Genomic DNA, 57,671 nt, shown 5'->3' with positions numbered 1-57,671 from the left:
TTTTGCGGATTGTATTCCTGACCGACGTTATGTGATACCCTCGCGGCCATCGGGACAGCGGAGACTCCGGCGGAACCGATCAGAGGGTTGATTTTTCCACCCGAAAGGCGGTACATGAGTTTTCCGAACAACACCCCGCCCACCGTCGAGAAACCGAAGGCGACAACTCCGAGTGAGAGAATTTTCAGTGTCTCAACGCGAAGGAACACATCTGCCGCCATCGTCATTCCCACGCAGGTACCGAGGAAGAATGTTACGATGTTAATCAGCTCGTTCTGGGCCATGTTTGTCAGACGCTCCACGACCCCGCTCTCACGCAACAGATTGCCGCCCATAAGCATCGCCAACAATGGCGCAGCAGGGGGCACGATAAGAACGCCGACCATTGCAACAGCAAGGGGAAAAACGATTTTCACCTTCCTCGACACCGGTCGTGGCGTTTCCATGACAACCATACGTTCCTTTTCCGTTGTCAAAAGACGCATGATCGGGGGCTGAATCAGCGGTACCAGAGCCATGTATGAGTAGGCCGAGACGGCGATGGGTCCGAGTAAATGGGGAGCGAGCTTCAGTGTAAGATAGATTGCGGTTGGTCCGTCCGCACCTCCGATGATACCGATTGCAGCCGCCTCCTGCATGTTGAATCCTAATGCCGTCGCTGTCATTAGTGCGATGAAGACGCCAAGTTGAGCCGCTGCTCCGAGCAGAAAGGTTTTGGGATTCGCCAGCAGCGGTCCGAAGTCGGTCATCGCGCCGATTCCAAGAAAGATCAGTGGAGGGAAAATTTCGAGTTCAATTCCCTTGGAAAGGTAATAATACAGTCCACCGATAGTTTCACCAGCCGGTGGTGTGAGCAGACCGTTACCCGGGAGATTGATTAAGAAGGCACCGAGTCCGATAGGGAGCAGAAGCAGGGGTTCGAAACCCCTGCGAATGGCAAGGTAAATGAGCAGGGATGCAACACAGAGCATCGAGACCTGCCCCCAAGTGAGGGACCAAAATCCCATGCCCTCGAGAAACTTCATAAAATGTTCGAGCATAACGCGGCCTATTCGTAGGTCAGCAGGGGATGACCTTGCTCGATTACATCCTTCTCCTTCACATGGACCTTTTTCACCTTGGCGGTGAACGGGGAGGCGATATTGGTTTTCATTTTCATTGCCTCAACAACGATGACGACATCATTTTCCGTGACATCTTGTCCGTCGCTAATTTTCACCTCGAGGACTACACCGTTAAGTGGCGAAGCGAGGGTCTTCTGATCAAGAGTTTCCTTCTTTTTCGAGCGCGGAGAGAGCGCAACCGGCGTTGCTCCGCTATAGCTTTCAATCGAGCGGGTTGGGGGGCGGAACGCCGGCTGTGTTTGAATCACATCGTCGTCCTCCAGCACTTCCACATCCACTTCATACCGTTTTCCGTTGACGGTGATGAGGAGCTTCTTCATGTCGATCACTTCTTCTTGATTGTGTGAGATGCCATTATTGATCCACGCCCGGCGCTGGTCCAGGATTCTCCACTCGTATCGCCTAGGAAACGTATCCGGCGTACAGTGACGGGCTGTTGCAGCGTAGCGGCGACTGCCGCGCTCACAACGGCGATCAATTCGTCGTTGTGATCCGGGTCAACCGACTTCTGCTCCACTTTCTGCGCATACTTCTTGACACGTCTGGAGTTGAGGGTCTCATCGACAAACTTGAAGACCCAGATCATCCCCGCGAGGAAGAGCAGCGATGCAAAGACTCCGCCCATGCCAACGACGAGCAGAAGCGAACTTTCGGAGAGACGTTCGAACATGCGCACTCCTATAAGGGGATGAGGCCGTGCTTCTTCTGCGGCCGTTGGTCACGTTTACTGCGCAAGCTTTCGAGAGCAACCGATAGGTAGGCGCGGGTTGTACGTGGCTCGATGACCGCATCGACCATGCCGCGGGCGGCGGCCAGATACGGCGTGGCAAACTCGGCACGGTATTGCTCGATCAGCTCGCGGCGCCGTTCCTGCGGCCGTTCGGCGGATTTGATCTCGTCACGGAACAGCACACTCACGGCGCCCTCCGCGCCCATCACGGCAATCTCGGCAGTGGGCCATGCGGCAACGCGGTCGGCCCCCAGACTCTTTGCGCACATCGCCAGATATGCTCCGCCGTAGGCCTTGCGCACGACGATGGTGATTTTCGGGACCGTGGCGGCGGAGAAGGAGAACAGCATCTTTGCGCCATGGCGGATGATGCCGCCGAATTCCTGTTCCACTCCAGGGAGGAATCCGGGCACGTCGACAAAACTCACCAACGGAATGTTAAACGCGTTGCAGAAGCGGATGAAACGCGAGGCCTTGTCGGATGCGTCGATGTCGATGGCGCCGAATTTTTCCACGGGCTGATTTGCGACGACGCCAACAACGCGGCCGTTCAACCGCGCGAGCGCGACGATGATGTTGCGCGCGTAGTGCGCATGCACTTCGAATATCGAATCGGGATCGAACACGCGCTCGAGAATATTCATCATGTTGAAGGCCTCGCGCGGATCGTCGGGCACCGCGTGATTGAGGCCTTCATCGTCGATGAGCGTGAGTTCGCCCGTTGCGAGCGACGGCGGATCCTCCGTGTTATTCGAGGGAAGATAACTGAGCAGCCTCTGCACGATTTCGATCGCGTCCGCGTCGTCGCGCGCGATGAAATGTGCGTTGCCGCTGTAGGTGGCCTGCGCCATGGCACCGCCGAGTTCCTCGGCGGTGATGTCCTCACCCGTCGCTTCTTTTATCACCTGCGGTCCCGCGATAAAAAGCTGGCCCGTCTTGTTGACCATGATGATAAAATCCATCAGTGCGGGAGAATACGCGGCGCCGCCGGCACAGGGTCCGGCGATGACGGCAATCTGCGGCACGACACCCGAAAGCAACGTGTTGTAGTAGAAGATTCGTCCGTATCCGCGCAGCGAGTCGACGCCTTCCTGTATTCGCGCGCCGCCGCTGTCATTGATCGATACGTATGGGGCGCCTGCTTTGAGCGCCATATCCATCATCTCACAGATTTTCCACGCGTGCATACCTCCGACACTTCCGCCCATGACGGTGAAGTCCTGAGACGATGCGTACACGAGGCGCCCGCCGATGGCGCCGAGGCCTGTGACCACACCTTCGGCTGGCAGGTCCTTCCCTTCCATGCCGAACGTGGTCGCCTGATGCTGAACGAAGCGATACAGCTCGTCGTAGAAACCATTGTCGAAAAGAAGGTGCAGGCGTTCGTGCGCCGTCATTTTCCCGAAATTATGCTGCGCCTGGAGTTTGTCCAGCCCCCCGCCCAAATTAATATGGGCGTTCTTTTCACCAAGAAAGTGAATTTTTTCTTGAACCGTACTCATGGTAGGATTGGATTGCGATGGAGGACATCGGTGGTGGGAGGTGCGTAATCTTGTGTTTCTGCACGTAATAAATGCATTTGCAGGAAACTCTATTAACATACGGCTTTCATCTGGAAATTCCTTACATATTATTGCATCCTACACTTCGCTGATTAGCGCCTTCATTGAGAATTAATTCTCGTATAACACGCATGTATTTGATGCGAAAAGGTCTGAATAAGCTGACCAGTGCAGGAGTTTAGGACGTCGGAGTCTTTATTAATGGTGCTTGACACCGGTCGAATTTCTTGCGCGGCAGATGGCCCAGGTGTAGATTCAGGCCGTTGATCCCCGCACATGGAATTGGATTTGCCACACCGCGACCGAAGGATCCGCGGACATCTGGCAGCGGCGGCGCATTGCGTTTGTGCCGCTAAATGCCCTGAGGCCCATCAGAAAGGAACACTCATGATACATCGACTCGTCCTTCTCGGTCTGCTCCTCGCCGCAGGAACGCTCAACACGGGCGCCCAGCAGCGAAGCACACTCTTTATCGCGGGGCGGCATCTCTACACACCCTGCAATGAACGCGTCGTGATACGCGGCGTCAACAAGATGATTGTGTGGACCGGAGATCTCGCGCTGCGGAAACGTTCGTACGAGGAGATCGCAAAGACCGGCGCAAACACCGTGCGAATTGTGTGGCTCGCGAATCCATCACCGGCGGAGCCGGACGCGGGGCCCGACGGCCTCGACCGCACGATTCAGGACTGCATCGATGCCGACCTGATTCCTATAATAGAAGTGCACGACGCAACGGGAGACTGGTCGAAGCTCGGCGCAATGGTCGATTATTGGCTGCGGCCGGAGGTGCTGGCCGTGATTCAAAAACACGAGAAGTATCTGCTGCTCAACATCGGCAATGAAATCGGTGACGACACGGTCACAGAGGCCATGTTCCGCGCCGGGTACGGCGACGCGATTCTTCGACTGCGCAACGCGGGCCTCAAGCTGCCGCTGGTCATCGACGGTTCGGACTGGGGAAAAAATATAGACATGCTTCAGGCGACAGGCCCGGATCTATTTGAGCAGGATCCGGAGCACAATATCCTTTTTTCAGCGCACATGTACTGGGCGATCAGCGATGGCGCGACCGACGCGTTTATCACACAGGAGCTGGAGCAATCCGCAGCGATGGGGCTGCCGCTCATCGTGGGCGAGTTCGCGCATCTGTTCCCGCGGGGCGGGCCGTGCAATCTGGAGACGGATTACAAGGCCATCGCAAAGGCATGCAAGGATCTCGACATCGGCTGGCTCGCGTGGGAGTGGGGTCCGGGCAACGAGTTCGCGCATCCGAGCTGCGATGTCATGAACATGACGCTCGACGGCACGTACGCGACATTAAAGGCGGGATGGGCGCGTGATCTGGCCCTCGATCTCCCCGGATCGATACGTCAGACCTCGACTGTCAGCACCTACATCAAGAACGGCGGAATGTGTGACCCGTCACGCGTGCGGGAGCCATTCCCCGCGCCACATTCACTTGCAGTCACTGTGTATCCCAATCCGTCACGCGGGTACATCATCGCGACGGTGCGCTCCGCCGCGGCCGCCGCGGCGCGAGTGAGTCTCGTGGATCCACTTGGAAGGGAAGTGGTTCAAGAGCGATTCGTTGATCTTGCACCAGGTTCAAACAGTATTCCATTCCGCCTCGCAACGACGCCCGCGGCGGGTTTGTATTTCGTTCGTGTACAGACCGCGGTTGGCGGAACCACGGCACCGGTACTGCACCTTCCCCTCGAATAGCCGTCCTCACGAAGCCGCTCCCGCACTCAACCACGGATCGCGCAACGGCGCGCCCGTGGAGGAGTTTTTTCCAGCACACAGGCGGCGCGGGAAGTCGCGAGTGCACCCCGCGGCACCAATCCAGATATTTCAATGTTGAAGGATCGATGGCGAAATGCCCTTGTTGAGACCGCATTTCGCAGTACTTTACAGGCTGTTCACTATGTGGAAAGAATCCGCGTGAACGCTACTGCATCGAACACATGCTAAACTTTTACAACTGCCGCGTGTCATACCGCAGTTGAACCGAACCCTGGACCCCATGACTTTCTTCCGCATCACCATCCTCGCACTTCTGCTGAGCGCCGTCTCTTTCGCGCAGGAATTCAGCGTCAGCGGCACCGTTGTCGACAGCGGCAACGGCACGGGCCTTCGCAATGCGAACGTCGTTTTCATCCATCTCCCCGATTCCACCCGCAAGGGTGACGTGACCAGCTCGGACGGCTCTTTCGAGGTGAAGGAACTCGTGCGCGGCCGTTACATCATGCGCATCACCTACATCGGCTATACCACATACAGCAGACCCGTGCAGATCACGGATAAATCGATCGCTCTCGGGAAAATCCGTCTCGCCGAAACGAGCGTGAAACTGGGTGAGGTGGAGATCGAAGGCCGACTTCCGGTGGCACGTGTGAAGGACGACACCACGGAGGTCTCCGCAGACGCGTTCAAGGTAAACAAGGACGCCACCGCGGAGGACCTCGTCACAAAGATTCCCGGCGTGGTGGTGCAGAATGGCCAGGTCCAGGCGCAGGGGCAAGCGGTGCAGAAGGTGCTTGTGGATAACAAGCCCTTTTTCGGCAACGATCCGACCGCGGCGCTCAAAAATCTGCCCGCGGAAGTGATATCCAGCGTCCAGTTCTACGACGAGCGCAGTGAACAGTCGCGTTTTACCGGATTTGACGACGGAAACACGCAGAAGACCATCAACTTCATCACACGCGCCGGCATGCGAAACGGCCAGTTCGGCAAGTTCTACGCAGGGTACGGGGCCGACGATGAATATCAGCCGGGTGAATACAAGGTTGGCGGATCGCTGAACCTCTTCAGCGGCGACAGGCGCCTCACCATACTCGGAATGTCGAACAACGTCAACGAGCAGAATTTCGCCGTTGAGGACATTCTTGGAGCGACAGGCGGCGGCAGCGGACCGGGCGGACAGGGATTCCGCATGATCAGCAGTCTGGCGTCGAGCGGTGCGGGGCGCCTCTTTCAGATGGGCGGCCGCGGCGGCGGTTTCGGCGGCGGTGATATCGGCAACTTCATGGTGCAGCCGCGCGGCGGTGTCGCAACAACGCATGCGCTGGGCCTGAATTATTCCGATAAATGGACGGATGCCGTTGAAGTGTCGGGCAGTTATTTCTTCAACCTGAGCAAGAACGACGCAACCTCGTCGCTGCTCCGTCGCTACGTGTTCGAAGCACCCGCGGCGCAGACGTACGGCGAAACAGAAACAGCGGCGAACGACAACATGAACCATCGTTTCAACATGCGGGCCGAGTGGACCATCGACACGTTGAATTCCGTGCTCATTCGTCCGCGGTTCACATTCCAACAAAACGAAGGTTCGAGCGTGCTGTTCGGCGAGACCATGCAGGATACCGCGCGCCTGAATAACACCAATATCAACCGGACGAGCGATCTCGACGGCTTGAATCTCTCGAATGACATTTTATACCGCCGGAAATTCGAGACGCGCGGACGCACGTTTTCGTTGAGTTTCAATCAGGCGTACAACTCGAGCACCGGCACATCCGGAGCCAAATCCAATTACACGGTGTTCGGTGTAAACGGATCCAGCGACCTTATCGACCAGACTGCAACGCTCGACCGCGCCGGATGGACACTCGGCGGCAACATCGCGTGGACGGAACCGATCACCGAGAAACTGCTGGCGCAGGTATCGTACAACGTAAACCAGAACCGCAGCGAGTCCGACAAACAGACCTTCAACCTCTCGAATTCGGGCCTGTACGACGCGCTCGACACGACGCTCACAAACACGTACGACAACAGGTACACCACCCATGCAGGCGGGGCGGATCTGCGCTGGAACGACGAGGAATTGAACGGTTCCGCGGGAGTCTCGTATCAGGTCGCAACACTCGCAGGGACGCAGACCTTTCCCTACACGGCCGATTTGAGCACAACGTTCACCGACGTCCTGCCGAACGCGCAATTGCGGTGGAGGATTACACGAGAAAAGAATCTGAATTTCTTTTACCGGACGCGGACAAACGCGCCGAGCGTGGAACAGCTCCAGAACGTGCTCGACAATTCGAACCCGCTGCAATTGCGCGCGGGAAATCCCGACCTCACGCAGGATTACCAGCATACCGTCATGCTGCGATATACCGCGGCCGACATGGCGCGTTTGAACTACTTCTTCGCGATGCTCTACGGCTCGTACACATACAACAGCGTGGCGAACAGCACACTGTACGCGGATCAGGAAACGGACATCCTTCTCGGAGGCCGGACGATCACCATTCCGCGCGGCGCGCAGTTCACGCGGCCGGTGAACGTCGACGGAGCGATGTCGCTGCGCACGATGATGACGTACGGCCTGCCCGTCGAGTTCCTGAAAACCAACATGAACGTCTCGGCGTTTGTGAACATGTCGCGCACACCCGGCCTGATCAACGGCGCGACCAATTACGCATCGTCGCCCTCGTACGGCTTCAGCCTGGTGTTCGCCAGCAATATCAGCCCCGAGCTGGATTATACCCTATCCTCGCTTTCGATTCTGACGACCACGCGCAACTCGCTTCAGTCGCAGTTGAATTCGGACTACTTCATGCAGTCGACACGTGTGCGTCTGAGCTGGACCTTCTGGGAGGGCTTCGTTCTCTCGAGCGATGTAAGCCACACATACTCGTCGGGTCAGACGACCGGATACAATCAGGACTTCGTGATCTGGAATATCGGTCTCGGAAAAAAATTCCTGGCGAACGATGCGGCCGAGCTGCGGCTCACCTTCTTCGATCTGCTCAATCAGAACCGCAGCATTTCGCAGACAAGCAACGAGCTGTACATCGAGGATAACCGGACGGAAGTGCTTCAGCGCTATGCGCTGCTCACGTTCTCGTACAACCTGCGCAACTTCACGTCGGGCATGTCGCCTGACCGCGGGCCTCGCCATGGCGACGGTCCCCCGATGCGTCCGTAAACAGAAGCGAGTCGCGCGGCAGCGTCCGCGTCCCAACAACAACGGCGGGGGTGGGATACAACCACCTCCGCCGTTGTTGTTCCATACGGCCTCGGGCGTTTGAAACGGCGGGCCGTGTATACGCCGGGTCAGGTGTCCAGATACCGCACGGCGCTCTCGATGGACTGCGTATGCGGGAGCAGCGAGTCGACGTGTGCCACACGCAGCACATCCTCGATCATGGAGGATGCATGTATTAGGACCATACGGCCCTTTCTCTCATTCAGCTCGCGCGCATTCCGCACAAGCATACAGATGCCGGCCGATGTGAGAAATTCAAGCTTCTGCAGATCGACGATCACCTTGCCTTGCGGCGAACCGAGCGTGTGAAGCGAGAAGAGTTTTTCGATTCCGAGCGTGCCTTTCAGATCGAGGCGGCCCCGCAGTTCGATGAGACGGATGTCATCGCGGAAATTTCGGATCGTCAATTCCATGTACTTCAGGGTATGATGTTTCCAGGTGCGTGATATCAGAGTTTTGGGCGAGTTGGTGGGGTTATTTTACACGTTTGAACCACCAGGCGTCGCGTCCTCCTTCGATAAAGGACAGAGGATCCGCCTGTCCGCGGACAGTGCGACCGTCATACGCGAGTTTGTTTCCCTGCACCTTGAATTTCCAGACGCCGTAGGGTTTTTCATCGAGGTACAAGGTCAGCGTATAGTCGCCATCGACGGCGAGGAGGTTCTGCGCCTTGAAGTACTCCCCGTACTTTTGTTCCTTCTCGGGGTGCGACATCATGAACTCGTAGCGCACCCAGCGGTGGAACAACGAGATGGTGGTGCCGGGTCCGGGTCCGCCGCAGACGAGTTTCTTGTCCTTGTCACGCACGATACGCACGTCGATTTTGAAGTCCTTTTCCATCCTCTCCGTATCGAGGTGCCGCAGGAAGATTTTCCAATACAGAGTCTGATCCGGCCGTGCCTCGGGATAGATGAGGTAGCCCCAGTCCTGCCAATCACCATCAAGCGTATAGAAGGGTCCGCCCGCGAACGGGTCCGACGGAGTGCGCTTTTTTACAGAAAATGGATACGCGTAGAACTTCACACCCTCGAGGTAGAAGTCGAGCACGTAGTCGCCTTCCTGGAGTTTCATGCCATAGATTGTTTCGCCGGTGGCGGCATCGATCGTTTTTGTCTGTGCGACGAGGTAGTAAGGTTCGCGGACGAGTTCCGTATGCCAGTCCTGTTTGTACAGCTCGGTACCGTCGGCTTTCCGAACCACAAGAGTCCCGTTTTGGTTTTCCTTGACAAACACGACCTGGATCTGGTTGCCGAGATCGAACGTGCCGTCCTTCTCCTGCAACGAGATATTGTTGAGAAGCGACGAGAACATGACACTGGGCGAGTATTGTGCATCCGCTGCAACAAAGGGCAGCAGCGCGAGACACAGAAGCGGGAGGAGCGGTGAACACGAGACGCGTCGTGACATGAAGATCACCTGTGCGTTATGTGTGGGATGTGCGGTGTTTGCGGAATGGTGCGCCATGGCGCGCGTGATGGTGCGCAAGCGGCATGGCAGTATGGAAGTTTTGTTTCTGTCCTCGTTCCCCGGGGACAATTGTATGTCGGAAAGTGTATCCGTGTATGGGGTACAAACTATCCACCGTTATCGAAAGAAGCAATACGCCCCCGGATGGATTCGTTCCAGCGTTTGTTGATTCCGGATACGAGGTGGCGTAGTTTATCGCACACGACTTCCCGCACATCATGACTGTCCCGTCCGCGGCAGAGACGCGGACCCGTATTCGCTGAGGTTCAAAGAGCATCATGCCACCACTGTATTTCCGATCCATCTCGATTGCATATTTCGCGTGCACCCTGTTCATGGCGATAATCGTCGCCTATTTGCTGCTGGCGCGCGGGAAGTCGCGGGCAACCACCGCTCTTGCCGCGAACATGGCCGCGGCGATGGTGTTCAGCGGTCTTGAGCTGATGCTCACATCGGCGTTCTCCCCCCATTCGTACGCGTACAATCCGCTGATATACAGCATGGCGCTGGTGTTCTGCACCACGGCGCTCTGGTTTGCCTACGAGTATCTCGCCGATATTTATCCGACCGAGAAGCGTGTAGTCGTCACGGCATCGGGTCTCGTCGCCGCGGGCTTCCTCGGATGGAGCGCCGTGGAACTTCTGAGCCGCGGGGCACGCTACGACCTGCCGCTGCAGGCCGTGGGGTATCTCGCGGTCGTGCAATACGCGGTCATTGTGACAGTGTTCCTCCGCAAGCGGCGGATGATTCTTGGAGGGGGGCTTGAGTCGGATGCCGGCACCGACACGCGCTTTGCGCTGCCCGTGGACAGCGCGGCGGTGCAGGCGAGCGCCGAGAAGCTGCGCAGCCACCGGGCATCGGCCTGCGTGTCGTTCAGCGTGTTTCTTCTGTTGATCCTCTTTGTATCGGCCTCGTCGATGCTGCGCGACGCGGGATTGTACTCGAGCACCGTGAACGTGATAGTGATTGTCGTGTGCCTGCTGCTGTACAGCGGCGGATTTGTGATCGTGTATCTTCTACATGGCCCCGAGTCGTCGACCTTCCAGGTGAAACTGATCGGACTCACACTGATGGCCGTCTTCATGGTGTTGTCGCTGCTTCCGCTCGCACTTGTGCCTGAGCACGAGATCGCGGACGACGACCGCGTGTCGTCTCCCCCCGCCCCTGTACTGCGGTTCACACCCCTGGATGGGGGCGCGTATCAGGTGCGACCGGCGCAACGTGCCGCCGCAAGTCCGGCCGGTGAGCCGCTCGAGATGGGACGCGCGACCTATGCGGCCGTGCCGATCGGTTTTCCGTTCCCGCTCTTCGGCACGACGCACGACAGCGTCCATGTGTCGCTATACGGGTATGCCGTCTTCGGTCGCGAAGCCGCAACACTCGTGCCCAATCATATCGGCGACTTCCTCGCGCGCGAGCCGGCGCCCATACTCGCCCCATATGCGATGGATGCCGACAAGGGGCAGCGGCGCGAGATCAGCATTTTGCGCGCCGCCGACAGTGTGGTGATCACGTGGTCGCGGTTGCAATTCTACGGAACAATGGCACGGAGCAGTTTCCGCCTGGTCCTCTACCGCGACGGACGCTTCGAGTACCGCTACGACACCATCAACGCACCTGGCGTGATCGTCGCGCAGGACGGCGACACAACCGAACGTGAGACACGACGCGCGGACGCGGACGCGCCCTTTGTACTTGCCGCGGGTACGCGCCTTCGCATCGACACCCATGAAACGTTCCTCGCACTCCTGCACGGGAAACATCTCCCGATCGCGTGGATGCTGGTGGGCACCGCGCTGTTTGTCATCCTGGTGTTCCCGCGCTTTTACCGCAGCGGCCTCATCGCGCCGCTCGAAGCGCTGCTGTACGCGGTCGAATCCGTTGACCACGGCCGCCTCGACGCATGGACGCCCGTCGTCATCCGTGACGAGATCGGCCATGTGTCCGCCAGTTTCAACAGGATGACTCATTCGTTGCGCGACGCACAGCAGCAGCTTCGCGCCTATGCCGACAACCTCGAGGAACTTGTGCGCGAGAGGACGGCGAAACTGGAAGCGGCGCAGAAGCAGCTTGTGCAGCAGGAGAAACTCGCCTCGCTCGGCCAGCTCACAGCGGGCATCGCGCACGAGATCAAGAACCCGCTCAATTTCATCAATAATTTTGCATCGGGCTCGGCGCGCCTGCTCGACGATCTGGACGAGGCGCTGCGGGATGCCGCGCAGGGAGATACGGCGCGCGCGGGAGAGGCAGCGGAGCTTGTCGGCGAACTGCGCGAGAGTGTTTCGCGTATTCGCGCGCATGGCGGGCGTGTCGATGCGATTGTCACAAACATGATGCAGCACTCGCGCGGTGAGGACGAGGCGCGCAAGCCCACCGACATCAACGAGTTTCTGCGCCAGGCGGCGCACATGGCCACCTTGCAGCTCCGCGAATCGGCGCCGGACGCCGAACCGGTCGTCACGTTCGAACTGGATGACGCGGCCGGGTCCGTCGATGCAGTGCGGCCGGATCTGCTGCGTCTTTTCATCAATGTCATGCTCAACGGCCTGCAGGCCTCGGCCGAGTACGCACACAGCGGCGCGATCGATCACCCGGCGCTGACGGTTCGCTCGGAGATGACGGCGGAAGGCGCGGTGGTGCACATCAGCGACAACGGTCCCGGCATTCCGGACGACATCCGCGGGCGCATTTTCCAGCCGTTCTTCACGACCAAGGCCGCGGGTGTGGGCACCGGTTTGGGACTGTCGCTTGCGCACGACATAGCCGTCGCGCACGGCGCGACCATCGACCTGGAATCTGCTTCGGGCCAATCCGCGATGTTTGTGATACGTTTCACCAAGGAGGACGGCGTCCGGCCGGCCGAAGAATCCGCGGTGGGACAGGAAGGATGAAGCGGATCTCCGGTGGGGCCGCGGTGTCAGTCCGGCAACCCGAAGGCGACACTGCGCATGCTCAATCCGCCGTAGTACACCTCCTCGTGCGTAAAAGAGACAGACTCGTCCTTTTTTGAGATGCCGAGCGCGTAGAGGAGCGGGATGTAGTGGTCGGGCGTGGGGACGGCACGCCGGGCCGCGGGATGCGTCGCGAAGCGGAGCAGTGCGTCGTCGTTGCGCGCGCGGAGCGCGGATCCGACCCAGTCGTCAAACTCCACCGCCCACGGAGCGGGCGAGGAGTCGTCGCGCGACATCGCCGCGAAACTCTCGGTCAGGTTGTGGACGACGTTGCCGCTTCCGACGACAAGCACACCCTTCTCACGCAGCGTGGCGAGGCGCGCGGCAAGTTCGTAGTGGTATTGCATGCTGCGGCCGTAATCGATGCTGAGCTGATAGACCGGGATATCGGCCCGCGGGAAAATATGATGGAGGATGGTCCACGCTCCATGGTCGAGTCCCCAATCCTCCGTCGGCGTGGCGCCGGGCGCGAGCGCGGCTGTTTCGCGCGCCAGTTCCGGCGCACCCGGAGCGGCATACCGCATCTCGAACAGCGCGGGCGGAAATCCGCCGAAGTCGTGGATGGTTTCGGGGCGGGCGCCCGCCTGCACGAAGGTGCCGCGGGTCAGCCAATGCGCCGACACAACAAGAATCGCGCGCGGGCGGAGTTCGCCGTCGAGACGCGCGCCCAGGGCGCCGAGATGGCGTGTGAAGCGATTGTCCTCGAGCGCGTTCATCGGACTGCCGTGTCCGATAAAAAGCGCCGGCAGACGCGGAGTGGAGGGGTGGGCGGCAAGCGAATCAAGGGCGCGAAGTGTCATGGCTGGAGCGAAAGGCGCGAGTGCAAGGAGTGATAGAAACCGTGAACGTGTCATAGTATAACCGACGAGACTGCTTTAAAGTGGCATTCCGGGTGATAATGTTCCAACATCGAGCGTGGACCGAGGATTCCCGGGAACGCGACTGTATTCGGAGGTGTTGGATCGTATTACACTTTCGATGTACTTTCACGGCGTCTACGTACTTCCAATTCGCGAAGGCACGCGCATGGCGCGTGTTTTCACACCCTTCCCGCCTCGTGATACACAACGCTCCGAGGAGCGTGGATGTTTTGCAGGGCGGTCGGCTACCCACACAGCAGCAGCAGGCAATGGATCACGATACAGTCTCAGACACGCCGGCAGACACGAATCCCCGGGAACGCGGTCCGCGTGATGCGTTGATCCGTCTGCTTCAGCGTCATCCGATCGCGATGATCGGCCTCCTCCTCTTTGTGGGAATGGCCGCGATTCTCGTGCACCTCGAACGGTTCTCGATGAAGATCAAGGAATCGGTATCGCTCGAGAGCGCGGACGTGTACGCGCGCACTCTCGGCGAATTCCGCACCTTCTATGCCGAGGAGCTGTTGCCGCGTGTCAAGCTGAACGGTGTGCCGGTGACACATGATTACCTGCGCGATCCACGCGCGCTGCCGATTCCCGCCACGATGAGCATCGATCTCAGCAAGCGCCTGAGCGCGACGGAACAGGGTTACGGCATCCGCGTATTCAGCGACTACCCGTTCCCCTGGCGCGTGAAGGAGGGCGGTCCGCGCGACGATTACGAGCGGGCAGCATTGTATGAATTGCGGCGCACAGGCACGAAGGCCTTTTCGCGATTTGAGGAAATGAACGGTGTGTTGTCGCTCCGGTACGCGAGTCCGATGCTGATGGAAAAGGCCTGTGTATCCTGTCACAACACGCATCCCGATTCGCCGAAGAAGGACTGGAAAGTCGGCGACGTGCGCGGCGTGCAGGAGATCACCATCCCGCTCGAGAAACAGCTCGGCGAGATAAAGAGCGGCCTGCTGGAGTCGTTCCTCATCATGATGACGATCACGCTGCTCGGACTCGGCGTGTTGTGGGTTGCGATCGGCGGCATGCGACGGTCGCTGGCGCAAACCCAGGACCTTGCCGAGAAGCAGCGGGTCATCAACGAGGAATTACAGGTGCAGATCGCCGAACGCACCCGCGCGGAAATGCAGCTCGAGGAAACGAATCGCACGCTCGAGACAAAGGTGGATGAAAGGACGCGCGAACTGTCGGACAAGAACGCGGAGCTGAGTTCCACTCTCGAAACGCTGCAGACCACACTCGACAAACTCAAGGCCGCACAGGATCAGCTCATCGTGCAGGAGAAGCTCGCGTCGCTCGGTGAACTGACCGCCGCCATATCGCACGAAATTAAGAATCCCCTGAACTTTGTGACGAACTTCGCCAAACTCGCGCGCAAGCTGACCGCCGAGGTGCGCGACATACTTTCGCAGTCGGAAACGCAGTTTACACCGGCCACCGTCGACGATCTCCGCGACATTAACAACGATATCGACGAAAATCTGGAGAAGATCAACGAGCACGGGCAGCGCGCGGACAGCATCATCCGCGGCATGCTGATGCACTCGCGGGGCATTTCGGAGGAGCTTATGCCCACCGATGTGAACGCCCTGTTGAAGGAGTACGTCGATCTCTCGTATCACGGCATGCGGGCGCAGATGCAGGATTTCAACGTGTCGCTGCACGCCTCCTACGAGGAAGGACTGCCGTTGATTCTGATCGCGCCGCAGGATGTGAGCCGCGTGTTCCTGAACATTCTCAAGAACGGCATGTATGCCACACATCAGAAGCGACTCTGGCTCGGCGAGGAGTACGCCCCCGACGTGTCGGTTTCGACCAAGCGGTACGACGACGACATCGAAATACGCATTCGCGACAACGGTCCGGGCATCCCGGATGAGCTTCGGGAAAAAATCTTCGAACCATTCTTCACAACAAAACCCGCGGGCGAGGGCACCGGTCTCGGCCTGTCGCTCAGTTACGAAGTGATCAAGCGGCACTTCGGGACCATCCGCGTCGAATCCGCCATCGGCGAGTTCACCGAGTTTATCATCCGCCTTCCCATCCGCACGCAGCTCAGTCCCGCACCGGCGGAAGACGAAACTCACACAAAATAAATCGAGACCTTGCTTGACAGGCAAATTCGGATATGATATATTCGAATTACGTCACTTTACGTAAGAACACACGCGCTATACCCGGGCGGTTACGCCCATAAAACGCACTTTCCATGGTGCACTGCCACGTGCGCGGACGCACGGAGCACTGCCCACGCGACCTGTCGGATGATGTCCGCATCATGTGCACCGTTCGCGACCATGCCGATGGCCGGCTGCCGTATCAGCGTCGCCACGCGGCTTCCAAGCATCGTCCATCATTGATCATCACACAGGAGTCACATCGCATGAAAAAAATTCTCACCGTGCTTTCAGAGTACGGGTATTGGGGCGAAGAACTCATCGGTCCGTTGGACGCGATGGACAAAGCCGGCTATCAGGTCGACTTCATGACGCCTACGGGCAAGCGCCCGCGCGCGCTTCCCGTGAGCATGGACCCGACGTTCATGGATCCGCCCCTCGGAAAATCTGTGACGAGCGAATACATGGCGAAGCGGACGAAGGAAGTGGACGAGTCGGATCGTCTGACGAATCCGATCAGTCTGAAGGACTGGTTCCCCGAGCGTCCGTATTACAGCGCGACCAATTATCTGCGCGCGATGGAGGCCTACAACGACGGTGTCGACAAGGCACAGTCGGAACTTGCGAAGTACGACGCGCTGCTGCTTGTCGGCGGCAGCGGTCCCATCGTCGACATGGTGAACAACCAGCGTCTGCACGATGTGATCCTCGGGTTCTACAACGCGGGCAAGCCGATCGCGGCCGAATGTTACGGCGTTGCAGTTCTTGCCTTTGCGCGCGACTGGTATGTGCGCCGCAGCATCATCTGGGGCAAACACGTCACGGGCCATCCGATCGAATACGATTACCACGACGGCACCGGTTTCTACAATGCGGTGAAGCAGGAGTGGGTGGATTTCAACATGGGACCGCCGCCTTACACGCTGGAGTACATCCTGCGCGACGCAACGGGACCGGACGGCGGCTTCCACAGCGGCGTCGGGCGCAACGTGTCGGCGCTTGTCGACTATCCCTTCATCACAGGCCGCTCGACGGAATCGTCGGTAGCGACGGGTGAACTGCTTGTGGCGGTTCTCGAGAAGGGTTTGAAACGCTACGGCTGGTAACACGCCCCGTTGCCGTCCGCGCCCGCGACGGGCGCGGACGGCAACCGGCATTCTGAGCACGATACACACGAACTTCTGAAAGAAAGGTTTTCCATGAGCGGCAAGACAGGGCGATACGCGATACTCGAGCAGTTCCTCGCCGACGGCATGACATACATGTTCGGTAATCCGGGCACCGTGGAGCAGGGATTCCTCGATGCGCTGGAGAAGTATCCCGGATTGCAATACATCACCACGCTGCAGGAGACGATCGCGGTGGCCATGGCCGACGCCTACGCGCGCTCCACGAAAAAGCCCACGCTTGTGCAGTTGCACAGCGGCGTGGGACTCGGCAACGGCATCGGCATGATGTATCAGGCCTACCGCGGTCATGCGCCGCTGGTCGTGATTGCGGGGGAAGCCGGAACACAGTACGACGCAACCGACGCGCAGATGGCCGCGGACCTTGTCGCCATGGCGCGGCCGGTCACGAAGTGGTCCACACGTGTTGTGCATCCCTCCTCGCTGCTCCGCGTTGTGCGCCGCGCGATCAAGATTGCGGCAACACCGCCCATGGGTCCCGTCTTTGTCGCGCTTCCGATGGATGTGCTCGACGCCATCTCGGAAGAGCGCGTTGAAAAGACCGTCATTCCCGTCTCCCGCGTCACACCTTCGGCCGACGTGATCGACCAGGCCGCGGCGATGCTGGCGGGCGCCTCGCGGCCCATCATCATCATGGGCGACGGCATCGCTTACGCAGGAGCGCACGACGAACTGCGCACGATTGCCGAGACGCTCGGCGCCGACGTGTGGGGCGCCGATGCATCCGAGGTCAACATCCCCTTCACACATCCCCTGTACAAGGGCGCGCTCGGACACATGTTCGGCACACACAGCAGCCCGATCACCTCGCGCGCCGACGCGGTTCTGATCGCGGGCACATACATATTTCCCGAAGTGTTTCCCGCACTCGACGGCGTGTTCGCGTCGGATGCAAAAATCGTACACGTCGATCTCAACGCATACGAGATCGCAAAGAATCATCGTGTGGACCTCGGTATCGTCGCGGATCCGAAGCCCACACTCGCAGCGATCACCGCGTCGCTTGCGGCGCGCATGAACGCGGAGCAGAAGTCCGCCGCGCGGGCACGAATCGGCGTCGCGGAGAAGGCAAAACACGACGCGCTCGCGACTGCGCTCGCGCATGACGCGACGGTCGCGGACCGCACGCCGCTGGATATCTCGCGTTTCATGTCGGAGCTGGCGCATGCGCTGCCCGACGACGCGGTCATTTTCGACGAGGCGCTGACGTCGAGTCCCGCGCTCGAGCGCTATCTGCACCCGCATCTGCCCGGCCATTTTTTCCAGACGCGCGGCGGCTCCCTCGGCGTCGGTTTTCCCGGCGCGCTGGGCCTGAAGCTCGCGCATCCCGAAAAAACCGTGCTCGGTTTTTCCGGCGACGGCGGCTGCATGTACACGATACAGGCGCTGTGGACCGCAGTGCGGCACAAGATCGGCGCCAAGTTCATCGTCTGCAACAACCAGAGCTACATGCTGCTCAAGCTGAACATCATGGAGTACTGGAAAGAGCGCGGAATCGAGGAGCACACCTTCCCCGAGTGCTTCGATCTGCAGGGTCCCGTCGTGGATTTCGCAGCGATGGCGCATGCGATGGGCGTGCCCGCGCGCCGTGTCGCGACGCCCGCGGAAGTGGGTCCGGCCATCGCGGAGATGCTCGCGACCGACGGTCCATACCTGCTCGATGTTGTTGTGTCGAACACCGTGCCGGGTTCGACCAAGAGCTGAAGCGCCAGCCGCGCCGGGTCATGAATAGCATCATCAGAGTAAACCGAAACATAGAGGAACCGACTTCATGAGTAATACAGCAATCACCGTCGAGCAGATCAACCGCTTTGTGGCGGCGTGGTATCAGGCGCTCGACTTCCACATTCCCATCGAACAGGTGTATCCGATGCTCGCCGAGACGGGCTTGAACGTGCAGTTTCCCGACGGCGACATCAAGGACTTCGCGTCGTTCAAGGTCTGGTACGACCGTGTCACCAATCTGTTCTTCGACGAGAATCACTACGTGCAGTCGGTCGTGGCCGACATCAAGGGCGACGAAGCCGTACTCGACATTGTCGTGGGATGGCAGGCCAGTTGGTGGGAAGCGCCCGCGGCAAAGAGCAAGCGTGTCTCGATGGATGCGACACAGCGCTGGACTGTGCGCGCCACGACACGCAACGCCTTCGGTCTCGAGATCGTTTCGTACAACGCCACCGTCGAACCCTTCAAATACGCACCGGGCTTTGCCCGCCTCTAAATCCCGACAGGAGACTTCGCGATATGACACCGAATCCGAACAAGCAGCTTGCACGCCGGTACTTCCTCGAAATCCTGAACGGCCAGAATGCGCAGACAGCGCACGAGATACTTTCCGACGATTTTGTTTTCACGCTTCCCACACATCCCGAGCCGTTCAAGGGACCGGACGGATTTCTCGGCCTCACCAAGATGTTGCACGACGCGTTTCCCGATTTCTACATCTTCCCTGCCGACATGGTTGCCGGTGACGACTGGGTTGTCACGCGCTGGCGCGGCGGCGGTGCTCATACAGGCGGCGCCCTCGTTACGATCAAGGGCGACCTGCCCCCGACGGGTCAGGCCTTTGAGATCGACGGCATGACCTGGCACACCATCAAGAACGGAAAGATCGTCGAATCGATCGGTCACGAAGACACGCTGGGATTGCTCTTCCAGCTTGGCGTCATTCCCGCGCCTCCCGCGCCCGAGCCGCCGACAAGCGGAGAGCAGAACATACAGCTCGCTCTGCGCTATTTCAACGAGATCATGAGCCAGGGCAAGCTCGAGGTCGTGGAGGAAATCCTCGATCCGAGTTTTGCATTCATCATCCCGACACAACCCGCGCCCATCGTGGGTCACGAGGCATTCAAAGGATTCGTGAGCTACCTGCGCAACGCGTTCCCCGACATCAAGTTCACTTCGCATCGTCACACCTGCGAGGGCGAGAAGGTCGCATCGCGCTGGTCGATCGAAGGCACGCACAAGGGCGAGTTCCTCGGCATGCCCGCGACAGGTCACGCGATCAAGGATTGGGGCATCGACATTTTCACGATCCGCGGCGGCAAGATCGTCTCGGTGCATGTGAACGAAAACGACTTCGGTCTCATGCAGCAACTCGGCATGATGGGATAATGTTTGAGCGTCCAGACGGTACGCGGCGCATTGCCTTTCTCGGAAGCAAATGCCGCCGTGCTTCTGGAGACCACTAATTGAACAGTACAATACTTTCCTTCTCACTCACAAAACAGTGGACAAGAAAATGAACCATACAATGCGCCGTGTCACACTTGCTGCATTCGCGCTCGGACTGCTCGTTTCCCTGAACAGCGGGTTTGCGCAGAAGTACGATCCCGAACAGATCGCAAAGAACAAGGCCGCGGCAACGAAGCTGTTCCACGCGGGCTGGGACCGTGGCGATTTCGCCGTGCTCGACGAGATGATTCCCGCAGATGCGCTCGATCATTCGACCATTCCCGGCAAGTCCCCCGAGAAGGGTCCCGCGAGCTTCAAGTCGATCATCGGCATGTTCCGCGCCGCGATTCCCGATGTCAAGCTCACCGTGCACGATGAGATCGCCGAAGGCGACAAGGTTGTCCACCGCTGGACACTGAAGGGCACACACACCGGCACACCGCTGTTCGGTGTACCCGCATCGGGCAAGACGCTCGAGTTCGGCGGCACAACAATCGTCCGTATTGCCAACGGCAAGGTGATGGAGCGCTGGTCGAACGTGGACGAGATGGCGCTCGCACGTCAGCTCGGTCTCGTTCCTCCTCCGGGCGGTCCGAAGAAATAACATGCAGCGGGGCGCCCCGGTACTTCCGGGGCGCATTCCCTTCCTCCGAGCAGGCATCATCCCATAGAAAGGAATCGACGTGAAAAAAATATATCTGATCGCGGCCGCTGTGATTGTGCTGAGCACGCTTGCTCCGCGCAGCGCCGAGGCGCAGGTCGGAAGCAAGGCCGAATCGTATCGTGCGATGGCAGGCCAGTTTCTGTCCGAAGTCTGGACCAAGGGTAACGCGGACGTTGCGAATAAAATCCTTCAGCCCGATTTCAAGTTCATCCTTGCCTTTACAACGGTGAACGGCCTCGAGGATTTCATGGCCCTCGTGCGTCGCAACCGCACCATTTTTGAAAACCTGACCTACGTTCCGACCGATATTGTCGCGGATGAAGGCGGCGCCGTGGCGTATTGGCAGATGTCCACCACAAAAAACATCGGCGCGTGGCGCGGTGTACCCGCGTCGGGAAAGCCCGTCGCCATTCAGGGTATGAGCTATTACAAGTTCAAGGACGGCAAAATCGCTGAGATTCGTGTGCAGAACGACGTGTTCAGCATGCTGCGGCAGCTCGGTTTTGTTTCCCCGCCCGAGATCGTCGAGAAGAACAAGCAGGTTGTGCGCGAATACGCCGCTGCCATTCTCGGCAAGCGCGACTTCTCGCAGTTCTCGAAGTTCGCCGAACCGACGTTCAAGATCGACCGCAGCGCGGTGCCCGAGGCCATTGCGGGAGCGGCGGGACTCAACGCGCAGATGGACATGCTGTATAAAGCATTTCCGGATCTGGATATCCAGATTGCGGACATGATCGCGTCGAACGACAAGGTGCTCGTGCGCTTCGAGGCGCCCGGCACACACACCGGCGAGTTCATCGGCATTGCCCCGACCGGCAAAAAAGTCGTGTGGAAGGGCCTCGTCCTCTACCAGTTGAAGGACTTCAAGCTCATCCACGCATGGGCCAACTGGGACGACACCGGCCTCATCAACCAACTCAAAGAGAAATAAGAATCAGCGGCCATGCCGCGCAGCGAGGATCTCAGAGAATGGCAGATACAGACTTGTTTGATTACATCGTGATCGGCAGCGGCGCATCGGGCGCCGTTGTCGCCAACCGGCTCAGCGCGGCGGCGGGCAACCACGTTCTCCTGCTCGAGGCAGGAGTTCCCGACAGCGCAGCCGACATCAAGGATCCGGGCGGCTTCGTGCGCCTCTGGGGCTCGGAGATCGACTGGACGCTCGGGACGGAATCGCAGCCCGCTCTTGCGGACCGCGCGATCACGATCAATCAGGGCAAGGTGCTCGGCGGCAGCACATCGATCAACGCGATGATGTACGTGCGCGGCAACCGCGGGAACTTCGATCAGTGGAACATGATGGGCGCCGACGGCTGGGGATACGACGACGTGCTGCCGTACTTCAAGAAGTCGGAAGACTTCGAAGACGGTCCGTCGAAGTACCACGGCGCGGGCGGACCGCTCCGCATCCGCGTGTGCCCCGACAACGACATGCGTTCCGACGCATTCATGAACGCGGGTGTGGAAGTCGGATTCGACGGTCCGCATTGGGACTATAACGGCGCGCGCCAGGAACACGGCGCGGGTCTACTGCAATTCCACATCAACGACGACGGCACGCGCGCCAGCACTGCCACGGCCTTCCTCGATCCCGTGCGGTCGCGCACGAATCTCACAATCACCACCGGCGCCGAAGCCACACGTCTACTCATCGAAAACGGACGCGCGGTGGCAGTCGAATACAGCAAGGACGGTGCGACACAGACCGCGAGAGCCGCGCGCGAGATTGTCGTGAGCGCGGGTGCGTTCCTGTCGCCGAAGCTGCTGCTGCTCTCGGGCATCGGACCCGCCGATGAACTGCGCGCGCTGGGCATTCCCGTGGTGGCCGATCTGCCGGGTGTCGGCAAGAATCTGCAGGACCACATGCAGTTGCCGGTCATCTTCCGCTCGAAGGTCGACACACCGCGGACCACGCTGCTCACGGGGAACGTGTTGTTCGTCAAAACACGCGAGGGCATGACCGCGGCTGTCCCCGATCTGCAGCTCAATTTTACTCCCGCGATTCCGAAACCGCTGGCTCCGATACTGCCGGATCTTGGTGGACCCGTGGCGATTTTCCTTCCGATTCTCGTGCAGCCGTTCAGCATCGGAAGCGTATCGCTGCGCTCGTCGAATCCCTTCGACAAACCCGTCATCAATCCCAACTATCTGCAGCGCGACGCCGACGTGGAGGTCTTCCGCAAGGCGGTGGCGCTCATCCGCGATATGGCCAACTCGAAGGCCTTTGCGGGCGTCAACGGTGGCGAGCTTGCTCCGGGTGACGGGGACTTGGACGGGTACATCCGCACGCAGAGTTCAACTCTGTGGCACCCCGCAGGGACATGCAAAATCGGCCGCGACGCGATGGCGGTGGTCGATCCGCGGCTCCGCGTGTACGGCGTTGCCGGCTTGCGTGTTGCCGACGCCTCCGTCATGCCGACAGTACCGAGCGGCAACACCGTCGCGGGCTGCTTCATGATCGGCGAGAAAGCGGCCGACATGATTCTCCACGACAATACGAATTGACATACATCACCGGAACCACACCATGAAGAATGTACCGAACACCAAGCTCGGCGCGATGTACCGCGAGCACATACAGTTGATTCTTGACAAGAACATCGAGGCGCTTCTCGATCAGTACACCGACGACGCGCTGCTGATCAGCTCGTTCATGAAGACGCCGAAGTATTACCGCGGCCGCGACGGCCTGCGTGAGCACATGCAGGGCATTCTCGGCATCGAGGGTCTCGAGACCGAGATTGTGTTCTGGGGCGAAACCGAAAATCCCGAGACGCTCATGATAACCGAGCAGATCACCATGACGGCGGGCGGCCAGCAGTTGCAGATGCGCTTCGCCGACAGTTGGGTACTCCGCGACGGAAAAATCGCCATTCATTTCGCGGGCATGGTGCAGCATCCCGACGGTTCGCTGGCCTGACACACGACCACGCAGGAAGGACACACATGAGACTCGCAGGAAAAAAGATCGGCATCTTCATAGAAAGCGACTTTTACGATCCGGAAATCTGGTATTACCGTTTCCGCTTCGCCGAAGAGGGCGCCGACGTGCATTTCTTCACACGCTTGTGGGGCCAGCAGGCGATCACCTTCAGCGGACATGAATTCCGGACGCCCTTCGAATGCCGCGAGAGCTTCGAGGGCATGGACGACGCCACCTTGCGCAGCTTCTCCGCGATCATCGTGCCCGCGGGCATGGTCTCCGACCGGCTGCGTTACACCGAGGACGTCACAAAAATCCCGCCAGCAACCGAGTTCCTCGCGCGGGCGTTCGCCGAGCCGACGATACTCAAGGGCATCATCTGCCACGGCATGTGGCTGGTGGCGCCGCGTCCCGACCTCGTGCGCGGGCGCCGCGTCGTCGTGCACAACAACCTCATCGGCGATGCGCGCAACATGGGCGCCGAGTACGTAAACGAGGATGTGGTGGTGGATGGCGATCTCGTCACCGGCCGCACGGGCGGGCACTGCAACGTGTTCGCGCGCCGCATCATCGACATGCTTGCTGACGGAGGGCGATGACATGGCCGACCTCGCGTTCCATCACATGGCCGTCGCCTGCAAGGATCCGCTCGCGCTCGAGCGCTGGTACACCAAACATTTCGGCTTCGTGCGCGCGCGCTACATACCGCTCGGCGACGAGGCCATCGTCTTCATCAAGTCCGGCGGCGCCTATCTTGAACTATTCTCCGCGAAGGAGGAGTCGCCAGTCGGCCCGAAGGTGCAGGACGGTCCGTGGTATCCCGAATGGAGGCACATCGCCTTCAAGGTCGACGACATCGACGCGAAGCTTGCGGAGATGGGCGCGGACGCGCGGATCACCCACGGTCCCTTCGACTTCGGCGCGTTTATCCCGGGTTGGAAGACCGTGTGGGTCGCGGATCCGGAAGGCAACATCGTGGAAATCAGCCAGGGGTACGTGGACGAACTGAATCCGCCCCCTCTCGACATGTAAGCGCAGCGTCCGCCCGCACGCGATCGATCGACACATTCTTTCATCCAGGAGGATATTTCGTGAACGACATACATTTCACCTTCTCTGACACCATCGCCGGATACGTGTCCAGCTTCGATCGCGCGGCGGACACATACACCATCACGACACCGGGCGGCGACAGCTACGTGATCAAGTTCAAGAGCAACACCTACGCGCAGCTCGTCCGCAATCTCGAGGAGCCGTATCAGGATTGCACTGGCCAGATGCGCGACATGCTCGAGCCGGGCCGTTTCGTTTTCACCTACGGCACCTACTATCCCGAAGCGGGCGGCAACTCGTTCGAGGCGCAGTTCCTCATGTTCCTCGGCCGCAAGATCGAGGAGTACGGATTCGAGAAGCAGGACTGGTGGGTGAATCAGATCGATTCACTCGGCCGTTTTTATCTCAAGGCGCAGTTCGGCACGAATACGGTTGACTACAAGAACTACCGCACGACCATCACGCTGAACGGCGAGAAGGAAGCCGACAATTACCGACAGGAGACCGACACGATCTCGCGTCTCGTCTACGGTTTTGCGTCCGCATATCTGCTTACGGGCAAGGACGAGTACCTCGTCGGCGCCGAGAAGGGCACGGAGTATCTGCGCGAGCACATGCGCTTCTACGATCAGGACGAGAAGATCGTGTACTGGTATCACGGCATCGACGTACACGGCTCGCGCGAGGACAAGGTGTTCGCCTCCGAGTTCGGTGACGATTTCGACGCCATCCCCGCCTACGAGCAGATTTACGCGCTCGCGGGTCCGATTCAGACGTACCGTATCACGGGTGATCCGCGCATTCTGCAGGACGCGGAGATGACGGTGGATCTCTTCGACCGTTTTTATCTCGACCGTCACAAGGGCGGGTATTTCTCGCATCTCGATCCGATCACACTTGATCCGCGCAGCGAAGCGCTCGGACCCAACAAGGGCAAGAAGAACTGGAACTCGGTGGGTGATCACGCGCCTGCGTACCTCATCAACCTGTACCTTGCGACCGGCGAGGAGCGCTACGCAAAGATGCTCGAATACACGTTCGACACCATCGTGCAGTACTTCCCCGACTACGCCAATTCGCCCTTTGTGCAGGAGAAGTTTTACGAGGACTGGTCGCACGACAGCACACACATGTGGCAGCAGAACCGCGGCGTCGTGGGACACAACCTCAAGATCGCGTGGAATCTCCTGCGCATGTACGGACTCGAGCCGAAACAGAGTTACGAGGAAGTCGCGCGCAAGATCGGCGAGGTGATGCCTCCGATCGGCGGCGACCGTCAGCGCGGCGGCTGGTACGATGTGATGGAGCGTGTGCGTCAGGCCGGACAGGATTGGCACCGATTCGCCTTCCACGACCGCAAGGCCTGGTGGCAGCAGGAGCAGGGCATTCTGGCCTATCTGATTCTCGCGGGTGTTCTCGGCGGCGACGAGTACCGGAAAATCTCGCGCGAGTCGAGCGCGTTCTACAACGCGTTCTTCCTTGATCATGACGATGGCGCGGTGTTCTTCAACGTGCTTGCAAACGGCATTCCCTACCTCATGGGCACCGAGCGATTCAAGGGCAGCCACTCGATGAGCGGATACCACTCGTTCGAGTTGTGTTACCTCGCGCAGACATACACGAATCTTCTGCTCACCAAGAAGCCGCTCGACCTGCACTTCAAGCCGAAGCCGAACGGATTCAAGCGCAACATCCTGCGTGTGTCGCCCGACATCCTTCCGCCGAAGTCGATCCGCATCGAGAGTGTCACGATCGACGGCGCGCCGTACACCGATTTCAACGCCGAGGCCCTGACAGTGAAACTGCCGGCCTCCGACACCGATCTGCGCGTCAAAGTGCGCGTCATCCCCACCAGCGGTTCCTGAGGAGTTATCATGGACATTACGATCACGAGCGACAGCGGCATCGACATTGCGACGATCCTTGGCGAGATCGACGGCAAGACGGCGCCGGAAGTGCAGGAGAAGATTCTCCCGCTCATCAAGGCGGAAGGCAAGCTGCTGCTCGACATGACGGGTGTACCGTACATGTCGAGCGCCGGTTTGCGCATGCTTCTTTCGACGTACAGGCAGATCACCGCGCAGAAGGCGCGGCTGGTGCTGTCGGGCCTGTCGGAGGAGATCCGCGACACGATGTCGATGACCGGATTTCTGCATCATTTTACGGTCTGTGACACGCTTGACGCCGCTAAGGCGGCACTCGCCTGAACCGCATGGACCGCATAGACATATATCCCACACATCTCTTCGAGGGCCACAAGCTGCGTTTCGGCCGGCCCTCGCCATTCGGCGCGAGCGTGGTGCCAGGCGGCATCAACTTCTCCGTATTTTCCCGGCACGCATCCTACTGCGTGCTGGTGCTCTTCCACAAGGGAGACGACGCGCCGTTTGTGGAAATTCCGTTCCGCGGCATGTTCGAACATGCCGGTACGGGGGAACCCGTCTGGAACGAATTCCGCATCGGCAATGTGTGGACCATGACCGTCTTCGATCTCGACTACGAGGAGATCGAATACGGCTTCAAGATCGACGGGCCCGGAGGCCGCGTCGCGCGCGGCATGCCGGGCGTGCACCGCTTCGATCCCTCGATAGTGCTGCTTGATCCCTACGCCAAGGCGATCGGCGGCCGCGACGTCTGGGGCGCGACGCCCGATTGGGACAAACCCTATCCGCATCGCGCGCGCATCATTTACGACGACTTCGACTGGGAATCGAGCGCTCCGCCCGAGATTCCGATGGAAGACCTCGTCATCTATGAGATGCATGTGCGCGGTTTCACGCGGCACCCGTCGTCGGGCGCAAAATATCCCGGCACCTTTGCCGCGATACGCGAGAAGATCCCGTATCTCAAATCGCTTGGCATCAACTGCATCGAGCTGATGCCCATTTACGAATTCGACGAATTCGAGAACAGCCGCACACATCCCGACACCGGCGAGCTGCTGCTCAACTACTGGGGCTACAGCACGATGGGCTTCTTCGCGCCGAAGGCGGGATTTGCGGCAACGGGCAAATCGGGCGACGGAACCATGGTGGCCGACGAACTCAAGTCGCTCATCAAGGAGCTGCACGAGAACGGCATCGAAGTAATACTCGATGTGGTGTTTAATCATACGGCCGAGGGCAACGAGCATGGTCCGACCATCTCGTACCGCGGCATCGACAACGCCACGTACTACATGCTCACGCCCGACGGCTACTACTACAACTTCAGCGGCACGGGCAACACGCTGAACTGCAACAACCCGATCGTACGGAGCATGGTGCTCGACGCGCTGCGCTACTGGGCGTCGGAATTTCACATCGACGGTTTCCGCTTCGATCTCGCCGCGATTCTCGGGCGTGATCCGTGGGGCGCGCCGATGGCGAATCCGCCGCTCCTCGAGGCGCTCGCCTACGATCCCATCCTCGGGAAGTGCAAACTCATTGCCGAAGCATGGGATGCGGGCGGACTGTACCAGGTCGGGTCCTTCCCCGCATACGGGCGCTGGGCCGAGTGGAACGGCAAATACCGTGACGGGCTGCGCCGCTTTCTCAAGGGCGAACCCGGCACGGTCGGAGACATCGCGCAGCGCATACAAGGGTCACCGGACCTGTACTCGACGCGCGGCACGTCGGCCTCGATCAACTTCATCACCTGCCACGACGGTTTTACGCTGGCCGATCTCTTCATGTTCGACGGCAAACACAACGACGCGAACGGTGAGAACAACAACGACGGCGCAAACGACAACAACAGTTGGAATTGCGGGTGGGAAGGTCCGAGCGACGATCCGGGCATCACGCGCCTGCGTCTGCGACAGATGAAAAACGCCGCGGCCATCATGATGGTGAGCCAGGGCGTCCCGATGATACTCATGGGCGACGAAGCGGCGCGTTCGCAGGGTGGCAACAACAACGCCTACTGTCACGACACGCCGCTCTCGTGGTTCGATTGGAACGAGGCGGGCGAGAACGCGGAACTGACCCGTTTCTTCTCGCGCTGCATCGCCTTCCGGCACGCGCATCAGGCGCTGCGCCGCAAGGATCACCTGCAGAACCGCGACGTGGTGGGCAGCGGCTACGCCGACATCACGTGGCACGGCACCAAGGCATGGAACGCGGACTGGTCGGCTTTCAGCCGCACGATCGCCTTCATGCTGTGCGGCAAACATGCAGTGCGGGCCGGACACGCCGACGACTACATCTACGTGGCCATGAACATGCACTGGGAAGGACACAGTTTCGAGTTGCCGGGTCTGCCCGACGGGCGCTCGTGGCATGTGTTCGCGAACACCGGCGCCGGCTCCGGGGCGGATGCCTTCGAGCCCGGTTCCGAACCGCGCCTCGACGATCAGTCGTCGATTTTAGTCGGCGACCGTTCGGTCGTCGTTCTCGTTGGACGTTAACGCAATATTCAGAATATCATTTCAGGAGTTCCTCCATGGCTTTCGATGCATCACTCGAGATGACGGCAAACGGCATCGCTAAAATCACGCTTACCGGCGAACTCGACGCGAGCGTCGCCACAACCTTCCGCGACAAGGTCGAGGAAGCGCACACACACGGCGCGAAACGTGTCGCTCTCATGTTGAGCGGGCTCGACTACATCGCCTCCGCGGGCATCCGCGTGCTGGTGTTCGCCCGTCAGAAAATGGGATCCGACGTGGAGATCTTCGCCGTCGCGCCGACGCCGCAGGTGAACGAGACCATCGAAATGACGGGATTGCACTACAGTCTGCGCGTGCTCCCGTCGTACGATGCGTCCGTGATCGAAACCGTCTGACGCCGGATGCCCCGGATGGAACGCATTGCAGTTCCGGGGATACTCGATTCCCTTACGGACATCGGCGCCTTCATCATGGAGGCGTCGGATGAGGCCGGACTCGACAAGCGCACCGCGTACAAACTGCGGCTCGCAGTGGATGAAATCGCCACGAACATCATCACGCATGGATACGAGGAAGCCGGCCGCGAAGGCGACATAGTGCTCGACGCGCGCATCGACGATGCAACGCTCACGATCACGATGGAAGACAGCGGCGTGCCCTATGAACCTGATGTGGACACCGTGCCCGACAGCATCAATCAGTCGCTCGACGAGCGGCCGATCGGCGGACTCGGAATTTTCCTCACCGTGCGAAGTGTCGACGATTTCCGCTACGAACAACTCGAAGACGGGAACCGATACATCTTCGTCATGAACCGACCCGGCAGCGAAAGCGCCGGATAAGCACCCGGAGAAAACCATGGCTAACAAAATCCTCGTTGTGGACGATGAACCTGATTTGCAACTGCTGATTAAGCAGAATTTTCGCACGCAGATCCGCGCCGGACAGTATCAGTTCTCGTTCGCTCTCAACGGCGAGGAGGCGCTCAATATCTTGAAGTCCGATCCGCAGATCGAATTGCTTCTGTCCGATATCAACATGCCCGTGATGGACGGGCTGACGCTCCTCAAACACGTGCCCGACGTGAATCCCACCATCAAGTCGGTTGTTGTGACCGCGTACGGTGACACAAAAAACGTGCGCACGGCGATGAATCGCGGCGCGTTCGATTTCATCAACAAACCGATCGACTTCGACGATCTCGAGATCACGATGTCGAAAACCCTGAAGGAGGTCGAGACATTACGCGAAGCGTTGACCGCGCGTGATCAGCTCGTTTCCGTGCGCCAGGAACTCTCCATCGGCCGGACGATTCAGGAGAGCTTTCTTCCCGACTCGCTCCCGCAGCCCGAGGGGTGGGAAATCGATGCGCGCTTCAGGCCCGCGCGCGAGGTGGCCGGCGATTTCTACGACGGTTTCTGCCTCGAAGGAAGTGACCGAGTCGGACTCGTGATTGCCGACGTGTGCGACAAGGGTGTTGGCGCCGCATTGTTTATGGCCCTGATCCGCAGCCTGATCCGCGCGTTCAGCGAGTCGATTCTGACGGGCGAAGGTCCGTCGAGCATGGCGATTCAGCGCACCAACGACTATCTGCTGCGCAATCATCTGAATGCAAACATGTTTGCGACGCTGTTTTTTGCCGTGCTGCATCCCACCGAGAATCGTTTTGTGTGGATGAACGGCGGACACAATCCGCCCATCCACATGAAGAACGACGGCACGAAGGAACTGCTCAAGCCGACAAGTCCGGCCGTCGGCATGTTCCCGAACGTGGTCTTTAATTCGAAAGAGATCACCATCGAGCCCGGCGAATTTGTGTTCGCCTTCACCGACGGTGTGCCCGAAGCCCGCGACTCGAGCGGCGCCTTCTTCGGCGAACATCGTCTCGAGGCCCTGCTTGAACAACCCGCCTCGTCGGCCAAGGAAGTTGTGGACCGCATGATGAACGCCCTCGACGAACACATCGGCACGGCGAAACAGTACGACGACATCACCATGTACTGCGTGCGACGCCTCCCGGTCTGACCGGTTCAATCCACACGTTTGCGTCACCAGTTGATTCACCAGCACAGAAAGATCATTTATACACTCAGGAGCGACATCATGGACACACAACTCTGCCGCGTTACACGCGTGACAAAGGGCGACGTAACAATTCACATGTTTACCAGCCCGGAAGAGGGCGAGTCCGTGAATTCGCAAATCATTGAGACACAAAACGCGCTGGTGCAGATCGATGTTCCTCTGCTGAAGCCGTACGCGTTGGAATTACGCGCGTACATCGAGTCGCTCGGCAAGCCGGTAGAACTGGTCCTCGCGACACACGCGCATCCCGACCACTGGTTTTCGCTGGGGTATTTCACCGACAGGAAAATCCGGGCCTATCAGGGCGCCATCAACGAGATGGCCGCGCTCAAGGATATAGCAGTCGGTTATCACACGTCGCTGCACGCGGATCTGATGCCCGAGAATGTCGTGCTTCCGAGCGAAACCATCGAACCAGGTTCCATCATCATCGATGGCGTGGAATTCATCCTGCACCGCTACGAGAACATCGAGGCGAACACATTGATGACCGTTGAGATTCCATCGATCAAGACGCTCATCGCGCAGGACCTCGTGTACAACGGCTGCCACATGTATGTTGCGACCAGAACGACGGACGGCGGTTTCACCGTGGGAAACTGGATCAAGGCTCTCGAGCAGAACAAGAAGCACGGGTACGAGACGGTGATTCCCGGCCACGGGCCCGCCGCGGACAACAGTGTGTTCGACGAGTGTATTTCCTATCTTCACCATGTGCAGGAAGTGCTGCACACCGCCACCACGGGCGAGGAGTTTGTGTCGCGCGTGAAGTCGGCCTACCCCACGCATGGCATCGAGCTGATGCTTGCCATGTCGAGCTTTATGATCTACCAATCCACCGCGAATTGAAACAAGAAGGAGCAGGACCCAGCATGGAAGACGTGGCTGTCGTGAAAGTGAAAGTCGATATGTGGGGAGGAAATCACTGGGAACTGCTCGAGGACGTGCGCAGGCAGGTCGAAAGCGATGCGACGCGCATCGTTCTCGATTTCGCGCTCGTGAAACGTATCAACAGCACGGGGGTGAGTGTCGTGGCGGCATGCCTGAAAGCCGCGCGCGACGCCGGCGGCGATCTCAAGCTCTGCTCGCTCAACGACGCCGTCGTCCAGGTCTTCACCATCTCCGGCATGCAGCGGATCCTCGAGATACATCCCGATCAGCCCGCGGCCATAGCGAGCTTCGAGGGCGCCCCGGCGTAAGACGCGTTGCCCGCAGGCGCCGGGCGTCGTGCGGTGCGAGTGCCCGAGAACGTTACCAGAGCGTTTTTAGCGCTTTCACTCCTCCAGTGAGAAGCACGGCATTGGCGCGTTCGGCGGACATGGCTTCGAAAAGCGCCTCGATGCCCGCGCGTTGCTCGGAGTGCCGCGGAGTCGCAAGGAGCGATTCCGCGTTCATCCACACCTGTTCGCGCCACCGCGCGACAAAATGCGCCAGCGCCCATTCATCGGCGTGGCCGAGCAGTGTGTCCACGAGGTGCAGCGAGGGCGTGTAGCGCTCAACTACCTGCTGCTGGACGGCATCGATCGTTTCTGCAATGACGTGGTTCACGAGCGTGTAATCCTCGTGTCTCGTGCGACGGATCTGCTGCGGCAAGACGTCCCAGTCTTCCAGCACGTCGACAAGCGTCAACGCGAGATCGTTGTTGATGTGCGCGTTGATGCCCAGAAAAAGGTTCTGCAGAGTCATGGTCTCGTGCCGAGCCGCCGCGTCATGGGCGATGCGCCAGGGAGCGGGAGAGGTCTCCGGCGACTGTTCGTATTCCGCGAGCGCATCGAAGTAGTATTCCGCAAAGCGGTGCAAGAGGCGGCGCACCCAGGGGCCGTCGTGGAATTCGTCCCTCTCGATGGCCGCCAGCATGTTTTCGGTCATCATGGCATAACAACTGAGGAAAATCGCGCGGCGGTCCTGCGCGGCTTCCCAGCGGGCGATCGTGTCGCGCATCTGGACGAGAAGGGGCATGGAGAGGATTGAGACTGAAGTGTCCGGAATTTCGAAACAGGGTGGAAGATACAACACGCGGACGATGCGCGGAAGCGCGGCGCGGCCGGATCAGCGGCCGCCGATCACCACGGCGGACACCGCGCGTGAGGATGCGGAAAACGCCTGGAGATGATACACTCCCGCGGGAAGATGCCGCACAGCAAATCGGATGAATGGATCCGATACTCCGGATGGAAGCACGACGCGGTCAACCACACGGCCGAGTGCGTCGACGAGTGAAACGTCAACCGATCCGTGACCGTCGTGACTGATACGCGCGGTGAGCAGGTCCCGGGCCGGATTCGGCGCGACGGTTTTAAAGCGCAGACCGGTGGCCGCGTCGGCGTCCGTATCGCGGACGCCCGTGATGCCGGAACGGAAGCGCAGTATGCGGGACGAAAATTTCAATTCACCAACCCAGAGGTCATTTCCCAACATACACAGCGATGCGGGCATAAACAGCCGGTTGTCGCCGATGCCCGGCTTCGTCTCCGAAACGGAGCTTTGTCCCAGCACAACCGCGCGGGAGGGATCAGGCACATCGTCGATGTTCTTCCACAGATACACCGCGTTGCCGCTGGTGTTTGCCACGGCAAGACTTCCGCCGAACGTGATCGCGCCTGACGCGAGATTCAGCGGAAGCTGCGCAGTGCGCGTGATGGTTTTATACGGTGTGGTCCGCTGCGCCTCGAGGTCGGCAACACGATGCACGTACACCGCGGTTGCGCCGGTGTGTGCGGCCGCGCACAGCCATGTGCCGTCGCTGTGCAGGTGGTTGAGGGGGGAAGCGGGTGCACGAAAAACGAGGAACGGCTCAGCGTCCGCACTACGAGGCAGACCGTGCCACATGCCGATCCGTCCGTCGGCATCGGCGAGGTAGAAATACATGCTGTCGAGAGCCACTCCCTTCAATTCACGGAACTCGAAGCTTCCGAGGTGGTTCGAAATCGTGTACGACGGCGCTTCGCCGTTGAGAGGAAGCGCATCCCACACGGCGACGCGGTTCTTTCCCGCGAGCACCAGCCGGCCTCCATGCAGGGCGTTGTCCCACGGAAAAATGTCGCGGCCCTGCAGGGAGATGCGCACGTCCGCCGCCTGGCCCATCGTGGGATCCGCCGTTTTCCAGATCCACACCGTACGATCGAAGTCCGACGAAGCGAGCAGAACCCGGCCGTCGCTTGCCACAACGGGATTCTGTATGTAGTGCAGATCGGCGAGAGTGTTGTGGTCAATTGCAGGACTCCCGAGAACAAAATCGGGATCACGATTTGACGCGGGCACGGTGTTGTAGACCTGCACATTGTTCCCGTTGTAGTTGCACACGTACATGCGGCCGTCCGCCATCACAACATCGGGACCGTCGCCGTTCGAATAGAAAGGATTCGCAAGTACAAAGGACGGTTGTGCCGTACTGTCGCGCGGTATTGCGTTCCATACAGAGACAGTGAACATGCCTGCCGCGACACACACGCCGTTCGGTAGAACAGTGCCTTTCATCCAGCCGGGGAGGGAAAAGTCGAAGGGCTGATCCTGCCGCGCAGGCCAGTCGTTCCAGAAGAACGTGGAAGGCACGCCGCGTGCGACCTTCGCGTTGTGATCGCCGACAAAGAAGTATGTGGTTCCATCACTCGAGATGTTGCGCGGAGTGCCGAATTCCGGAAGTGTGATGGTATAATCGGGCGGCTGATCGTCGCGAAGCGGAAGTGTGTTCCAGAACAGCAGCGCCGATCCCTGTGTAGCCACAGCGGCGAGACGGCGGCCGTCGGTCCACACGCCCCACGGCCACGCATAGCGGCGCTGCGGCGGACTTATCGCCGGCAACGAAATGGCAATATCCGCGGCCTGCGCGTTTTCCGCGAGCGGACGCGTCCAAAGCAGTATTCTGTCATTTTCCGTATCTGCAACTGCAAGCACTCCGTTCTGAGAAAGAGAGGCGTTGCCGGGCCAGTTCAGGCCGTCCTTTCCCGTGCCCGGATTGTTGGACAAAAACGTCCCCTGTCCGAGCACAAGATCCGGTTGTGCGTCCCAGCGCGAGGGCGCCGCGTTCCAGACGAGAATACGGTTGTTGAAGCGGTCGCAGAGCAGGAGCCGCGAGCCGTCGCTTGCGAGTCCGCTCGGGTGATGGAACAGCAGAGCTCCGCCGGCGTCGTTAAAACCGCGGCCCGAGAGCATACGATCGGCGCGCTGGCCGGTGTGAAACCACTCCTGTGCGCAGAGCAGGGTGGGCAGAAGAAGAAGGGCTGGAAGAAGGCGCATGGACGTCGGTGAATGGGGGACAAAACCGTACGTCGGAATGAGTGCACGGAGTGACCGGAAGTTACGCCCGCGCGGGGGAAAAAGGGATGCGCCGTGTCCCCGTCGCCTTACCTTCCGCGCAGCACGACGGCGCGCGCGACACGCAGGGACGCGGCCGTCGCCTGCAGGTGATACACGCCCGCGGGAAGATGCGCGACAGGAAAACGGATGATCGGATCCGATACTCCGGAAGGCGAGGATTGACGGGCGACCACTCGGCCGAGCGCGTCGACGAGGGAGACGTCGACCGCAGCGGGGGACGGTAGTGAGAGGCGTGCGGTGAGCAGCTCGGACGCGGGCTGCGGATACACGTCGAGCGCGAGGACGGGTGTTGCGCCGGGCCGTTCGACGGCGGTGGGAGCAAGTTCGATCACCGCTCCGGGAGCGAGGTTCCGGTCGGCAAAGCCCGCGAAGTCGGGTGCGTACTTCCGTGTCTTGAAGACCAGATTTCCGCCGCCGCTTGGCCCCTGTCGCAACGTATCACCCTGCCGCATGATTCCGGTGTTGGTGACGGGGTTCAAGTATTCCCACACAACCCGTTTGTCCTGCGTGACCTCAACGAAGCGACCGTTCTGTCCGACACAGATGATGGTGTTGCCGTTGGGTAGGCGCTGCGCGCCGGAAATCGCCTTCGAAAACATCGACGCGGGCGGATCCGCTTCGTAGCGCCAGAGCGGTGCGGCAGGACCGTACGCCGATGCGGGCACGAGGTCGTACAGGCCGTCGGCTCGCAGCGGCGGCACAATTTCATCCACCGACGACGAAGCCGCGCCGGGTTTGTTCAGACCATTGTTAAAGACGAGGATGTTGCCCGCGCCGGGGCGTCCGGGCGCTATCCACTGCGCGTCGTGCATGCCGAAGAGCTGTTGATCGGCCTGTGCACCCGCACCGTACATGCGTGGATTGCCCCATCGGTACAGCAGATCGCCGCCCCGACCGCGCCGGCCTCCCGTGCTGCCGCGCGCTTCCTCGGTGGTGGTGCTGTGATCGATCACCCAGAACTCATTGAAGTTGTGCACGCAGAGTACGATCTGATCCAGCTCGGCATTGTACGCGATGCCGTTGGAGTGCATCCAGTCGGCCGGGCTCTGGAACGGGGCATTGATGTCGATGCGCTCGGGATGTTCGGCCGGCACGCCATAGTTCGCTTTTGTTGCATCGACCGACTGCACGAGATGATCCCATGCATGCCATTCCCAGACGATACGCGCGTCTTTGACGCCTTCGGGCTGCAGTTCGATGATATGATCGGGCCAGAGTGATTTGGCGGGCAGCCGGCGCGGATCCCGGCCCGCGGCGATGCACGAGTCCAGGGATTTATACTCCCACGCGATGGCGAGCACATTGCCGTTCGGCAGCGGTGTTGCGTCGTGATGTGTGCAGACCAGATCGCTGCTGTATATGTACTCCCAGGTCTTTGTCCCGTCCCACGCGAATTTCTCGAGCTTGCCGCCGCCGCCGCCCGCGCCAAACACCGTATTGTCGATCTGCGCGGCGCGGAGCACCGACCCGTCCTCGAGAAGATAGACCGATTGGCCGGGCTGATGCGCACTCACCCAGGAGCGGATCACACGGCCGTCGTTATCGATGAGGTATGTGGTGGTGGAAGGGATGGGCGAGAACAGCGTATAGCCGTTAAAGGCGGCCGACTCGTTGTGTATGGTTCCGATTGTATTCTGCGATTGAAGGGAGTATCCGGAACAAAGGAGGAGTGAAACAGCGAGAAAGCAAACTCGTGTTGTCATGTGCGTGGTATGGAGTGTGGGACATTCGCGGCGGAGGCGGTCGCCTCGATGAGGGCGTTCCGGCGGCAGCGGACTACTGCATGCAAGATACGCCAAAGTCGCAATACCTCAGTCACGGTAGACGAGGGACGCATAAAACAACCGCGCGCAGGAATGAGTCCCGCGCGCGGTGTGAACAGTGAGAGAACGAGTGTGGAGCACGGACTCAGCCGCCGTGACGTCCACCATGGCGGCCGCCCTTCCCGCGATGACCACCGTCCTTGCCGCCTGTGCCGCCCGCGGCGAGCATGGCATCCCAGAGCGCCTGCTGTTCCGCTGTGAGGAGGGCGCGGATGGCATCGAGCGTGGCCTGGTTGATTGCGAGCACCGCGGCGCGGAAGCCTTCGGGATCGCCCTTATACTGTAGGCGTGCGGCCTGGATCTGTGCATCCTGCGCACGAAGCAGATCGGCGACGGAAAGCTTCTGTTCCGCGGTGAAGGTCACAACGGCATCCCAGCGCGCGATCTGTCCGGCAATGCGGAGTTCCAGCATCTTCTGATGACGGGCCTGGCGTTCGGCCTCGATCTTGGCGAGCAGTTCCTCGGTTTTTGCAACCTGTTCGGCCGTGAGGATGCCGCCGCTGTTATTGGCGCCCTTGATGATCTCCATGAGCTTGTCATGTTCGGCCTTGAGCGCGGCCGCCTTGGCTGTCGCGTCGAGAGTGGAGTCGGCCGCAATGACGGCGCGCGTGGCGTTCGACGCGTTGATGGCCGCCTTGATCAAGTCGATCTGTTCCTGCGTGATGGTGGTGTCGGCTTTCAGGGCCGCGCGGAGGTACATCAGTGCCGCCATGTCGAAGTAGCGGCGGGGGTGCACACCGCGGTCGTCGAGCAGCGAAGGGGCGACGCCGTCGATGAATCCGTTCACCTTCGAGCTCAAGTCGCTGCTCATGATCGACGAGAAATCTTCGTCCAGATAAAACATTTCTGCGAGTTCTGCTTCCTGCGCGGCAGTTGTCAGGAGTGCGGGCGCGTTTGCCGAGATATCGGACGAACCCGCGCCGGGTGCATTCAGCGACGAGTCCTTGCTGCACGCGCTGATGGCAAGCGCGGCGACGATGAGTGCGGCAAAAAGTGAGTGCTTCATTGTATTGCTTCCTTGGATGATGATGTTGGTTGTTCGCGCGTGCGCATCCTCCGACTCCGGGCCCATGGAACCGCTGCAGTTCGGTTCCGGCGAGTGGCGATGTCTCTGCGCATCGGACACAGGAATGATGCACGATGCGGCCCGGTGGTTACAGGGAAAAAAATATACTTGGATGCGCTGTAACCTCTTTTGCGTGCGCGCTGTCGCGGATGTGCCGCGGGCCAGTGCGAACAAAGAAGACATGCAGGGATTTTTCTCGCCGAGCGCGGTGTGATGCAGTGTGCGGAAGTATTCTCGTTGGAATCGCGGTGTGTGATGCCGCCGCGTGACTTTTGCGCGCGGGAATCGAGTTTCCCGGGGAATGTGTATCATAGCAGTGTTTTCCTGGAGGATTCGATGCGTGTGGCGGTACTTATCGTTGTAAGTTTCGGAATCGCGACCGGTATTGTTCGGGCGCAATATGTGGGGATAGATGCGGCCGGAGCGGCGCAGGTGGAGGAGACGGTCGCTGATTGGATGCAGCGCAGCAGAACGGTCGGCTGCTCGGTGGGGCTCGTAAAGGCCGGACGGATTGTGTACTTGAATGGATTCGGATATCGGGATCTGGTACTCCGAATCCCGGCCACGGAATACACGATGTACCGCACGGCTTCTGTCGCCAAACCCTTTACGGCCGTGCTCGCCCTGCAACTCGCGGAAGAACAGCGACTGCAACTCGCCGCCGACGTGCGGACGCTCGTGCCGGAATATCCAGCAAAACCACAGGGCATGATCAAGATCGGACATCTGCTCACGCATCGATCGGGCATCCGCAATTACGACGAACTCGATTCCACCGCCATGCGCGCCTACGAACCGGCCCATCGCGCGTATAATGCACTGGATGCACTCTCCATCTTCAGGAACGGAAGTCTGTCCTTTGTTCCCGGCACCTCGTATCAATACTCGACCTTCGGTTTCAATCTGCTCGGCGCTGCAATCGAACGCGCGTCGGGTGTGCCGTATCAGGAATTGCTCGAGACCCGCATCCGCCGACGCCTTGCGCTGCCCTATCTGCAGCCGGAAGTGGCCGTCCTTCGTCCCTATCCCGGAGAAGCAAAAGGATACCACCTGCTCTCGAATACACCGTACGAAACCAAGGACGATGTGGGCATCCTCTATAAAGTGCCCGGCGGCGGCCTGATTTGCACAGTGGTGGATCTCTGCGGCTTCATGAACGGACTCATGGGCGGCCGTCTCTACGACAGTGCCGGGACTCTCGAAATTATGGGCACGGTAATGTCGCCCGAAGCTTCGATGGGACTCGGCATGTTTGTCGCATCACACAACGGCAACCGGACCTTGCATCACGCGGGCGGACAATTAAAAACGTCCACCTATATCATCTGTGAACCTGCCACGGGTAACGGCGTGGCCGTGATGACGAACACACTCCAGGCGCCCGCCACGGCACTCGGCAACACGCTGCTCGATCTTCTCGCGTCACTGCAGCCCGAGGGACCGGAATACACGCCGCCACCGGACACGCTGCCTGCGCCACTCCTGCATTTGCCGGCCCAGGACGACATCGTCCAGACATCGACCGCACGACTGCAGTGGGGGGACGTCGCATTTGCGGACCGCTACATCGTACAAATCGACACAACAGCGCAGTTCACCGTGGCGAGGAGCGACACCGTGCGCACGACGGAATCGCTGCGCGCGTCACTGCGTCTGGGCGCCACGTATCACTGGCGCGTGAAGGCGCTGAATCCATTTCTCTACAGGGGTGTGCAGGGGGCGTGGAGCAACACCGGGCGTTTCCGGGCGGCCGATCCAACACACGCGGAACAGTTTCCGACGGAAGCAGATGTGGAATGGCCGCGTGTGTTTCCAAACCCGGCGCGTGGGCTCATCACTGTTGAAATCCCGCAGCACGGACACGTCGGAGCATTCACACTTTCGACGATCGATGGGCGGATCACACGGCGTTGGCACGTCGAGGGATCGTCTCCTCAGCAGCTTGACCTTCACGGAATCGCACCCGGCTACTACATCATACGCGCCGAAGGGAGTACCCGATGGGCGGGCGTGCTGCTGCGGTGATGCACCGTGTAGTCCGGATTCCGGCCGCATGGAACGAAGAGAGACGCGTGTATCGGCACACCGGATAATGTGCGCGAGGGAACTGCTACAGGCACAGTTGCCTTTTCCATCTCAGCCGAGTTTTCTCAACTCGGCGCCATAGGTGTCGAAGACCTGACGAATATGGGACACCGCGGCGTTGTACCGCAATGTGTACTGTTCCGCGAATCGTCCACGGTTGTATAGTCCGTTCGATGCGCCGCTTGCCGGGAGATCGTCGACAGCGATGTCATCATGGTGGGGAAGGGCCATACGCCATTTCATCCTTCTGTCACGGATGCCATCCGCCCATGAGGATGCTTCGGGAGGGACGCCGAAATCACCCGGGAGCCGCCAGCGTCCGCTGAGCAGTGCTCCGTCCCACACCGACACGCGCTGTGCATCGGTACCCTGCCATGGTGTTGCGGGACGGAAGCTGTTTATCGCGAAGTCGCTCGAGTTGCCGTAGTCGGGACGGCGCGCAAGTGCCGCGTCACGCCACTGTGTATCCTTGGCGAGCAGGAGTGCGCCGGACTGGTCGCGCTGTGCAAAGTGGGCGTACGAGGTGTGCGCATAGAAATCGGCGATGCTGTGCGCAGCGCGGGAAAAGACTCGTACCATGTCGCGGTTCGCCGGATCGAGGCACGAATCCAATCGCGTGCGTGCGCGGTTCCAGCTCTCCGTGATATATCCGCTGTCGAAGTGATCAAGCGGATCGTATTGCCAGGGCAGATCTATTTCGGCGACCGTTTTTTCGGGATCGTTCAGGAACACAATGTATTCCTGATTCAGGAGATTGGTGAGAACAGGCAGGGATGGATTCCACGCTGCGATCGCATCCAGCACGATGCTTTTGTGCACCTTTCCCGCGAAGCGCGGATTAAAACGTGTCCATTGCGCGCGGAGACCGACGCGGTCGCGGAACGAGTGACCTGAAGCGGCCGCGTAGGTCCAGAGATGATCCGCATTAAAACCGAAGGATGGTGTGTATTCGATTTTCTCGGTCGGAAGGACGCCGCGTTGTGTACTGTCCGCTGCCGATGGCGCGAGAGGTTCGACGATGCACCAGCGGCCGAGTTCGTTTTTATAAACGACCCACATGTGATCGTAGCTGCGCGCACTCCGTTGTCCATGTACTGTCACGGTGCCGAGGCATACCCGTACGTTATAGCCGCTGACGCCCGATGCGAGCATCATCGATGCGAGGAGGAAGGCCAGATCCTCACAATCACCGGTTCCGAGCCGGAGGGTCTCGTCGGGGAATTGCCAATACCCCTTGCCGGAATCGCGGCGATAGCGTACTCGCTGCGACACAATGTGGCGGATGGCCTCGACGCGGTAATCAAAGGAGCCCGGATCATTCGATCTGAAGAAGTCCCACATATCCGCATACCGACCGAACAGGCGCCGCGGTCCGCCCGGCCCTGTCCCTCGAGCCAGCTTCTGGCGGAGTTCATATCTCAAGGTCGCGTGAATGACCGCATTATTGGTGTCGGTAAGAAATTCCCGCACATCGATGTCGTACGAGGGGGATGATCGACGGCCTACCACGGGCCGCGCGGAGGGGACGACGCAGTCGTGCACAATCATTCCGCCATCGTATGCCGCGCCTGCCAGAGCAATCGGGCTGGGGTGAAGACACATGTTGCCTCCTGAAGGATTTCCGGGAATCGAGCAAAATAGTAAACACTCCCTGAACCGTATCCAAACCGTGTCACGCGGATTTGACATCCCTGTGACATGCGCCCTGTGCGTGCAGGGTAGCTTTGTACTGTAATTCACGCACTCATCACGCAGCAAGGAGGAACGGTCATGGAAACGCAGGGTATGCTGTTCTGGACCGGTTTCGCGTTGGCCGTCTCGGTGGTGGTCACCGCGTGCACGTTGTTGTATTTCGCGATCCGGGGCTCGGGCCCGGGCTCGCTCATGTGGCACGAGTAAGAAGGAGTTGAGACGATGAAAGCCCTCATGTTCGGAATTGTGCTAAACGCATTGCTGCTGGGTCTCGGCGCGTCATTGCCGTACACCCCGAATCCTCCGGTGCCAACGGTGTCCTCCCCATCCGCGGTCTACTCGTCGGCGCCCTTTCGCGCGGGCGAGGTGCTGCGGTACTCGGTGAAATGGAGCTTTGTCCGCCTGGGCACCATCGAACTGCGCCAGGGTGCGCCGGCGCAGGGTGGCGGGCCGATCCGCCCCGTGCGTCTCACGGTGCTCTCGGCCTCGGGCTTGCCGTTCATCGATGTGCGCCTGCGCGAGGAGTCACAGCTCGACGTGGCAGATCCGCGCCTACGCGACTGTCTCGTGCGGCGCGAGCATGATCCGCGCGAAGTGAAACACTATACCTACGACATTCTCAACGAACTCTTCGCCCTCGAGCTGCGACCCGATGGGAAACCGGCAACGCGACAGCAGCGGCGCGAGGCACAGCGTCCGCACGACGCGGCCGGACTGCTGATGATGCTTCGAGGGTATGCCGGAAGTGGCGCCACATTCACCGTGCCCACACTTATGGATTTCACGATTCAGCGCTCGCGGGTCTCGTTCCCGCGCGCCGTCGAGACGCTGGAAGTGCCGGCATTTGACGACGAGGAAGTGCCCGCGCATCGCGTGGAGGTGCGCTCGTCGTGGACCGACGAATCCGCGGGCGGCATGGGCGGCAATTTCGATCTCTGGTGCACGACCGATGCAGCGGCCATCCCACTTCGCGCGGAAATCGAGATCGCCCTGGGATCGATCGTGATAGAACTCGAATCGTGCACGCGGCCCGGCTGGAGCCGCGGCACGCTTGGTGACGCGACGGGGTCGCGCGCGGCACAGGCGGGAGGTGGACAATGAAAACCCTGGTCACCGGAGCATCGGGCTTCATCGGAGCCCGGCTCGTCGAAGAACTGCTTCGTCACGGTGAGATTGTGGTTGCCCTGTGCAGGCACAGCTCCGACACAACACGGCTGGAAGCGCTCGGAGTGGACGTCCGCCGCGGCTCCCTCGACTCGACGTCCGATCTTCGTGCAGCGATGCACGGATGTGATCACATCTATCACCTGGCGGCGTTTGCCGCAACCTGGGCGCGCGACGAGGCGGCCGCCCGACGGGTCAATACTGATGCACTGCGCATGCTCTTCGACGCGGCCCGCGCCGAGTCGGTGTCACGCGTGGTGTATACATCGACGATCATGACATACGGTCCGAGCCGCGGATCGGTGATAACCGAGGACACCACACGCAGCACTGCCGCCGACACGCTATACGAGCGCAGCAAGATCGAGGGCGAGGAGATCGTGGCGCAGGCGGTGCGTGCAGGGCTCGATGTCGTGACCGTCCATCCGACCCGCGTGTTTGGTCCGGGGAAACTCACGGAGGCAAATTCCGGGTCGCTGATGATACGCGGGTACATGCGCGGCACATGGCGCAGTATGCCGGGCAATGGCAGTGCGGCCGGGAACTATGTGTTTGTGGACGATGTGGTGCGCGGCTGCATCGCGGCCATGGATCGAGGCGTCCGCGGCGGACATTATATACTCGGCGGTACAAACGCAACGTACAGCGAGTTCTATGACAGCATCGGCCGCGCCGCGGGGAAGAAGCGTGTGCTTATCGGCATTCCGTACGGTGCGGCGAGAATGTTTGCCGCCGTCGAAGTGTTGCTTGGGCGGATCGGCCTCAAACATCCGGCGATCACGCCCGCGTGGGTCGATGTGTTTTACGACGATTGGATCTGTTCGAGCGCACGGGCTGAACGCGAACTCGGATATCGTCCCACATCCCTCGACGAGGCGCTGCGAGCAACCGTTGCATGGTTGCGTGGCCCGAAGGAGGCATTGTCATGAAAAGCGCACTTTCGATTCCCCGCTTACTGCCGCAGTCCGGCGTGACGGACGTGCGAGTGGCGTTTGTGCTGTTGCCCGCGCTGCTCGTCACTCTGCTGCACCGCGACCTGTGCGCGGTCGACGCGCTGCCCGCGACGGGAGTGCTCGGCGACATGAGCATACGAGTGTGGACGTACTATGCTTGCACATTCTTCCTGTTCGGGGCGGTGCCGATGATGATCGTACGAGGCGTGTTGCATGAGCAACCGGTTGACTACGGGCTGCGTGCGGGCGACTGGCGTTTCGGGCTTCCACTCACAGTCCTGCTGCTCGCGGGGTTTGCGATTCTCACTTTCGCCGCGCCGGCGGGACTCGATCCGCTGCGACGTGTGTATCCCGTCGATCCGGGCGCGATGGATTCGCCCGCTCTCTTTCTGCGTCATGCCACGCTGCGACTCGTGCTCTTTTACACCGCGTGGGAGTTTCTGTTCCGCGGTTTCCTTCTTCAGGGCTTACGCGGCACGGTGAGCGACGCCACGGCGGTGATGATACAGACGCTGCCCTCGGCGCTGTGGCACATAGGATATCCAACAAGTGAAATCTACGCCTCGGTGGCGGGCGGCCTCCTCTTCGGGTGGCTTGCCTTGCGCACGCGCTCGCTGCTCTGGCCGCTGCTCCTGCATGCGGGCGTCGGCATCATCACGGATCTGGCCATTACACTCACACGGTGACATCATGGATTCCCTGAAAAAGCTGTCTCGTGACACGCGCCGGATCCTGGCCGCTGTTGCACTCGTTTCCACGCTGCTGCTTCTCGCAGTACTGCTGTTCCCGAGCCATGTCACGGATGTTACCGCGGCCACCCGTGCCTGTGGCGTGTGTCTCGCAACCGTGCTGATGCTGGGTCTGATTCTGCCCCGGCTCCAGGAAGCGGGACGCAGTCTGCTGCTCGCCGCGGGTCTGCTCTTCGTCACAGGGCAGTTGTTTAATGCGAGCGCTTTTGTACAGCACCTGCTGGTGCCGGGTTGGAAGGACGCGGAACTGCTCGCACTGGACACGGTTCTCTTCGGCGGCGAACTGTCGGAGCGTTTGCAAGGTATCACGCACCCCGTTCTCACCGAGTGGCTCATGGCCGCGTATGTGCTCTACGTGCCGATGCTGCCGCTCACCGCATGGTTGTGCCGACGGTACGGGGGCACGGTCGCAATGGAGCGATATCTCCTGCACCTTGTATACGTGTACCTGGCCTGCGATGTCGGATTCATCCTCTACCCGGTTGCGAGTCAGATGTACTTTGGCTCAGCGATATACACGGTGCCTCTCGAAGGCGGATACTTCACCATGGCAGGCGAATGGATGCGCTCGACGCTGCACTTCCCGGGCGGGAGTCTGCCGAGTCCGCACTGCGCCGCAGGCGCGGTGATGCTTGCGCATCTGCTCATAAATAAAAGATCCATAGGTCTGATATTCGCGCCTCTGCTCGCGAGCATATTCCCGGCAACCGTGTACTTGCGTTATCACTACGTGTGGGACGGCCTCGCGGGCATCACACTCGCGGGATTGATTGTATATCCTCTGCTTGCGGAGAAGATCAGCGGGACGGAAGGCGGAGTGCGCACTATCGTGCCGCGGGCATGGTGTAATGCGCGGCTGGGATTGATCCGCCGCAAAAGCCGGGGCGAAGACAAGACGACGGAGACCATGTACGGGTCGTCGTCGGTGGTTCAGCATTGACGGTTCGTCTTTCATCTTTCCCTTTGTGTGATTTGCCTAACGGAGGTCCATCATGAAAACTCTCATCACGGGCGGAAGCGGTTTCATCGGGAGCCATCTTGTCGAAAATTTGATCGAGGACGGCTGGGATGTGACGGTCGTTTCGAAGGACGCGATGTTCAGCGCGGCGCTGGAGGCAACGGGCGCGCGGGTGCATCTTGCGGATATCAGGGATGCGGCGGCCATGGCGCCGTTGCTGGCGGATGTAGATGTGGTGTTCCATCTCGCGGGGGTGACGCGATCACGCGACACGGCTGGATATTACCGCGGCAATCACCTCGCGACACGCGATTTTCTGCATACCTGCGCCGCGCACGCGGGATCGCTGCAGCGTTTTGTGTATGTGAGCAGTCTGACTGCAGTGGGGCCGCGTCTCGGAATCCAGGAGGTCACCGAACTCACGCCGTATCACCCTGTGTCGCATTATGGACGGAGCAAGATGCTGGCGGAGATCGAGGTGCTCGACATGGCCGACCGGCTGCCTGTCACCATCGTGCGCCCCAGCGGGGTGTATGGCCCGCGCGACCGCGACCTCTTCCGCTACTTCACCATGATTCATCGCGGCATCGAACCACTCATCCGTTCGGGTTCGCAGGAATTGAACTTTGTCCATGTGGCCGACGTGGTCCGCGGCATCCGCGCAGCAGCGCTGCATCCCGCGGCTCTGGGCGAGGTGTTTTTTATCGGCGACGCGGTCAACCATACCTCCGCCGAAATCTGCGGCGCCGTCGCCATGGCGCAGGACCGCCGGCCGCTCGTATTCTCTCTCCCCGCCTCACTGGTCTATCTGACGGGCGCCATCGGCGAGGGAGCGGGGCGTATGCTCCGCCGCGAGGTTTTCTTCAATCTTCAGAAGGTGCGTGAAGCCCTGCAGGATGCATGGACCTGTTCGATTCACAAGGCCCGCGTGCTGATCGGGTATGAACCGCGCGTGGCTCTCGCCGAGGGCATACTTTCGACGTATGAATGGTACCGCCGCGAAGGATGGATGGGGCGGTAACGTCGGCGAATGAAATTGACTGCTCGATCAGGCGGCTGAGGCGAAAGCCAGCACGTGGCCATCTGGATCCGCGAGGTACACAACGGTGTGACCCCAGTCGCGTGCCTGCGCGGGGCTCAGCAGCACGGCGCCGGCGGCAAGGGCGCGCGCGAGGAAGGCGTCGATGGAGTCGAGGAGCAGATACAATTCGGCGCGCGGGATGCCCTGCGCGAGTGAGGGATCAGGAACGGCTGTCCCCAGCAGACGGCGGATGCCGGATTCGGGCATGATGCCGAGCACACCGCCACCCGGAAGGACAAACTCCGTCATGCCGGGCACATCGAGGCGCGGCGCGGATGCGAGCACTGCGCCGTAGAAATCGGTACTGCGCCGCTGATCGGATACGTACAGAATGAACAGGGTCTCGGGTATCATGTCGTTTATGGCGCAAGCCGCGCGCGAAGGAGTGGCACCAGGACGGGATCATTGCCCGGCTCCGCAAGCAGAATCTCCTGAGCGGAGCGCGGCTGAAGCGCGAAGAGCTGCGCGAGCACCATGCGCGTGTTGGACGATGGCCGCGCCGTGAGCAGGACGCGGAAGAGGCGCTCGTCGAGCGGTCCGGCCGCACGCCGCTCGCGGTAGGCGATCAGATTTTCCGCGAGCACGGCCGCGACCTCGGTGTTTGAACTCCGCGCCAGAACCGTGTCGGCCAGCCGCTCCAGCAGAGCGAAGGCCGCGCGCCGCGCCTGCGCCCCAACGGTGTTTTCTTCCACAGCGCAGGTCTGCCGCAGAAAGATTTCGAAGACGTCCGGCACACGTGTTTCAATCACGCTGTACGAGCATTCGGCGGACACGCGGATCGGGCGGCGTGTCTCGACATCCACACATTGCACGGATGTTTCGGTCGTATACGGACCCGGCGGCAACACCGGCCGGATCGCACAGTTGCCCGCCACGCCGGCATCGTCAAAATCCTGAAACATCACGAGACTGTCACCCGGCGCCAGACGTATATCGCGCTGCGAGAGTTGTCCGTGCAGTGCCTCGCGCAGACGTCTGCTCGCTGCGTGCCGCAGCACGCCGGGTTCATCGGCGAGGGAGATAAGGTGCGGCACGTCGATCGCGCGGTCGGATCCGTTCACGATGGTCACGCGGAAACTCACGCGTTCAGGATAACGGAAGAACATTTGTGTTGGCGCGATGCTCACCCGCGTCTTTCCTTCCCGCAACATCTGTGCGCAACCTGGGAAGAGCAGGATTAGTACAAGAATCGGGAAAATGCTGCGGAAGTGCATCACATCACTCCGATTGTGAGAGGTTCTCCGTTACATCGCGTCGTCGTACTTCAGCGCGTCGTCCTTGCGCTTCGGCGGCGTGCCGAAATTCCATGTGAGGCCGAGATAGACGACGCGGGAATCGCGCGTCACGCGCACTGTCTGCCGCAGCTCGGGCGTGTCAAACCAGGTCTCGCGTTTCATGCTGCGGAAGATGTCGCCCGCGGTGAGTACGGCGGTGAGTCGTCCGTCGAGGAATTGCTGGCGCAGCCCGAGGTTCACGACATAGGTCGCCGCGTTTTCACCCTGCGGCGTCAGTCGCGCGGAATTGTAGCGCGCGTTCGCTTGCAGCATTGTGGACGCGGTCACATGCACGTTGCAGGTGAGCGTACCCCTCCAGCTCACGGTCGCCTTGTCGGCGCCGAAGCCCAGCGACGTGGCGTCGATGCGGTTGTGGAACACGTTGCCGGAGAGTGTGGCACTGAAGATGCCGTCGGCGCTCGCAGTGAGAATTCCCTCCAGTCCCGCACTCTCGTCGCTGTCGAGATTCTCGCGCGTTGAAAAAAACGTGGAGTCCGGAAGCACGTGTGTGACCCATGTGAAACGGTTGTAGGTGTAGCGGTAATACAGCGACGGGATGAACGAGAACAGCTCGCTTTCGTATTTCAGGCCGCCTTCGATCGAGTGCACGTATTCCGGCAGGAGTTTCGGATTGCCGGCCCAGCGCGTCTTCGGATCGCTGTATTCGGGGAAGGGATTGAGGTCGTCGCCGTCGGGACGGTTTGTGCGCTTGCTGTAATTCACCTGCACTTCTGAAAGTTCGCCGAGCCGGTACGACAGATGCAGCGAGGGATAGAGCCGGAAGTATTCACCCGGCGTGACGGCGCCGAGCGTGACAAGATCGGCGTGTGTGTACGCCTGCTCGGCGCGGATGCCGCCAAGCATTCCCAAGGCGCCGATCGACGATTGATACGTGGCGTACACAGCGTGCAGTCCCTCGCGATACTCGAAGATGTGACTGTGCGCCGTGTCGGGTGTAAAACGCTGCGACAGCGCGTCGAACAGCGACACGCGGAAGTCGGATCGGGTGGATGAGAAATTCCCCTCATAACCGGTTTCGAATTTTGATCCGTCCTCGAAGGGACGCGAGTAATCGAGCGAGAGGCGTGTCGTGTTTTCGTCGATGTGATTGCGCGTGTTGTCGCGCGTCGGATCGGCAACGGGAAACACGAAGGAGTTGATGCTGCGGCTGTCCTCCTCTTCCGATGCGCCCGACGTCGAAAGTTCCGCGCGCAGAGTGTGCTCGTCGCCGAACTCGCGCTCAAAAAATGTGTTGCCGCTGTATTCGATTTCGTACTCGTCGTCGATGCGGTCGCGCGCGCTTTCGGAGGTGTATGTCCCCGCGGCGTCGCGCCACACTTTTGTGGTGTGATCAAAACGTGTCACGTCGTGGCGGAAGAATTCGCCCGACATGCCCGCCGAATATCCGTCACCGAGGTCGGACTCGAGCCCCAGACTCGCAGTATGCGAGAGCGGCCGCGCGCTGGTTTTTGCATCTTCGCGATACGTGCCGGGCGACGATGAGACGGGACCCTGTTCGCGCGTATCCACACTGATGCGGTTGCGCGCGTCGCGGCGTATCGCGTACCCGCCGTAGAGGTTCAGTCCGTCCGGTTTGTAATTGAGCCGGAGATTTGCGTTGACACGGTCCTGATTTCCGACATTGGCCGTCACCGAACCATTGAGTCCGAGATCCGCGTCCTTTTTCAACACGATGTTGATGATACCCGCGGTGCCGTCGGGCTTGTACTTGGCGGAGGGGTTGGTGATGACCTCGATGCGTTCGAGCGCGCCCGCGGGCATCTGCTGCAGGACGGTGGCGCTGCTGCGTCCCATCAGAGGCGAATTTTTTCCGTTGACGAGGATGAGCACATTCGAGGAGCCGCGCAGACTCACGTTGCCCTCGATGTCGACTTCGACGGAGGGGATGTTCTGCAGCACGTCACTGGCGGATCCGGCGGAGGCCGCGACGTCCTGTCCCACAGTGTACACCTTCCGGTCTATCTCGTTGTTCTGCGCGAGCCGCTCGCGGCTCACCACCACTTCATCGAGTGTCACCGCGGTTTCCTCGAGCATCACAACGCCGAGTTTTTCCTCGTCTTTTCCTGAACCGATGCGGAACGGTTTCGAGTACGCGGTCCCGTATCCAATCATGGAGAAGCGGCAGAGATAGTCGCCCGGTCCTAGCCCCGTCACGCGGAAGGCGCCGTTCTTTTCCGTGACAGTGCCGGTCACCACCGCGCTGTCGCCGCGTGCGAGCACGGCCACGTTCACAAACTCGAGTGCCCGGCCCGTGGCCTTGTTCCGCACCGTGCCGCTGGCGCTGCCCGAGGGTGCGGATTGCGCGCATACGTCCGAATACGATGCGGCCGCAAGAGCCAGGATCAGACAGAGGCGTCGTATCACCGTCATACCACAGGCCGCAGGAAAAACGCCGGCAGAGAGCATCCCGCGCAGCGGGCGCCGCCCCGGACCGGAAAATCGGATATGTGAGTCCTGTATCTGATCATCCGTGCTCTGGGGCATCCGTCCGGCTCACCGCTGCATCATTTTATGCTGACGATTTCGATCTCGAACGTCAATTCCTTGCCGGCCAGCGGATGATTTGCATCGAGCGTGACATGTGTATCGGTGATCTCTGTGACCCGCACGGGGAACTGGCTTCCGTCGTTGTTGTGGAGCGTGAGTTCCATGCCGAGTTCCGGAACGATTTCGGGCGGGATGTCCGATTTTTTCGCCTCGATGATGTACGATTCGCTGAATTCGCCATAGGCCTCGGCGGGCGGGATGGTGACACGTGTGGAGTCACCGACCGCGAGCCCGATCACCGCCCTGTCGAAGCCGGGGATCACCTGTCCGCGCCCGACAATAAAACCGAGCGGGTTCTGTCCGCGTGAAGAGTCGAACACGGTTCCATCGGCCAGCGAACCCGTGTAATGCACCTGTACTGTGTCTCCCTTTTTAACCTGCGCCATCGCGGCACCTCTTTTCTGTTGAATGTGAGCGGCCGCGCCGCAACTGATCCATACAAAGTACGGCATGAAACGCAGAAACCCGAAGGCCGGCCGATTTCCGGGACAGGCGCCGGTGTGCGATATTACAATCTTCACATCGAATACCCCACAAGTCTCGAAACTGGAAACATGCAGCAGGATTCGTCGACCATACTGTTCGCGCTGGCCGTGACCGCGTTTGCGGGACTCTCGACAGGCATCGGGAGCGCGATCGCGTATTTCGCGAAGCGGACGAATTTCCGTTTCCTGTCGTTCGCGCTCGGATTTTCCGGCGGTGTGATGCTGTACGTGTCGTTCACCGAAATACTCGCGAAGGCCGACGCTTCCCTGGCGGAATTGTACGGACAGCCGGCGGCGGGGTGGATCACGACAGGCGCATTTTTCCTCGGCATCGTGGTGATGATGATCATCGACCGGCTCGTACCCGACGCCGAGAATCCCCACGAGCTGACACCACGTTCACAAATCGCAACCTATCAATCGCAGGGGGCGTCCGCCGTTCCGGGCAGCGACCCCGCGAGAGATCAGCGGCTGATGCGCATGGGACTCTTTTCGGCGCTGGCCATCGCGATACACAATTTTCCAGAGGGACTCGCGACCTTTCTCGCCGCGATGGAGAATCCGCAGCTTGGCATCGCGATCGGGCTCGCCATTGCGATTCACAACATCCCCGAAGGAATCGCCGTGTCGGTGCCGATCTTTTATGCGACGGGCAGCAGGCGCAAGGCCTTTCTGCACTCGTTTCTCTCGGGGCTTTCGGAACCGATCGGCGGCATCGTCGGCTTCTTCCTCCTGTCGTCGTTCGCGACACCCGAAGCGCTCGGCATCACCTTCGGCGCCGTTGCAGGCATCATGGTGTACATTTCGCTCGACGAACTGCTTCCCACCGCCCGCGAGTACGCCACCGGTCACGAGGTGTTGTACGGGATCATGGGCGGCATGGCGGTGATGGCGGTGAGTCTGTTGCTGGTGCGATGAAACGCGGGTAGGAAAATAGCGTTCAAAATTTGTGAGCAATCCGAAGGGAAACGGTCCGCCATTGAGACTTTGATTCGTTGTGCACGATGCTTCGGAAGCACGGAGGGTACCGCCTGCATATCCACAACTTTCACGCGGCGCATTCCGTTTTTGTTCCCAGTCTGCATATTTTTCGCATACTGTGATCCGATTCCCCCGTCTCTCCCGTTACCTGCCGCGCGCGGCGGCCCTGGGCAAACGCTGGCGCTTCTGGTTCGACGTCGCCGCATTCGTGCGGCCGAACGGCGCGCTGGTGCTCGCAGCGATGGCGGCCGCGGTGCTGCTGACCGAAGACCAGCAGCGGGAGCTGTCGACCTTTTTTGATCCGAACACGTTTTACCCCTTCGCCGCGGTGCTGCTCGGAGCGGTGGTGGTGTTCTACATCGCGATGGTGATACTGCCGTACGCATGGTTCGTGCTCACGTACTATCTGCTGCGCCGCGACCGCAACCAGATCCTCTTCAAGTTTCCGCGCGAATCGTGCGTCCTCGGGGAGTCGTTCGACGTCGATGCGATTCTGCAGCGTAAACTGCGTCTCGTCGCGGGCACGATCAAATTCCGCCTTGTCTTCCATAACTACGATACGACCGACTGGTACTTCCTGCTGCGCAGCCAGCGCCGGCGCGGCGAGCTGTTCAACTCGGCCGACCGCGGCGCCATCGGCAGTTTCGCGCTCGAGTTCCTGCATCTCGGCCGCTATCGCACGCGGTACTCGGTCGTCAAGTTCGAGGATCCGCTCGGCCTCTTTTCGTTGCCCATCATCGAGAAGGAATACCATCCCGCGGAACGCGACAGGAACTTCACCATCTATTCCGTGCCCGCGATGCCCTCCACCGACGCCGCGCCGTATTTCGTGCGCCGCAGAAACGTGCCGTCGGTGTCGGAGCAGAAATTCAAGGTAGCCGAGGACTTCTTCGACAACAAACGGTACGAACCCACGGACGATTCCCGCCGCCTGATGTGGCAGGTGTATGCGCGGACGCGCGAACTGCTAGTGCGCATACCCGAACGCGATTCGGTGGTTGATGCGGATCTGGACCTGCACGTCCTTTTTTACAACTCCTTCGCCTACGCGGGCAGCCCGTTCTTCCGCCGCCGCTACGACGCGTACGTGCAGGATGTCGCGCGTTTTCTCGAGGGGCTGCTGCGCCGCCGCGCGCTGTCGGTGCGCCTGTTCACCGACGACAGCGCGGAATTCCCCTACGAGGACGATCCCAATCTGACACGCGAGGAGAATCTCAAACGCGCGCTCGTCAGCGCCTCGTGGCACAACAGCACACCGCCCGCGCAGTATTTTCAGCGTGTCGCCGCGCGCCGCCTCGACGGACACGAGCGCATCCTCATCCTGAATCCCTTCATCGCGCTCGAGGAAATTCCCTGGGACGAGACCGGACTTTTCCATCACGTGTATCTGCTCGGCGGTGATATCGAGGAAAGCGCGCCGCGCCCTCCGCGCCTCGTGTTCCGTTCGGCGTCGTCGCTGCTCGATACGCTGCCCGACCGCGCGCTGGTGCTGCCGCAGATGCGGCGGATGCGCATGAACTGCATGCAGCTCGCGGCGCGTTGCACGGAGAGTGCCTGATGTACGGGGCGCGAGGCAGGCAACCATGGCGACGGTAGAACGGATAGCGGGTCCACACTACGGCGGCGTGCGCACGCTGTTGCTGGGGCGCGTGCTTCCGCACGCGGGCATCGCGGCGTACATCTTCTGGTACCTGAGCGTCCGGCTGTCGACGGTCAACGACGCGCTCCCGGCGTTTTTCCTCGCGTACACCGTTTTCACGGCGGCGCACACCGTGCTTGCGTCACGCAACGTGCGCTTCGGAATATCCGCGGCGGGGACCGCGGGCCTTACGCTGCTCATCATACTCGGCGCCACCGTGCTCGCGCCGCATTCCGAGGCGGGTTCCTTTGTCGCGGGTGTGACGGCCGTGTTCCTCATCATCCTGCTGTGGATTTCGTGCGTGGTGAACCACTGGTTCATCGCCGCGCGCGCCTTCTACATCGCTGATGTTGCGGCAGTGAACGGCACATGGATCGCCTTCGTGCTGCCTGCGACGGAATTCACCACGGCAGGACTCATAGCGGCCTCGCTACCGGTGGTCGTGTACTCGCTGTACGTCCTTCTCTTCGACTACGCGCTGCGGCGGCCCATGCCGCGGCAGGATCGGCGCAAGATCGTGCTGCGCTACCTGCTCGTCGTCCTGGTGCTGGCGGTCGCGGCTTTCATCGGATCCGTGTCGGGCATCGGCGACAGCGCCGGCACGGCGCGCGGATCGTACAGCCTGCTCAGCAAAAAGAACGACCGTTTCCGCATGCAGGACCGCGCGGCGCTGGAGGACGAGTTCAAACTCCCGATCGATTCGAAGGAACTTGTATTCGCGGCGCATGTGCCGGCGGTGTCGTATCAGGGCTACAGTATCGGAGCCCCGTATCTGAAATTCCATTCGCTGCACACCTACGACCCGGCGCGTAACGAGTTCAACGGACTCGCCGACGAGATGGAGGCGCCCACGTACCGCGTGCGGCTGGTGCCGCTCGATCGCACGATGGCCGAACCGGTGCAACTCACCGTCGGACTCGACGGACGCGAGGTGACGCCGCCCGAGGCATTACGCTTCGACGGGCGTTCAACCATCTACAATGTGCGTTTGTCGACCGACCAGACCTTCGGGCACAATCTCACGTACCGCTTCGTCAGCTACTCCTCCACCGACAGCGTGACCGTGGCCGATGAAACCCTGCCCGTACTGGGCGTGCACCGGCTGTTCTCTCGCGTATCGATCCTGAACGTCATTCCGATCGGCACGGCGGGGCAGTTCTTCCAGTTCGACTACAACGCCGCGGTGCTCGACCGCGTGGACGAGTACGGCGACGTGGACGGCGGTCCGCGCGGCTTCCGGCAGCAGTACCTCGGCATCAATGGACTCGAGCAGGACATCCTCGACACGATGCGCGCCCTGCTGCGCGGACGCGAGAGCACACGCGAGCGGATCGAGACCGTGATCGGCTTCTTCACACAACGCGACGCCACCGGCCAGCCTGTGTTCACCTATTCGCTCAAGCCGGGAAAATCCGCGGATCCCAACGAAAGTCTGTTGCATTATTTCCTTCTGAAAAACCGACGCGCATACTGCACATACTACGCCACCGCTGCCGCCCTGTTTTTCCGTGCGGCGGGCATCCCGGCCAGGGTGGCGATCGGCTTTGTGCCCGGTGAGGAAAGCAAACAGACGCCCGGCTGGTACTACGTCTATTCCAATCAGGCGCACGCGTGGACCGAAATCTGGCTTGGACCCTCGCTCGGATGGATCGACATCGATCTGACACCTGCTGCGGAGGGGCCTCCCGGAGGTCCGCCCCCTCCGTCGCCCACGCCGCCCGAGCCGCCCATGCCGCTTGACGCGCAGTACCGCGTGACGGGCGTGGTGGAAACGGCGGGCGACGCACTGACGCTCAGGCATACGGCCGTGTACGAGCGGACCGAGGAGCGCGACACGCTGCTGCGCGTTTTTCCGCGTGAGCGCCGCGTGCCGCTGCGCTTCGACGTCTCGGTGGAAACCCAGCCCGGCATGTCGGATCAGCGCGCGCGCGTTACGGACGTTGTGGAGGATCTGCGCGCGGGCGACAGCGTCGTGGCCACGGGGCATCGCAGATCGAATGCCGCGTTTGCGGAGAGCAGATCGGGCGCGTTCCAATTCCACACGATAGCGCCGCTCTCGCGCATGCGCGACACCACCGGCGCCTTTGCGGCGCGGCGCGGGGGACCCGACGGGTGGTGGACAAAGCCATCGTTCTGGATCATGCTTGTCGCGGTCTGGTACCTGCTGCTGCATCTTGTTCCCGCCCTGCATCTCGGGATTCTCGCGCGTCGCACGCGTCGCGCGCGCAGCGACGCGCGCCGGCTCGCGGCCGCGCGCGAATGGTTGCTGCTGAAGCTGCATCTGTTCGGCACCGCACCCGAGCGGGAAACCGACCTCGAGTTTGCGGTGCGCACAGGCGCGGTACACGGCGTGGATGTGACGCCGTTGATCACCGCGTATCTGCGGTACCGATACGACGGCGGCCGCGGCGCCGCGGACGATGCGCGGCAGCTCTGCACCGACACCATGGCGGCAGTGGACCGGGCGCTCCGTGTCGCTCACACCTGGCCTGTGCGTCTGTACCGGCAGATCCACCTCTGGAATTACATGCGCTACATCAACCGAAGGAAGACCGCATGAAAAATCGGATTCGTGTATCCGGTATTTGCGCGGTCGCGATTCTCATCTGCGGCGTGGCGCTGCTGCGCGCGCAGTCGGCCGAGGAGGCGCTGCGGCAGGCGCGACGCATGCTGGCCGAGAAGCCCTTCGCTGCCGTGCGCGATTCCGTCACGCGTCTCGCCTTCACCGACATCATTCCGGGCCTGCGCTACCGGCAGTCGCAGGACATGTACGTGCTCGGGACGACGCTGCGCGACAAGGCGCCCGGATTTTTCCTCGGTGCTCTGCTTCGCGGCTATTACCTCGCCGAGGTATCGACCGACAGGCGCGGGCACGAACGCGCAAAGCGCGAACTGCTCGAGGCCCGGCGGCTCTGGCCGCTCGAGCAATACACCCCGCGGCGCGAGAATCTCGACGACGTGCTCTCCGCGGAAAGTCCGACCGGCGCGCGCGACCGCGACCTCTATTTCACGTACCAGCTCACGCGGCAGTATGTGCAGTTCCTCCAGCAGCTCGCGGACGAGCATCTCGAGCTGAACGAGGCGCGCGAGGCGCACGAGATACTCGCGGAACTCGCGGCGGACGGGTACGCGTCGGACATGTACACGCGCACCAAACTCTCGTGGATCTTCTTCAAGTACCGCGCCTTTCCCGCCGAGGGCAACACGTCTTTCCTGCTCCCCGACGCGCGCGCCAACATGGCCGAGGCCGTGCGGCTCGCGCGCGAGGACCAGGCGCGCATCGCCGCCGCCACCGCGCACAAGCGCGTCGCGACACGGTACTGGAACGAATCCTCCGATCTCGAGTGGTACCACAACGCCGCGACGAGCATCATCTCGATCGTGAGCGCCGCGCGCTGGGAACTGGACTCGGCCATCGTCTATTACGAAATGATGCCCGAGTGGATGAAGATCCGCAACAACGGGATCTACCTCTACCTTGCGGACCTCAACTACCGGATGGCCGAGCGCCAGTTCGAGGCAGTGGGCAAGGTCGGCAACGATCCGCTCGACTACGTCTCGCAGC

Annotated in this window: 48 protein-coding genes (2 of these 48 only partly in view); 32 read left to right on the top strand and 16 right to left on the bottom strand. The window is 60.6% G+C overall.

Features of this window, described 5'->3' with window-relative positions:
• The 4 genes in view from HY962_10630 to HY962_10615 are tightly spaced (at most 8 nt apart) and all read right to left on the bottom strand, a layout consistent with a single transcriptional unit that may run on beyond the window.
• On the bottom strand, positions 1 to 1,040 hold the 5' portion of the coding sequence (locus HY962_10630; GenBank protein MBI5647376.1) for a sodium ion-translocating decarboxylase subunit beta. Its footprint begins 94 nt before the window's first position; the window shows 1,040 of its 1,134 coding nt (coding positions 1-1,040); it begins with the start codon at positions 1,038 to 1,040; its stop codon lies beyond the left edge, outside the window.
• Between the two features lie 8 nt (positions 1,041 to 1,048).
• Positions 1,049 to 1,444, bottom strand: coding sequence for an acetyl-CoA carboxylase biotin carboxyl carrier protein subunit (locus HY962_10625; GenBank protein MBI5647375.1), 396 nt, complete (start codon positions 1,442 to 1,444; stop codon positions 1,049 to 1,051).
• Between the two features lie 5 nt (positions 1,445 to 1,449).
• On the bottom strand, positions 1,450 to 1,794 hold the full coding sequence (locus HY962_10620) for an OadG family protein (GenBank protein MBI5647374.1): 345 nt from the start codon (positions 1,792 to 1,794) through the stop codon (positions 1,450 to 1,452).
• 8 nt (positions 1,795 to 1,802) lie between these two features.
• Positions 1,803 to 3,356: an acyl-CoA carboxylase subunit beta gene (locus HY962_10615; GenBank protein MBI5647373.1), complete on the bottom strand. Its 1,554-nt coding sequence runs from the start codon at positions 3,354 to 3,356 to the stop codon at positions 1,803 to 1,805.
• Positions 3,357 to 3,803: 447 nt separating this feature from the next.
• On the opposite strand from HY962_10615, the gene HY962_10610 reads away from it, so the two are divergent.
• Positions 3,804 to 5,141: a cellulase family glycosylhydrolase gene (locus HY962_10610; protein MBI5647372.1), complete on the top strand. Its 1,338-nt coding sequence runs from the start codon at positions 3,804 to 3,806 to the stop codon at positions 5,139 to 5,141.
• Between the two features lie 301 nt (positions 5,142 to 5,442).
• Positions 5,443 to 8,349, top strand: coding sequence for an outer membrane beta-barrel protein (locus HY962_10605; protein ID MBI5647371.1), 2,907 nt, complete (start codon positions 5,443 to 5,445; stop codon positions 8,347 to 8,349).
• A gap of 128 nt (positions 8,350 to 8,477) precedes the next feature.
• Here the strand turns inward: HY962_10605 and HY962_10600 are convergent, their stop codons facing one another.
• Positions 8,478 to 8,822 carry an STAS domain-containing protein gene (locus HY962_10600; protein ID MBI5647370.1) on the bottom strand — a complete coding sequence of 115 codons (345 nt, stop codon included), beginning with the start codon at positions 8,820 to 8,822 and terminating at the stop codon, positions 8,478 to 8,480.
• A 61-nt stretch (positions 8,823 to 8,883) separates the two neighbouring features.
• On the bottom strand, positions 8,884 to 9,816 hold the full coding sequence (locus HY962_10595; protein MBI5647369.1) for a hypothetical protein: 933 nt from the start codon (positions 9,814 to 9,816) through the stop codon (positions 8,884 to 8,886).
• Between the two features lie 338 nt (positions 9,817 to 10,154).
• On the opposite strand from HY962_10595, the gene HY962_10590 reads away from it, so the two are divergent.
• Positions 10,155 to 12,767 carry a HAMP domain-containing protein gene (locus HY962_10590; protein ID MBI5647368.1) on the top strand — a complete coding sequence of 871 codons (2,613 nt, stop codon included), beginning with the start codon at positions 10,155 to 10,157 and terminating at the stop codon, positions 12,765 to 12,767.
• Positions 12,768 to 12,793: 26 nt separating this feature from the next.
• Here the strand turns inward: HY962_10590 and ygiD are convergent, their stop codons facing one another.
• On the bottom strand, positions 12,794 to 13,627 hold the full coding sequence (gene ygiD, locus HY962_10585) for a 4,5-DOPA dioxygenase extradiol (GenBank protein MBI5647367.1): 834 nt from the start codon (positions 13,625 to 13,627) through the stop codon (positions 12,794 to 12,796).
• A 329-nt stretch (positions 13,628 to 13,956) separates the two neighbouring features.
• On the opposite strand from ygiD, the gene HY962_10580 reads away from it, so the two are divergent.
• From HY962_10580 to HY962_10490, 19 genes are all read left to right on the top strand, one after another.
• Complete coding sequence (locus tag HY962_10580; protein ID MBI5647366.1) at positions 13,957 to 15,795, top strand: DUF3365 domain-containing protein; 1,839 nt, start codon at positions 13,957 to 13,959, stop codon at positions 15,793 to 15,795.
• A gap of 287 nt (positions 15,796 to 16,082) precedes the next feature.
• On the top strand, positions 16,083 to 16,922 hold the full coding sequence (locus HY962_10575) for a type 1 glutamine amidotransferase domain-containing protein (protein ID MBI5647365.1): 840 nt from the start codon (positions 16,083 to 16,085) through the stop codon (positions 16,920 to 16,922).
• 93 nt (positions 16,923 to 17,015) lie between these two features.
• Complete coding sequence (locus tag HY962_10570; protein MBI5647364.1) at positions 17,016 to 18,707, top strand: thiamine pyrophosphate-binding protein; 1,692 nt, start codon at positions 17,016 to 17,018, stop codon at positions 18,705 to 18,707.
• A gap of 67 nt (positions 18,708 to 18,774) precedes the next feature.
• Positions 18,775 to 19,224, top strand: coding sequence for a hypothetical protein (locus HY962_10565; GenBank protein ID MBI5647363.1), 450 nt, complete (start codon positions 18,775 to 18,777; stop codon positions 19,222 to 19,224).
• A gap of 23 nt (positions 19,225 to 19,247) precedes the next feature.
• Entirely contained in the window at positions 19,248 to 20,117 is an 870-nt protein-coding gene (locus HY962_10560; protein ID MBI5647362.1) for an ester cyclase, read from the top strand.
• A 127-nt stretch (positions 20,118 to 20,244) separates the two neighbouring features.
• Positions 20,245 to 20,781, top strand: a complete 537-nt coding sequence (locus tag HY962_10555; GenBank protein MBI5647361.1) for an ester cyclase — start codon at positions 20,245 to 20,247, stop codon at positions 20,779 to 20,781.
• 79 nt (positions 20,782 to 20,860) lie between these two features.
• Positions 20,861 to 21,772 carry an ester cyclase gene (locus tag HY962_10550; GenBank protein ID MBI5647360.1) on the top strand — a complete coding sequence of 304 codons (912 nt, stop codon included), beginning with the start codon at positions 20,861 to 20,863 and terminating at the stop codon, positions 21,770 to 21,772.
• A 38-nt stretch (positions 21,773 to 21,810) separates the two neighbouring features.
• Positions 21,811 to 23,346, top strand: a complete 1,536-nt coding sequence (locus HY962_10545; GenBank protein ID MBI5647359.1) for a GMC family oxidoreductase N-terminal domain-containing protein — start codon at positions 21,811 to 21,813, stop codon at positions 23,344 to 23,346.
• A 22-nt stretch (positions 23,347 to 23,368) separates the two neighbouring features.
• Positions 23,369 to 23,761 (top strand): nuclear transport factor 2 family protein, encoded by a 393-nt coding sequence (locus HY962_10540; protein ID MBI5647358.1) that lies wholly within the window; start codon positions 23,369 to 23,371, stop codon positions 23,759 to 23,761.
• A gap of 26 nt (positions 23,762 to 23,787) precedes the next feature.
• A complete protein-coding gene (locus HY962_10535; protein MBI5647357.1) occupies positions 23,788 to 24,363 on the top strand; it encodes a DJ-1/PfpI family protein in 576 nt (191 codons plus the stop codon).
• 1 nt (position 24,364) lies between these two features.
• Positions 24,365 to 24,796, top strand: a complete 432-nt coding sequence (locus HY962_10530) for a VOC family protein (GenBank protein MBI5647356.1) — start codon at positions 24,365 to 24,367, stop codon at positions 24,794 to 24,796.
• A 59-nt stretch (positions 24,797 to 24,855) separates the two neighbouring features.
• Positions 24,856 to 26,682, top strand: coding sequence for an AGE family epimerase/isomerase (locus HY962_10525; protein MBI5647355.1), 1,827 nt, complete (start codon positions 24,856 to 24,858; stop codon positions 26,680 to 26,682).
• 9 nt (positions 26,683 to 26,691) lie between these two features.
• Positions 26,692 to 27,024, top strand: a complete 333-nt coding sequence (locus HY962_10520) for an anti-sigma factor antagonist (GenBank protein MBI5647354.1) — start codon at positions 26,692 to 26,694, stop codon at positions 27,022 to 27,024.
• Between the two features lie 5 nt (positions 27,025 to 27,029).
• The gene (locus HY962_10515; GenBank protein MBI5647353.1) at positions 27,030 to 29,204 is read left to right on the top strand and encodes a glycogen debranching enzyme; all 2,175 of its coding nucleotides are present in this window, start codon (positions 27,030 to 27,032) and stop codon (positions 29,202 to 29,204) included.
• A 35-nt stretch (positions 29,205 to 29,239) separates the two neighbouring features.
• Entirely contained in the window at positions 29,240 to 29,581 is a 342-nt protein-coding gene (locus tag HY962_10510) for an STAS domain-containing protein (GenBank protein ID MBI5647352.1), read from the top strand.
• A 15-nt stretch (positions 29,582 to 29,596) separates the two neighbouring features.
• Complete coding sequence (locus HY962_10505) at positions 29,597 to 30,028, top strand: ATP-binding protein (GenBank protein ID MBI5647351.1); 432 nt, start codon at positions 29,597 to 29,599, stop codon at positions 30,026 to 30,028.
• Between the two features lie 16 nt (positions 30,029 to 30,044).
• On the top strand, positions 30,045 to 31,211 hold the full coding sequence (locus tag HY962_10500; protein ID MBI5647350.1) for a SpoIIE family protein phosphatase: 1,167 nt from the start codon (positions 30,045 to 30,047) through the stop codon (positions 31,209 to 31,211).
• Positions 31,212 to 31,289: 78 nt separating this feature from the next.
• Positions 31,290 to 32,120 carry an MBL fold metallo-hydrolase gene (locus tag HY962_10495; GenBank protein ID MBI5647349.1) on the top strand — a complete coding sequence of 277 codons (831 nt, stop codon included), beginning with the start codon at positions 31,290 to 31,292 and terminating at the stop codon, positions 32,118 to 32,120.
• A 23-nt stretch (positions 32,121 to 32,143) separates the two neighbouring features.
• Complete coding sequence (locus HY962_10490; GenBank protein MBI5647348.1) at positions 32,144 to 32,470, top strand: STAS domain-containing protein; 327 nt, start codon at positions 32,144 to 32,146, stop codon at positions 32,468 to 32,470.
• A gap of 52 nt (positions 32,471 to 32,522) precedes the next feature.
• Here the strand turns inward: HY962_10490 and HY962_10485 are convergent, their stop codons facing one another.
• From HY962_10485 to HY962_10470, 4 genes are all read right to left on the bottom strand, one after another.
• On the bottom strand, positions 32,523 to 33,230 hold the full coding sequence (locus HY962_10485; protein MBI5647347.1) for a hypothetical protein: 708 nt from the start codon (positions 33,228 to 33,230) through the stop codon (positions 32,523 to 32,525).
• Between the two features lie 90 nt (positions 33,231 to 33,320).
• On the bottom strand, positions 33,321 to 35,507 hold the full coding sequence (locus tag HY962_10480; GenBank protein MBI5647346.1) for a hypothetical protein: 2,187 nt from the start codon (positions 35,505 to 35,507) through the stop codon (positions 33,321 to 33,323).
• Positions 35,508 to 35,614: 107 nt separating this feature from the next.
• Positions 35,615 to 37,291: an aryl-sulfate sulfotransferase gene (locus HY962_10475; protein ID MBI5647345.1), complete on the bottom strand. Its 1,677-nt coding sequence runs from the start codon at positions 37,289 to 37,291 to the stop codon at positions 35,615 to 35,617.
• Between the two features lie 205 nt (positions 37,292 to 37,496).
• The gene (locus HY962_10470; protein MBI5647344.1) at positions 37,497 to 38,417 is read right to left on the bottom strand and encodes a hypothetical protein; all 921 of its coding nucleotides are present in this window, start codon (positions 38,415 to 38,417) and stop codon (positions 37,497 to 37,499) included.
• Positions 38,418 to 38,813: 396 nt separating this feature from the next.
• Here HY962_10470 and HY962_10465 point away from each other — a divergent pair, with 396 nt between their 5' ends.
• The gene (locus HY962_10465) at positions 38,814 to 40,502 is read left to right on the top strand and encodes a serine hydrolase (GenBank protein ID MBI5647343.1); all 1,689 of its coding nucleotides are present in this window, start codon (positions 38,814 to 38,816) and stop codon (positions 40,500 to 40,502) included.
• Positions 40,503 to 40,613: 111 nt separating this feature from the next.
• Here the strand turns inward: HY962_10465 and HY962_10460 are convergent, their stop codons facing one another.
• The gene (locus HY962_10460; GenBank protein MBI5647342.1) at positions 40,614 to 42,164 is read right to left on the bottom strand and encodes a transglutaminase domain-containing protein; all 1,551 of its coding nucleotides are present in this window, start codon (positions 42,162 to 42,164) and stop codon (positions 40,614 to 40,616) included.
• 312 nt (positions 42,165 to 42,476) lie between these two features.
• Between HY962_10460 and HY962_10455 the strand changes: the two genes are divergently transcribed.
• Genes HY962_10455 through HY962_10435 form a run of 5 tightly spaced genes read left to right on the top strand, consistent with a single transcriptional unit; the run spans position 42,477 to position 47,099 of the window.
• A complete protein-coding gene (locus HY962_10455) occupies positions 42,477 to 43,355 on the top strand; it encodes a DUF3108 domain-containing protein (GenBank protein ID MBI5647341.1) in 879 nt (292 codons plus the stop codon).
• The gene (locus HY962_10450) at positions 43,352 to 44,347 is read left to right on the top strand and encodes an NAD-dependent epimerase/dehydratase family protein (GenBank protein ID MBI5647340.1); all 996 of its coding nucleotides are present in this window, start codon (positions 43,352 to 43,354) and stop codon (positions 44,345 to 44,347) included. The genes HY962_10455 and HY962_10450 overlap by 4 nt, the downstream gene beginning before the upstream one ends.
• Positions 44,344 to 45,057 carry a CPBP family intramembrane metalloprotease gene (locus HY962_10445; protein MBI5647339.1) on the top strand — a complete coding sequence of 238 codons (714 nt, stop codon included), beginning with the start codon at positions 44,344 to 44,346 and terminating at the stop codon, positions 45,055 to 45,057. Before HY962_10450 ends, HY962_10445 begins: the two co-directional genes overlap by 4 nt.
• A gap of 4 nt (positions 45,058 to 45,061) precedes the next feature.
• Positions 45,062 to 46,060, top strand: coding sequence for a phosphatase PAP2 family protein (locus HY962_10440; protein MBI5647338.1), 999 nt, complete (start codon positions 45,062 to 45,064; stop codon positions 46,058 to 46,060).
• 52 nt (positions 46,061 to 46,112) lie between these two features.
• The gene (locus HY962_10435; GenBank protein MBI5647337.1) at positions 46,113 to 47,099 is read left to right on the top strand and encodes an NAD(P)-dependent oxidoreductase; all 987 of its coding nucleotides are present in this window, start codon (positions 46,113 to 46,115) and stop codon (positions 47,097 to 47,099) included.
• Positions 47,100 to 47,126: 27 nt separating this feature from the next.
• Here HY962_10435 and HY962_10430 read toward each other — a convergent pair whose 3' ends face one another.
• The 4 genes from HY962_10430 to HY962_10415 form a co-directional block, all read right to left on the bottom strand.
• Entirely contained in the window at positions 47,127 to 47,513 is a 387-nt protein-coding gene (locus HY962_10430) for a glyoxalase (protein MBI5647336.1), read from the bottom strand.
• Positions 47,514 to 47,518: 5 nt separating this feature from the next.
• Positions 47,519 to 48,286 carry a hypothetical protein gene (locus HY962_10425; protein ID MBI5647335.1) on the bottom strand — a complete coding sequence of 256 codons (768 nt, stop codon included), beginning with the start codon at positions 48,284 to 48,286 and terminating at the stop codon, positions 47,519 to 47,521.
• Between the two features lie 117 nt (positions 48,287 to 48,403).
• Positions 48,404 to 50,824: a TonB-dependent receptor gene (locus HY962_10420; protein ID MBI5647334.1), complete on the bottom strand. Its 2,421-nt coding sequence runs from the start codon at positions 50,822 to 50,824 to the stop codon at positions 48,404 to 48,406.
• Positions 50,825 to 50,958: 134 nt separating this feature from the next.
• On the bottom strand, positions 50,959 to 51,387 hold the full coding sequence (locus tag HY962_10415) for a peptidylprolyl isomerase (protein MBI5647333.1): 429 nt from the start codon (positions 51,385 to 51,387) through the stop codon (positions 50,959 to 50,961).
• 168 nt (positions 51,388 to 51,555) lie between these two features.
• Here HY962_10415 and zupT point away from each other — a divergent pair, with 168 nt between their 5' ends.
• From zupT to HY962_10395, 4 genes are all read left to right on the top strand, one after another.
• Positions 51,556 to 52,404 carry a zinc transporter ZupT gene (gene zupT, locus HY962_10410; protein MBI5647332.1) on the top strand — a complete coding sequence of 283 codons (849 nt, stop codon included), beginning with the start codon at positions 51,556 to 51,558 and terminating at the stop codon, positions 52,402 to 52,404.
• 181 nt (positions 52,405 to 52,585) lie between these two features.
• Entirely contained in the window at positions 52,586 to 54,025 is a 1,440-nt protein-coding gene (locus tag HY962_10405) for a hypothetical protein (GenBank protein MBI5647331.1), read from the top strand.
• A 25-nt stretch (positions 54,026 to 54,050) separates the two neighbouring features.
• The gene (locus HY962_10400) at positions 54,051 to 56,666 is read left to right on the top strand and encodes a transglutaminase domain-containing protein (GenBank protein MBI5647330.1); all 2,616 of its coding nucleotides are present in this window, start codon (positions 54,051 to 54,053) and stop codon (positions 56,664 to 56,666) included.
• On the top strand, positions 56,663 to 57,671 hold the start of the coding sequence (locus HY962_10395; protein MBI5647329.1) for a hypothetical protein. Its footprint extends 1,175 nt past the window's final position; only the first 1,009 of its 2,184 coding nucleotides appear in the window; it begins with the start codon at positions 56,663 to 56,665; the stop codon falls past the right edge of the window. The genes HY962_10400 and HY962_10395 overlap by 4 nt, the downstream gene beginning before the upstream one ends.

It is taken from the genome of Ignavibacteriota bacterium, from assembly GCA_016218045.1.
Classification (GTDB): Bacteria; Bacteroidota; Ignavibacteria; order SZUA-365; family SZUA-365; genus JACRFB01.
The sequence above is the reverse complement of the archived record's forward strand: the minus strand, read 5'-3'. Positions and strand labels throughout refer to the sequence as shown.

Bases quoted from the DNA above. Each gene is read 5' to 3' on its own strand.
- HY962_10625 (MBI5647375.1), bottom strand. From the start codon at position 1,444: ATGAAGAAGCTCCTCATCACCGTCAACGGAAAACGGTATGAAGTGGAT.
- HY962_10620 (MBI5647374.1), bottom strand. From the start codon at position 1,794: ATGTTCGAACGTCTCTCCGAAAGTTCGCTTCTGCTCGTCGTTGGCATG.
- HY962_10615 (MBI5647373.1), bottom strand. From the start codon at position 3,356: ATGAGTACGGTTCAAGAAAAAATTCACTTTCTTGGTGAAAAGAACGCC.
- HY962_10610 (MBI5647372.1), top strand. From the start codon at position 3,804: ATGATACATCGACTCGTCCTTCTCGGTCTGCTCCTCGCCGCAGGAACG.
- HY962_10605 (MBI5647371.1), top strand. From the start codon at position 5,443: ATGACTTTCTTCCGCATCACCATCCTCGCACTTCTGCTGAGCGCCGTC.
- HY962_10600 (MBI5647370.1), bottom strand. From the start codon at position 8,822: ATGGAATTGACGATCCGAAATTTCCGCGATGACATCCGTCTCATCGAA.
- HY962_10595 (MBI5647369.1), bottom strand. From the start codon at position 9,816: ATGTCACGACGCGTCTCGTGTTCACCGCTCCTCCCGCTTCTGTGTCTC.
- HY962_10590 (MBI5647368.1), top strand. From the start codon at position 10,155: ATGCCACCACTGTATTTCCGATCCATCTCGATTGCATATTTCGCGTGC.
- ygiD (MBI5647367.1), bottom strand. From the start codon at position 13,627: ATGACACTTCGCGCCCTTGATTCGCTTGCCGCCCACCCCTCCACTCCG.
- HY962_10580 (MBI5647366.1), top strand. From the start codon at position 13,957: ATGGATCACGATACAGTCTCAGACACGCCGGCAGACACGAATCCCCGG.
- HY962_10575 (MBI5647365.1), top strand. From the start codon at position 16,083: ATGAAAAAAATTCTCACCGTGCTTTCAGAGTACGGGTATTGGGGCGAA.
- HY962_10570 (MBI5647364.1), top strand. From the start codon at position 17,016: ATGAGCGGCAAGACAGGGCGATACGCGATACTCGAGCAGTTCCTCGCC.
- HY962_10565 (MBI5647363.1), top strand. From the start codon at position 18,775: ATGAGTAATACAGCAATCACCGTCGAGCAGATCAACCGCTTTGTGGCG.
- HY962_10560 (MBI5647362.1), top strand. From the start codon at position 19,248: ATGACACCGAATCCGAACAAGCAGCTTGCACGCCGGTACTTCCTCGAA.
- HY962_10555 (MBI5647361.1), top strand. From the start codon at position 20,245: ATGAACCATACAATGCGCCGTGTCACACTTGCTGCATTCGCGCTCGGA.
- HY962_10545 (MBI5647359.1), top strand. From the start codon at position 21,811: ATGGCAGATACAGACTTGTTTGATTACATCGTGATCGGCAGCGGCGCA.
- HY962_10540 (MBI5647358.1), top strand. From the start codon at position 23,369: ATGAAGAATGTACCGAACACCAAGCTCGGCGCGATGTACCGCGAGCAC.
- HY962_10535 (MBI5647357.1), top strand. From the start codon at position 23,788: ATGAGACTCGCAGGAAAAAAGATCGGCATCTTCATAGAAAGCGACTTT.
- HY962_10530 (MBI5647356.1), top strand. From the start codon at position 24,365: ATGGCCGACCTCGCGTTCCATCACATGGCCGTCGCCTGCAAGGATCCG.
- HY962_10520 (MBI5647354.1), top strand. From the start codon at position 26,692: ATGGACATTACGATCACGAGCGACAGCGGCATCGACATTGCGACGATC.
- HY962_10515 (MBI5647353.1), top strand. From the start codon at position 27,030: ATGGACCGCATAGACATATATCCCACACATCTCTTCGAGGGCCACAAG.
- HY962_10510 (MBI5647352.1), top strand. From the start codon at position 29,240: ATGGCTTTCGATGCATCACTCGAGATGACGGCAAACGGCATCGCTAAA.
- HY962_10505 (MBI5647351.1), top strand. From the start codon at position 29,597: ATGGAACGCATTGCAGTTCCGGGGATACTCGATTCCCTTACGGACATC.
- HY962_10500 (MBI5647350.1), top strand. From the start codon at position 30,045: ATGGCTAACAAAATCCTCGTTGTGGACGATGAACCTGATTTGCAACTG.
- HY962_10495 (MBI5647349.1), top strand. From the start codon at position 31,290: ATGGACACACAACTCTGCCGCGTTACACGCGTGACAAAGGGCGACGTA.
- HY962_10490 (MBI5647348.1), top strand. From the start codon at position 32,144: ATGGAAGACGTGGCTGTCGTGAAAGTGAAAGTCGATATGTGGGGAGGA.
- HY962_10485 (MBI5647347.1), bottom strand. From the start codon at position 33,230: ATGCCCCTTCTCGTCCAGATGCGCGACACGATCGCCCGCTGGGAAGCC.
- HY962_10480 (MBI5647346.1), bottom strand. From the start codon at position 35,507: ATGCGCCTTCTTCCAGCCCTTCTTCTTCTGCCCACCCTGCTCTGCGCA.
- HY962_10475 (MBI5647345.1), bottom strand. From the start codon at position 37,291: ATGACAACACGAGTTTGCTTTCTCGCTGTTTCACTCCTCCTTTGTTCC.
- HY962_10470 (MBI5647344.1), bottom strand. From the start codon at position 38,417: ATGAAGCACTCACTTTTTGCCGCACTCATCGTCGCCGCGCTTGCCATC.
- HY962_10465 (MBI5647343.1), top strand. From the start codon at position 38,814: ATGCGTGTGGCGGTACTTATCGTTGTAAGTTTCGGAATCGCGACCGGT.
- HY962_10460 (MBI5647342.1), bottom strand. From the start codon at position 42,164: ATGTGTCTTCACCCCAGCCCGATTGCTCTGGCAGGCGCGGCATACGAT.
- HY962_10455 (MBI5647341.1), top strand. From the start codon at position 42,477: ATGAAAGCCCTCATGTTCGGAATTGTGCTAAACGCATTGCTGCTGGGT.
- HY962_10450 (MBI5647340.1), top strand. From the start codon at position 43,352: ATGAAAACCCTGGTCACCGGAGCATCGGGCTTCATCGGAGCCCGGCTC.
- HY962_10445 (MBI5647339.1), top strand. From the start codon at position 44,344: ATGAAAAGCGCACTTTCGATTCCCCGCTTACTGCCGCAGTCCGGCGTG.
- HY962_10440 (MBI5647338.1), top strand. From the start codon at position 45,062: ATGGATTCCCTGAAAAAGCTGTCTCGTGACACGCGCCGGATCCTGGCC.
- HY962_10435 (MBI5647337.1), top strand. From the start codon at position 46,113: ATGAAAACTCTCATCACGGGCGGAAGCGGTTTCATCGGGAGCCATCTT.
- HY962_10430 (MBI5647336.1), bottom strand. From the start codon at position 47,513: ATGATACCCGAGACCCTGTTCATTCTGTACGTATCCGATCAGCGGCGC.
- HY962_10420 (MBI5647334.1), bottom strand. From the start codon at position 50,824: ATGACGGTGATACGACGCCTCTGTCTGATCCTGGCTCTTGCGGCCGCA.
- HY962_10415 (MBI5647333.1), bottom strand. From the start codon at position 51,387: ATGGCGCAGGTTAAAAAGGGAGACACAGTACAGGTGCATTACACGGGT.
- zupT (MBI5647332.1), top strand. From the start codon at position 51,556: ATGCAGCAGGATTCGTCGACCATACTGTTCGCGCTGGCCGTGACCGCG.
- HY962_10400 (MBI5647330.1), top strand. From the start codon at position 54,051: ATGGCGACGGTAGAACGGATAGCGGGTCCACACTACGGCGGCGTGCGC.